Raw genomic sequence first — 48,545 nt, 5'->3', positions numbered from 1 at the left:
GTACGCTTTCCTCATTTGCTGTCAAGTGTTTATTTTGAAGATTTTCGCGAGAAACTCGTTTAGCTTCAAACACTTGACTCGCTGCGATCTCTCGTAGCGGGAGGCGAATCATACAGCGTTTAGAAGCGCTGTCAACCACCTTTTCAACCGCTGACGATCTTTCGATCGAAGCCCTTACAGCACTACCTGATTCGATTAACCCGTTGATACTCAAGGAGTTTCTCGTTCCAATCACGCTGGAAGTGGGGCGCATTATAAGGGGATTCGAAACCCCGTCAACCTTTAATTTCAAAAGCGTGACATCTTGCCCTCTGCCCACGTAAGTGCGCACTATAGTGCACACCCCTACCCGCCCAAGGATCGCCGCGCAGAGATGAACACCCAACCCCGCAGCCTGGCCGCCACCCTCTTCCCTATCGGCCTGCTGCTGATCGCCATGGCATCCATACAGTCCGGTGCGTCACTGGCCAAAAGCATGTTCCCCATCATCGGCGCCCAAGGCACCACAGCCCTGCGCCTGATCTTCGCCAGTATCATCATGCTGCTCATATTGCGCCCATGGCGCGTCCGCATGACCGCCACCACTCTGCGCAATGTCATCATCTATGGCATGGCACTTGGGGGCATGAACTTCCTCTTCTATATGGCACTACAAACAGTACCTATCGGTATCGCCGTGGCACTGGAGTTCACAGGGCCACTGGCGGTGGCGATCTTCTCCTCGCGCCGCCCTATCGACTTTCTCTGGATCGCGATGGCGATCGCCGGGCTGCTGCTGTTGCTGCCAGCAGGCGATGGCGGCCAAGCTTTGGACCCGGTAGGTGCTGCGTATGCCTTGGGTGCGGGGGTGTGCTGGGCGCTTTATATCCTGTTCGGGCAGCGCGCCGGTGCCGAACACGGCATCCAGAGCGCCGCACTCGGCGTCGTGGTCGCCGCGCTGTTCGTTGCCCCCATCGGGGTGATTCATGCCGGCAGCGCACTGCTCACCCCAGCGGTCATTCCGATGGCACTGGGTGTCGCGATACTGTCCACCGCCCTGCCCTATAGCCTGGAAATGGTTGCCCTGACCCGCATGCCTGCACGCACCTTCGGCACCCTGATGAGCATCGAGCCGGCGTTTGGCGCACTTTCAGGCCTTCTGTTCCTCGGCGAAGTATTGAGCACCACCCAATGGCTCGCGATTCTCGCCATCATCGTCGCGTCGGTAGGCACCACGTTGTCAATGCGCCAGACGCCAACCCCACCCGTCGCCGCAGACTGATATGAGAACTATTTTCATTTGAGACGGGATTAGTGATTGTAGCGGCCCGTCTCGCTGATTAAGCTGTCACACAGAATCAATAACTTTACGCGATCTGGTGGACCGAAGACGGACGCTGGGGATTTTCAGGAAGACAGCAGTGACAACGACAGGGCCCGACAAATGATCCGCCCTGCATTTAAGGAAGGGAATGAAACGTATTTTGCTCATTCTGGCCATTTTGGCTATTGCTGGATGTGCCGCCACGGCCAAGACTGAGGTCAAAAAGGGGAAGAAAGGCCTGCATATCAATTGCTCCGGCCTCTCCTCATCGTGGGATAACTGCTACAGCAAGGCCGCCACCTCCTGCAGCACCCGCGGTTACAAAGTCATTGCTCGCTCCGGCGATACCGACGAAGAGCAAGGCGATTACCTGTTCGGTATCAATCCGGCTGGCTATACCAGCCGCAGCATGATCGTCATCTGCAAGTGATGACCACCAGGCATTGAGTTCAAAGGGGCAGCGCGAGCGCTGCCCTTTTTATTCGTCATCACAGCGGCGCGGTACGCGCCTGTAGCCATGCCAGGGCCTCGCCCTTCAACAGCGGCGCAAGACGCTCATGCACACTCGCGTGGTAACCGTTCAGCCACGCCAACTCTTCCTTGGCAAGCAACTCGGGCAACAGGCAGCGTGTGTCGATCGGGCAAAGCGTCAAGGTCTCGAAGTTCAGGAAATCGCCGAACACACTCTTGCCCGCTTCCCGGCTAACCACCAGGTTCTCAATGCGCACGCCCCACTCACGCGGCCGGTAAGTACCCGGCTCGATCGAACTGATCATGCCCGCCTGCATGGCCGTTTGGGGCGTGGGCGACGCCTGATAGGCAATCACCTGCGGCCCTTCGTGTACGTTCATGAAGTAACCCACGCCATGGCCGGTGCCGTGGCCATAGTCCACCTGATCGGCCCAGATCGGTGCCCGGGCAATGGCATCGAGCAGCGGCGAGAGGATCCCGCGGGGGAAGGTAGCGCGCGATAACGCAATCATGCCCTTGAGCACACGCGTGCAATCCTGCTTCTGCTCGAGCGTAGGGTTACCCACCGGCACCATCCGGGTAATGTCGGTAGTCCCCCCCAGGTACTGCCCCCCGGAATCGATCAGCAGTAAACCGTCACCTTCGATGACCGCATGCGATTGCTCGGTGGCGCGGTAATGAGGCATCGCGCCATTGCCATTAAAGGCGGCAATGGTCGAGAAACTCAACGACACGAAGTCTGGACGGCGAGCACGGGCGGCGCTCAATCGCTCATCGACCGTCAGCTCGGTAATGACCTCATGGCCCAGAGACGCCTCGAACCAGGCGAAAAATTCGCACAAGGCGGCGCCGTCCTGCTCCATGGCCCGGCGAATATGCACAAGATCATCCTCACCCTTGCACGACTTGCTCAGCGTGGTGGGGTTAACCCCCTCGACCAGCTCAACGCCTGAGGGCAGGTTTTCCAGCAAACCGCAGGTGACACGCGCCGGGTCGAGCAACAGGCGACTGCCTGAAGGCACGGCGCCCAGGGCCTGACCGATTTCGGCATAGTCACGCACCTCAATGCCGTCAACCGCCAACACTTGGCGCAGATGCTCATCGACCTTGTCCTGGCCCACAAACACCGTCGCCTGCTGCTGACTGATCAGGGCAAAGGAAACAAAGACTGGGTTGTAGGACACATCGCTGCCACGCAGATTGAAGAGCCAGGCGATGTCATCCAGGGTGGCTATGAAATGCCAGTCAGCGCCCTTGGCCTTCAAGGTCTCACGCAACTGGGCGAGTTTGTCTGCCCGGTTCTGCGTGGCATGCGGCGGCAAGTGTTGGTAGACCGGGTTGCTCGGCAGCCGCGGGCGCCCCTCCCAAACCTTGCCAAGCACGTCCTTGTCCGTCACCAGCCGCACATCCCGGGCCTTCAGACGCTCACCCAGCAAACGCGCCGACGCCAAGGCCATGACAGCACCGTCCACTGCCACGACGCCCTGTGGCTCGACATGCTCACCCAGCCATTCCAGCGCGCCTGGCTTGCCTGGCAGCAGCTTCATCAGTTCGATGCCGCTGCCTGCTAGTTCGTACTCGGCCTGCTCCCAATAGCGGCTGTCAACCCAGAGCCCGGCAAACCCCGCCGTGACCACCAGCGTGCCGACCGAACCCTGGAAACCGGACAGCCATTGGCGCCCCTGCCAGAAGCCGGGCAGGTACTCGGAAAGATGAGGGTCGGCCGAGGGCACCAGCAGCGCATCGACCCCCTCTGCGGCCATGGCCTGACGCACCCGCGCCAGGCGCTCCGGCACAGCTTGCTCAATCGTGGTCTGAACGTTCATGCGCACTCCTGCGAAAACATCTCTACTGATTTCAGACTATCGATAATGGTACAGCCACCCCTGCCCTGCAATCACGGCGACCGGCCTGCGGCATGCATTGCCCATCACGCCCTCTGCAATCAGGACATTTCCTACAGCAGAACCAGGACCACCGATCACATCCTGCTGAACTTCCCAAAAACCCCGGCTTCACACCAAGTACATTCATTGCAGACAGGCCACCCCCTATGCCCGCTGCCGGTGACGCGAAAACCGCCGTTGTGCTGCTCGACACCCGCCAGCACACGCCTGACCATGAACATGCTGTACACCTCAAGCTTGCCGATGGCCTGGCGCAATTGCTGGGTTGCGCACACGTGCATCTCGACCCGCCCTCCACGCCCAGCGACCGCTACTACTACCTGCCGACCGAAACGCTGATCGACCCGCAGCGCCATGCAGCCTTGGGCATCCGCACCGAACAGGACCTGTTCGGCGGGCTGGTCGCTTTTCCTTATATGGCGACCAAGGCGATTTCCCACCCGCTGCCGGCCGCCGCCAGCTTCCCCCCAGGCTGGACCGACGCCTTCGCCCTTCAGGCCGGTGATGCGTTGTTGCGTGGCTATACCGTATTCAGCAAGGCCGACGCTCGCAATGCCGCACACTTGCTCCTGCTTGATGGCCCTCTACGGATCAAGCCGGTGCTGGCCTGTGCCGGGCGGGGGCAGCAGGTCATCGACACACTGGATGCGCTGGAGCCGTTGCTGGCCGACTTGGACGACCAAGACCTGGCCGTCTGGGGGTTGGTGCTCGAAGAAGACCTGAGCGAGGTGCAGACCTTCAGTGTTGGCCAAGTGCGTGTCGCCGGCCTGACCTGTAGCTACCACGGCACTCAGCAACTGACGCACGACCACCAGGGCACAGAGGTCTATGGCGGCTCCGATCTGGTCGTAGTGCGCGGTGATTACCATGCGTTGCTGCAACTGCCGTTGGAAGACCACCTGCGCCTGGCGATCAACCAAGCCATGGTCTACGAACGTGCCGCAGAGCAGCACTTCCCAGGCTTCGTGGCGTCAAGACGTAACTACGACATTGCCCGCGGCACCACCGCCCAAGGCCATGTACGCAGCGGCGTGCTTGAACAATCCTGGCGTCTGGGCGGTGCCAGCAGTGCAGAACTGCTGGCCCTGCAGGCCTTCGCCGCTGAGCCGACACTGCAGCGGGTGCGTGCTTCGACCCATGAAGTGTTCGGCACGCCCGACCTGCCCACTGACGCCACCCTCTTCTACCAAGGAATCGACAGTGAACTCGGACAACTCAGCAAATTTGCGCGGATTCGCGAACATGAGCATTCAGAGTGAGACCATTGAGCTGCACGTCGAGAACGACAGCATCGTCGGCACCCTGGTCAGCCCTGGCAGCAAGATGCCCGGCATACTCTTCGTCCACGGCTGGGGCGGTAGCCAGCAACGCGACCTGGCCCGCGCCCGGCACATTACCGGGCTGGGGTGCGTGTGCATGACCTTCGACTTGCGCGGGCATGAAAAGACCGAAAGCCAACGCCTGACCGTCACCCGCGAACAGAACCTCAACGACCTGCTGGCAGCCTACGACCGCCTGGTCAGTCACCCCAGCGTGGACAGCAACTCTATCGCCATCATTGGCAGCAGCTATGGCGGTTACCTGGCCACCTTGTTGACGCGGTTGCGGCCAGTAAGGTGGCTGGCAATGCGGGTGCCTGCCCTGTACTGGGACGATGAGTGGGAAACCCCCAAGCAAACCCTCGATCGGCAGCGGCTGAACGCCTACCGCCAGCGCCAGCTTGGCCCGGCGGATAACCGCGCACTGGCCGCGTGCGCCGAATTCGGCGGCGATGTGTTACTGGTGGAGTCCGAACATGATGACTATGTACCCCACAGCACACTGATGAGCTACCGCTCGGCATTCATCAGCGCCCATTCGCTGACCCACCGCATCGTCGACGGTGCCGACCACGCGTTGTCCAGCGAAGAAAGCCAGAAAGCCTACAGCTCGATTCTCGCATCATGGATCAGCGAGATGGTCATTGGCGCACGCCTGGACCGCTACCCACACTACGCGCCCTGGTATGCCTAAGGCTCACCGACCTGGCAGTGCAGGCCACCGTCAGCATTGCGGACCAGACTGCGCAGTGTCTGGTAGGCCGCGAAGTTGACGCCCCGCGCCTGGTGCTGGCACAACAGGTCGAGAAAGGGTTCTTCAACGAAACGGTCTGCGGCCGCCGCCCAGGCCTGGCGCGATTGCCATTGCAGGTACTGGAGGACCCGGCTGCCATCATCACTGGCCTGGATGCTCACGCCCTGCAAGCCCTCACAACCTGCGGCCAATGCTTCGCTGCGTACCACCAGGGCCTGGGCCAGCGCCACTTGCTGCAGCGCAGGCACTTCGTATTCGATCATCTGGGTAAACCACAGAGAATGAGGCGTTGCCGTCATGAAAAGTCTCCTTGCTCCGGACGCCAACGGCGTGATGGTGAGCAGGGTAAAACCTCAAGTTAAGTCAAGGTCAAGTGTTTTTTGCTGCCGCACGAGCGGTCGCTGGCTCAACCTGAAACTGCAAAGCGTCGTCGATATTCACTGGGCGTCAAACCGGTGATGCGCTGAAACACTTTGCGGAAAGCGCCCGGGTCCTGATAACCCACACCCCAGGCGATCTGTTCGACATTGCGCCGGGTAAATTCCAGCAACCGACAGGCGCGCCCTACCCGTACTTGCTGGCAATACTCGGTCGGGCGTAAACCGGTGGCAGCTCGAAAGCGCCGTAGAAAGGTCCGCTCCTCAAGGCCTGCACAAGCGGTCATGGCGGCCAGGTCGGCATCCTGCCCACCATTGCCCTGTAACCAGTGCTGCACTTTGAGCACTGCCTCATCGCCATGGTCCAGGCGGGGGTTGAACAATGCCCCCGGCAACGGCGCCGCCACGGGTTCGACAGCCAGGTAGCGAGCCGTCTCGCGCGCCACCGTCGCCCCCATAAACCGCTCCAGCAGGCGCAAGCCCAGCTCGGTCCAGGCCATCAGCCCGGCCGACGTCATGATGTCACCGTCGTCCAGCAGCGGCTGGTTCGCCTCCACCCGCACCAGGGGAAAACGCTGTGCAAGCGCTTGCACGTAGTTCCAATGGGTACAGGCCGGGCGCCCGTCGAGCAGCCCACTGGCCGCGATGAAAAACACGCCGATGCACACCGACGCCAGCACCGTGCCGCGCCCATGGAGCTGATTCAAGGGCAGGCAATGGCGCGCAAGCAGCTCAGCGTGTGGCGCCGAGTCCAGGCTTGGCGGAATGATCATCACCCTCAGCGCCGTGGCCGCCTCAGAGCCGCTATCCTCAACCCACTGCAACAACCCCGCTTCATCGACCTGCCAGTGGCTGACGCGGATCTGCGGCAGCTCGACAGCGCCCAACTCGGCGGCAACCCGGTTGGCCACCGTGAACAGGTCGGTCAGGCCATGCACGGCCGCACGCTGCGCCCCTGGGTAAAGCAGCAGGCCGATGTCCAGGCGCGCAGGGTTGTCAGTTTTTGCCCTCATTGTGTCGGTCGTGCCAATCCTCAGGTCGAAGCGCACAGCCTATAACTATCGTCATTCAACGACCACTGCCGCAGGAGGCAACATGAGCAAGCAAGCCCTGATCATCATCGACATCCAGAACGACTATTTCCCCGGTGGCAAATGGACCCTCGACGGCGCAGACCAGGCAGCCGACAACGCCGCCCGGCTGTTGGCGGCCGCGCGTGAGCGGGGCGACCTGGTGGTGCATGTGCGGCATGAGTTCGAAAGTGCCGATGCGCCGTTCTTCGCACCGGGCTCCCCCGGCGCGGCCATCCACGCCAAGGTGCAACCCAAGGCCGGTGAGCCGGTGGTGCTCAAGCACAAGGTCAATGCGTTTCTCGGTACCGACCTCAAGCACACGCTGGACCAGCAAGGGGTCGAGGCACTGACCATCGTCGGCAGCATGAGCCACATGTGCATCGATGCAGCGACCCGCGCCGCCGCCGATTATGGCTACGACGTGACTGTGGCTCACGACGCCTGCGCGACCTTGCCGCTGGCGTTCGATGGCAAACAGGTACCGGCGGCCCATGTACACGACTCGGCAATGGCGGCCCTGGCGTTTGCCTACGCCAAGGTGGTGAAGACCGATGAGCTGCTCGGCAAATGATCGCGCCCCGCCTTTAAGGCGAGTGTCAGATCACTACATTGCGCACAAAGCGCACCGCCACGGCGCCATCGTTGCGGTAGGCGTAGCGGCAGTTACTGGGGAAGACATGAAACTGGCCAACCTGCAGGCAATACTCGGCCTGTTCGATGACTAATGTGAGCTGCCCTTCAGCCACGTAGATCTGCTCGCTCCAGCCATCGGCATCGGCCTCGCTGACATAGCACTCGCCCGGTGCGAGGGTCCACTCCCAGAGTTCGACCTCACGCCGGGCAGTGCTGCTACCCAGCAGCACTGCCTTGCTTTGCGGATGCTCACCGGCCCAGGCCAGTTCGTCGATGCGGCTGGGGTCGCGCCGCTCGGGCGCCTGGATCAACGTACTGAACGCCACCCCCAAAGCCTCGGCGATCAAATCGAGCGTGGTAAGGCTGACATTCTTCTCACCCGCCTCGATCGCCACCAACATGCGTCGGCTGACGCCAGAACGCTCGGCCAAGGCAGACTGGCTCATACCCGCTGCGTGACGCAGGCTGCGTACGTTGAGGCTAACATGCTGTAACACCGATGCCCGGTGCGTGGAATTTTTGTGCACTGTATTGCTCGCTGATCGTGACTGCGCAGTATACTGCCCACTTTGCGCAGATTGTGCGCCGCCCCCTCCGAGTGCGCAAGACCATGAGCCAACCCACCTGCAAGCCCAATACACGCGTTTCTTTGCGCCTGAGCAAAGCCGAACTGATGCTGGTGTTCATCACCATGCTGTGGGGTGGCACCTTCTTGCTGGTGCATAACGTGATGACGGTCAGCGGCCCGATGTTCTTCGTCGGCCTGCGCTTTGCTGCGGCGGCGTTGTTCGTTGGCGCGATCTCGGCACGCGCGCTGTCGGGGCTGACCTTTACCGAACTCAAGGCGGGCGTACTGATCGGCGTCTCGATCATGCTCGGCTACGGCTTGCAGACCATGGGCCTGCAAACCATCAGCAGCAGCCAGTCCGCGTTCATCACCGCGCTGTATGTACCCTTCGTGCCGTTGTTGCAATGGCTGGTGCTTGGCCGTCGCCCCGGCCTGATGCCGAGCCTCGGCATCTGCCTGGCATTCCTTGGCCTGATGTTGCTGGCAGGGCCGGAAGGCGGCAGCTTGCACTTCAGCGAAGGCGAGATGGTGACCCTGGTCAGCGCCATCGCCATCGCCGGCGAGATCATCCTGATCAGCCGCTATGCCGGCCAGGTCGATGTGCGCCGCGTGACCGTGGTGCAGCTGGCCACCGCGTCGTTGCTGTCATTCCTGATGATCGTGCCGACCCAGGAGCGCCTCCCCGACTTTTCCTGGCTGTTGGTGATGAGTGCGGTGGGGCTCGGCGCCATGAGCGCAGTGATCCAGCTGGCCATGAACTGGGCACAAAAGTCGGTTTCACCCACCCGCGCCACGCTGATCTATGCCGGCGAGCCTGTGTGGGCCGGGATCGTCGGGCGCATCGCCGGCGAGCGTCTGCCCGGTGTGGCGTTGATTGGCGGGCTGCTGATCGTGATCGCCGTGGTGGTCAGCGAATTGAAGGTGCGCCGCCCCCGCGAAAGCGCCACAACGCGCGAAGCGCAGGATGAAGCCGAGCACCAAACAGGCCTGTAAACCGGCCAACTCCAGCTATGCTTTGTAAAAAACTGTTATAAAAAAATACCTTGTAACACCGTATTTGTACGATTCTGCGACAGCTTGCGTGTTGGTGATCAACTGCTCGGCACGTATGATCCTTGGCAAACCTCTCCAGAATAGAACGCTATGTCCTTGATAGTGCTATTGCTTCTGCCGTTCGTGGGCAGTTGCCTGGCAGCCGTGCTGCCGCACAACGCACGAAACGCCGAGTCCATACTCGCCGGGCTTGTCGCCTTGGTCGGTACGGTCCAGGTAGCACTGCTGTACCCCCAAGTTGCCCACGGTGGCGTGATTCGCGAGGAATTCCTCTGGCTGCCCAGCCTGGGGTTGAACCTTGTATTGCGCATGGACGGCTTCGCCTGGCTGTTCTCGCTGCTGGTACTGGGCATCGGCACACTGGTGTCGCTGTACGCCCGCTACTACATGTCGCCGCAGGATCCGGTACCGCGCTTCTTCGCCTTCTTCCTCGCGTTCATGGGCGCGATGCTGGGCCTGGTAATATCCGGTAACCTGATCCAGCTGGTGTTCTTCTGGGAGCTGACCAGCCTGTTCTCGTTCCTGCTGATCGGCTATTGGCACCACCGCGCCGATGCCCGCCGCGGCGCCTACATGGCGCTGATGGTCACCGGTGCCGGCGGCCTGTGCTTGCTGGTCGGGGCGCTACTACTGGGCCATGTGGTCGGCAGCTACGACCTGGACAAGGTCCTGGCTGCCGGCGACCTCATCCGCCAGCACGCGCTGTACCCGGTGCTGCTGCCTTTAATCCTGATTGGCGCCTTGAGCAAGAGTGCGCAGTTCCCCTTCCAGTTCTGGCTGCCCCACGCGATGGCAGCACCCACGCCGGTCTCGGCCTATCTGCATTCGGCAACCATGGTCAAGGCCGGGGTGTTCCTGCTGGCGCGGCTTTGGCCTGTGCTGTCAGGCAGCGAGGAGTGGTTCTGGATCGTCGGCGGCGCCGGCGCCATCACACTGCTGCTCGGCGCCTTCGCCGCGATGTTCCAGAACGACCTCAAGGGCCTGCTGGCTTACTCCACCATCAGCCACCTGGGCCTGATCACCCTGCTGCTGGGCCTCAACAGCCCGCTGGCAGCGGTCGCCGCGGTGTTCCATATTCTCAACCATGCCACCTTCAAGGCCTCGCTGTTCATGGCCGCCGGCATCATCGACCACGAGAGCGGCACACGCGATATCCGACGGCTTAGCGGCCTGATCCGCCTGGTGCCCTACACCGCGACCCTGGCCATGGTGGCCAGCGCTTCGATGGCCGGCGTGCCGCTGATGAACGGCTTCCTGTCCAAAGAGATGTTCTTCGCCGAAACGGTATTCATCAGCTCCACCGCCTGGGTCGAAACCGCCCTGCCGGTAATCGCCACCCTGGCCGGTACATTCAGCGTGGCCTACGCCCTGCGCTTCACGGTCGATGTGTTCTTCGGGCCACCTGCCCAGGACCTGCCCCATACCCCCCACGAACCGCCGCGCTGGATGCGTGCGCCGGTCGAGTTGCTGGTGCTCACCTGCCTGGTGGTCGGTATTTTCCCCGCGCAGTCGGTAGGCCCGCTGCTGGCGGCGGCAGCCCTGCCGGTGGTGGGCGGTACGTTACCGGAATACAGCCTGGCCATCTGGCACGGCTGGAATGCACCCTTGATCATGAGCCTGATCGCCATGAGCGGCGGGATCGTGCTGTACCTGCTGCTGCGCAAGCAGTTGCGCCTGGGGCGCTTCCCTTATCCGCCGCTGATCGAGCGCTTCAATGGCAAGCGCCTGTTCGAGCATGGCCAGGTCCACCTGATGCTGCTGGCCCGGCGAATTGAAAACCTGCTGACCACGCGCCGCCTGCAATCGCAGTTGTTCATGCTGGTGCTGGCGGCGTTTCTGGCCGGCCTCACGCCCATGCTCTACAGCGGCCTGACCTGGGGCGAGCGCCCGAAAATTCCGGGCTCCGGTGTATTTGTCGCACTCTGGCTGATCGCCATCGCCTGCGCCATCGGCGCCGCCTACCAAGCCAAGTATCACCGCCTGGCCGCCTTGATCATGGTCAGTGTCTGCGGCCTGATGACCTGCATCACCTTCGTCTGGTTCTCGGCGCCCGACCTGGCCCTGACTCAACTGGTTGTGGAAGTGGTCACCACCGTGCTGATCCTGCTCGGCCTGCGCTGGCTGCCGCGCCGTATCGAGGGCGTGTCGCCGCTGCCCGGCAGCCTGGAGCGCGCCCGCATGCGTCGCCTGCGCGACCTGTTGCTGGCCGTGCTGGTGGGCGGCGGCATGGCGATTCTGTCCTATGCCATGCTGACCCGGCCGACCCCCAACGACATTTCTTCGTTCTACCTGAGCCGCGCCCTGCCGCAGGGCGGCGGCACCAATGTGGTCAATGTGATGCTGGTCGATTTCCGTGGCTTCGACACCCTCGGTGAAATCACCGTGCTGGTCGCCGTGGCCCTGACCGTATTCGCCCTGCTGCGACGCTTCCGCCCACCCAAAGAGAGCATGCAGCTACCCGCCCAGCAACGCCAGCTGGCGCCCGACGTGGTCACCGACCTGATCAACCCGCGTCACGCTACGGACACCGCGCTAGGCTTCATGATGGTGCCTGCAGTGCTGGTGCGGCTGTTGCTGCCGATCGCCCTGCTGGTATCGATGTACCTGTTCATGCGTGGCCACAACCAGCCGGGCGGCGGCTTTGTCGCAGGCCTGGTGATGTCGGTGGCGTTCATCCTGCAGTACATGGTCGCCGGTACCCAGTGGGTCGAAGCGCAGATGAGCCTGCGCCCGCTGCGCTGGATGGGCACCGGCCTGCTCTGCGCGACCCTGACCGGGGTAGGCGCCATGCTGCTCGGCTACCCCTTCCTGACCACGCACACCGCCCACTTGCACCTGCCCGTGCTGGGTGATGTGCATGTGGCCAGCGCGCTGTTCTTCGACGTCGGCGTGTACACCGTGGTGGTCGGCTCGACCCTGCTGATCCTCACTGCCCTGGCGCACCAATCGGTGCGCGCCTACCGCCCGGGCAACCCGTCGAAATCCAGCCAAGCAGGAGCCGCCTGATGGAAGAAGTCATTGCAGTCGCCATCGGTGTACTGGCCGCCTCCGGGGTGTGGTTGATCCTGCGCCCACGGACCTACCAGGTGATCATGGGCCTGTGCCTGTTGTCGTACGGGGTCAACCTGTTCATCTTCAGCATGGGCAGCCTGTTCATCGGCAAGGAACCGATCATCAAGGACGGCGTCACCCAAGACTTGCTGCACTACACCGACCCGCTCCCGCAAGCCTTGGTGCTCACCGCCATCGTCATCAGCTTCGCCATGACCGCGCTGTTTCTGGTCGTGCTGCTGGCCTCGCGCGGCTTGACCGGTACCGACCACGTCGATGGCCGGGAGCGTGACGAATGAGTGGTATGAGTCAACTGATCGTCGCGCCCATCCTGCTGCCCCTCATCACGGCGGCAATCATGCTGTTGCTGGGCGAGAAACACCGGCGGATCAAGGCGCGGCTTAACCTGCTGTCCACCTTCGCCGGCCTGGCCATCGCGGTCAGCCTGCTGCTGTGGGTCCGCACCCAAGGCCAAGCCGAATCGATCGGTGTCTACCTGCCGGGCAACTGGCCTGCACCGTTTGGCATCGTGCTGGTGGTGGACCACCTGTCTGCCTTGCTGCTGACCCTGACCGGCATCATCGGCTTCAGCGCCCTGCTGTTTGCCCGGGCCCGTTGGGACAGTGCCGGCGCCAGCTTCCACGCGCTGTTCCAAATCCAGCTGATGGGGCTGTACGGTGCCTTCCTGACCGCCGACCTGTTCAACTTGTTCGTGTTCTTCGAGGTGCTGCTGGCCGCGTCCTACGGTTTGCTGCTGCATGGCTCGGGGCGTGCCAGGGTCAAGGCGGGCCTGCACTATATCGCCATCAACCTGTTCGCTTCGTCGTTGTTCCTGGTGGGCGCGGCGATGCTCTATGGCGTGACAGGCACCCTGAACATGGCCGACCTTGCGCTGAAGATCCCGCTGGTGCCAGAGGCCGACCGAGGCCTGCTGCATGCGGGCGCCGCCATCCTCGCCATGGCGTTTCTGGCCAAGGCCGGTATCTGGCCGCTGAATTTCTGGCTGGTGCCGGCCTACGCCTCGGCCAGCGCACCGGTTGCCGCGCTGTTCGCGATCATGACCAAAGTCGGCCTGTATGCCGTGCTGCGCCTGTGGACGCTGCTGTTCTCCGGGCAGGCCGGCGCCTCCGCGCAGTTTGGCGGCGAGTGGCTGGTGTACGGGGGGCTGGTCACACTGGCCGTGGCCGCGGTCTCGATACTGGCCGCACAGCGCCTGGAACGCATGGCTGCCCTGAGCATCCTGGTGTCCGCCGGCACCCTGCTCGCGGCCGTCGGCTTTGCCCAGCCGGCGTTAACGGGTGCGGCCTTGTTCTACCTGGTCAACTCGACCCTGGCGTTGTGCGCGTTGTTCCTGCTCGCCGAGCTGGTCGAGCGCTCGCGCTCAGCCAATGAAGCGCCGCTGGATGACGAAGAAGATGCCATGCCTTCTCCCCTGGAATCGCTGCACCCACCCAAGGGCATCAACCTCGATGATGAACAAAAGGTGGTGATCGGCCAGATCATCCCCTGGACCATGGCCTTCCTCGGCCTGAGCTTCATCGCCTGCGCGCTGCTGATCATCGGCATGCCGCCGCTGTCGGGCTTCGTCGGCAAACTCAACCTGATCAACGCGCTGTTCAACCCGCTGGGGCTGGGTATCGCGCCGGAGCAACCGCTGACAGCGGCAGGTTGGGGCCTGGTGGCACTGCTGGTGCTGTCCGGCATGGCGTCGCTAATCGCCTTCGGCCGCGTGGGCATCCAGCGTTTCTGGAAGCCCGAAGAGCGCCCCTCGCCGCTGCTGCGTCGTTATGAATGCCTGCCAATCGTCATCCTGCTGGGCCTGTGCATCATCCTCAGCCTCAAGGCCGAGCCGCTGCTGCGCTACACCCAGGACACGGCGGCCAGCCTGCAGGCACCCGATACCTACATCAAAGCGGTGATGGCCGCTCGGCCCATTCCCGGCCCGACCTCCCTCGACGTGGAGGTGTTGCCATGAAACGCCTGTTTCCCGCCCCACTGCTGTCGGTCTCGCTGTTCGGCCTGTGGTTGCTGCTGAACCTGTCGGTCAGCGCCGGCAACCTGCTGCTGGGTGCCATCCTCGGCATTTTTGCACCTCTGCTAATGGCCCCCCTACGCCCTCAGCACGCCCATGTGCAGCGGCCTTGGGTGATTGCCAAGTTGATTGGCCGGGTCGGCCTGGATGTGATCGTGTCCAACCTGCTGGTGGCCCGTGGCGTTCTGCGTGCGGGCAAGCAGCCGCCGCGCTCGGCATTCGTGCACATTCCGCTGGCCTTGCGCGATGCCCATGGCTTGGCTGCCCTGTCGATGATCACCACGGTGGTACCTGGCACGGTCTGGTCCGAACTGGCGCTGGACCGCAGCGTGCTGTTGTTGCATGTGTTCGACCTTGAGGATGAAGCCGCCTTCATCGAGCATTTCAAGCACACCTACGAACGCCCGCTGATGGAGATTTTCCAATGACAGGCCTGCTCGCCAACGCTGTACTCGCCAGCCTGTTCATCTTCGCCCTGGCCATGGCCCTGGCACTGATCCGGTTGTTCCGCGGCCCGTCCGCCCAGGACCGGGTGCTGGCACTGGACTACCTGTACATCCTGGCCATGCTGACGATGCTGGTACTGGGGATCCGTTATGCCAGCGACACCTACTTCGAAGGTGCCCTGCTGATTGCACTGTTCGGCTTTGTCGGCTCGTTCGCCCTGGCCAAGTTCCTGCTACGTGGTGAGGTGATCGAATGACCGAAGCGCTACAACTGCCCTTCTGGCTTGAACTGGTCACCGCTGCGCTGCTGCTGATCGGCAGCCTGTTCGCCCTGATCGGTGCCGTGGGCCTGGTGCGCCTGAAGGATTACTTTCAGCGCATGCACCCACCCGCGCTGGCCTCCACCATTGGCGCATGGTGTGTTGCCCTGGCCTCGATCATCTACTTTTCGTGGCTGAAAGAAGGGCCCGTTCTGCACGCTTGGCTAATCCCGATCCTGCTGTCGATCACGGTGCCGGTCACCACACTCTTGCTGGCCAGGGCTGCGCTGTTTCGCAAGCGGATGTCCAAAGAGGCGGTACCTGAAGAAGTCAGTAGCGGTAGCGACCGCGGCCATTGACCGGTTGCAGCCTCAGCCCTGGCTGAGGCGCTGCAGCTCACGCCGCACCATGGCGGCATACGGTGGCGGGCTGAGTCGATAGAGCTCGCCTGCCACCCAGTTCAGCCAAGCGCCTTGCAGCGCTTCACGTTGGGCCAACAGCCGTTCGGCTTGCGCCAGCGCATCCGCCTGGTGCTGGTGATGAAACTCGGCACGCGACACAGGCGTGTTGTCGCGCTCGGTCATTCACTGGCCTTGAACGTGGTCAGCTCACCCTTGCGCCACTTCGCGACTTTGCCAGTCACTGCCTTGAGCAGCTTACCCAGCCCTTCCTGCACTTGCTGTTGCGCAGCAAAGACCAGCATCACGCCATTGCCTTCGCGCAACACGACGCCCTCGCCTTCAGGCACGGAAACAAAGGCGTAGTCGCCAACACCGTAGACGTTGAACTTGATGTCTCGAAAGCGCATTTCCAGCTTGCCACCCTCGCGGCTGGGCAATACCGCAGCGCGGAAGTGATCGCCAACCTTCAGTTCCAGACGCTGTTTGTCATCGACCACCAATGCGCTTTCGGTGTCGATTTCGGCCATGTACAGGCCTTCAGGACTTTGTTCGGTGACATAAACAAAGCGGCCCTGGAACAGCTGGGCCAATTTACCGCGCAAATCGCCCAAGGCGAACAAGGCGTGGGTATCAAGTGTGCTGACTGCCAATGAAGTGATCCTCAATCGGTTACATCCCGCCCCCACACACGCTCGGTGAGGCACGGCCATTACATATCGATAGGCGAAAAGAGTAATAAAGCGATGCGCTGATGTCTGTATCCGCTGGCACTGCAGCCTGCAGGAATCTTTACTCTGGCTTGCCAGATATGGCCTAAGTGCAGGTTTTCGGCAAATTCCCAACGCGGGAAGCGTAATGCCTGACAACAAACCCGCCAGAAAAGATGCGATAGGTAGTTGCAGAGCGCTCGACAGAACGGGCTCTGAAATCCATCAGCGCATTACTGAGGAAGGAATATGCACGAAAACACCGAAATCCGTCGAGAGGCAAAGAACATTTCTTACATCACCAGCACTCATGCAGCGCCACGTTACGTTGTCATACCGGCAGGTATCCGCTTCTTTCATGTCACCGAAAGCGCCACGGGCCGGGTCAAAGGGTTTCGCTGCCGGCATCAGGACGCGTGTGAGCTGGCCCGCCATCTGGAGCAATGACGGCCGTCAGGCGGCCAGGCCTTTTCTGAGTTGCTGCATCCAGGCCGCCTGGCACTCCAGCGCCTCGTCACGGGTGGCGAACGCCGTGCCACGGCGCTCGCCATTGACCAGCACCACCCAACAAATACGCTTACCCAACGCCTGCAGAGTGGCAGGTACCCCCGAGCCAATCATCACGGCTACATCGACACGGCTATTCATCATCCCCTCCGGAATTTAATTAGCACCCTAACGATAAAGCCATGATACGCCTGCCTGCACGTCGGAAACAGCGCATCTCGGTACAGCAGTGTTACGCCACAGGCAACAAATCTGGGCATATCACGCACAAACGCAAAAAGCCCCAGGGATTGCTCCGTGGGGCTTCACGCACTGCGCGCGATCAGACCTGACGCTGGTGGCGGTCGAGCTGCTCGTGGCGTTCCTGGGCTTCGATGCAGTACTTGGTGGTCGGGCTGATCAGCAAACGCTTCAGGCCAATCGGCTCACCACTGTCATCGCACCAGCCGAAGCTCTCGTCAGCGATACGGTCCAACGCCATTTCAAGCTGTGGCAGCAAACGCTGGTCGCGGTCGATGGCATTGACCAACCAGCTACGCTCTTCTTCTACCGAAGCCACGTCAGCAGGGTCCGACGGAGTGTCCAGGCCCTCGATGGTGGCACGGCTCAACTCGATGCGCTCATGGGTTTCGACTTTCATCGACTGCAGCAGGCCAGTGAAGAAGGCGAGCTGATCAGCGTTCATGTAGTCATCGGCCGACATGGCCAGCAACTGTTCCTTGGTCATCGATTTCTCTATGAAAAATGTGCATTTGGGCGATTCGGGTGCCGCCGACGCCAGTGCATCGGCAGCGGAATTCTTCAAGCGCCAACCGGCACTCTTTTACAGGGGGCGGCAGTCTAAGGCGCCACGTCGCGTGGAGCAACTGCAATCGGAGGCGAATTTGATTCGATTGAGCAGAATCCGCTGGTCGGTGCTCGGGTGGCAGGGGTTGCGGGCGCGTCTGGGCTGATGGGCGCCTGCCTTGGGTTATGCATAGCCCATGAGATCGAGCGCCGCCCGCGCGGCGCATCGCGAGCAACGCTCGCTCCTACGTTTGTTTAGGGCCAGTGACGCCTGTGCCAGCGCGCGCGACCGCCTTGTTTGTACGGCTCAGTGTTGAGGCGTGCACCAAGGGGACGCGCGCCAATGCCCCAGAAATAATTGGCCCGAAACAAACGTAGGAGCGAGCGTTGCTCGCGATGCGCCGCGCGGGCGGCGCTCGATCTCCCAGACGCCACCCTCCTCACGCCATACCCTACAGGCGGGATCAACGATCCTTGAACTGTGCCTCGCGCTTGGCGATAAAAGCGCTCATGCCTTCCTTCTGGTCTTCAGTGGCAAAGGCCGCATGGAACACCCGACGCTCGAAACGCACCCCCTCACTCAGGGTCACTTCAAAGGCCCGGTTGACACTTTCCTTGACCATCATGCTCACCGGGATCGACTTGCTGGCGATGGTCGCCGCCACCTTCAGGGCTTCTTCGACCAGCTCGGCCTGCGGTACCACACGCGCCACCAGCCCGGCACGTTCGGCCTCCTCGGAGCCCATCAAGCGCCCTGTCAGGCACAGTTCCATGGCCTTGGCCTTGCCCACCGCGCGGGTCAGCCGCTGGGTGCCGCCCATGCCCGGCAACACCCCAAGGTTGATCTCAGGCTGGCCAAACCGGGCATTGTCCGCTGCCAGAATGAAGTCGCACATCATCGCCAGCTCACACCCCCCGCCCAGGGCAAAACCCGACACCGCCGCAATGATCGGTTTGCGCCGATTGGCAATCCGGTCTGCGTCACTGAACAGGTCGTCGACGTAGATCTGAGGGTACTGGAGGTCGGCCATTTCCTTGATATCGGCACCTGCGGCAAAGGCCTTGGCCGAGCCGGTCAGCACCACGCAGCCGATGTTCGGGTCACGCTCGAGCTGGTCCAGGGCCTGGTTGATCTCGCCGACGATCTGCGCATTGAGCGCATTGAGCGCCTGCGGCCGGTTGAGGGTGATCAGGCCGACCTTGCCGTGGATGTCCAACAGGATGGTTTCGAATGCCATGCAGACTGCTCCTTCAAAGATTGCGCGCAATGACCATGCGCTGAATGTCGCTGGTGCCTTCGTAAATCTGGCAGACCCGAACGTCGCGGTAGATCCGCTCCAGCGGGAAGTCACTCAGATAGCCATAACCGCCCAGGGTCTGCAAGGCGTCCGAACAGACCTTTTCGGCCATTTCCGAGGCAAACAGCTTGGCCATCGACGCCTCCGTCAAGGCCGGCCGCCCGGCATCACGCAAGGCCGCGGCGTGCAGCACCATCTGCCGGGCCACGGCAATGCGCGTGGCCATGTCGGCCAGGCGGAAGGCCACGGCCTGGTGCTCGATCAGCGGCTTGCCGAAGCTCTGCCGCTCCTTGGCATAGTCGCGGGCCACCTCGAAGGCCGCCCGGGCCATGCCGACCGACTGCGACGCAATGCCAATACGGCCCCCTTCAAGGTTGGCCAGGGCAATCTTGTAACCCTGCCCCTCTTCGCCCAGGCGATTGGCGACCGGCACTCGCACATTGTCGAAGACAATCTGGCAGGTGTCCGAGGCATGCTGGCCGAGTTTGTCCTCGACCCTGGCAACCTGGTAGCCCGGCGAATCGGTCGGCACGATGAACGCCGTGATGCCACGCTTGCCCGCCTCCGGGTCAGTGACCGCGAAGACGATGACCACGCCAGCATTCTGGCCGGAGGTGATGAACTGCTTGCTGCCGTTGAGCACGTAGTGGTCGCCGTCCAGGCGTGCGCGGGTCTTCAGGCTGCTGGCATCGGAGCCGGCTTGGGGCTCGGTGAGGGCGAAGGCGCCGATCATCGCGCCGCTGGCCAGCGGGGCCAGAAACTGCTGCTTCTGCTGCTCGGTGCCGAATTTCAGGATGGGCACGCAGCCCACCGAGTTGTGCACGCTCATGATGGTCGAACAGGCACCATCGCCTGCGGCAATTTCTTCCAGGGCCATGGCGTACGCCACATAGCCCGTGTCACTGCCGCCGTACTGCTCCGGCACCAGCATGCCGAACAGGCCCAGGGCGGCCATCTCGTCGATGGCTTCCCGCGGGAAGCGGTGGGCCTTGTCCCATTGCTCAGCGAACGGGCGCAGGCGCTCCTGGGCAAAGTCACGCACGGCGTCGGCGATCTGTTGTTGCTCTTCAGTTACCAACATGGTTCACCTCAATACAGGCATTCGACGGCCATGGCCGTGGCCTCGCCACCGCCGATGCAGATGGCCGCCACGCCGCGGCGCAGGTTGTTCTGGCGCAGGGCCGACAGCAAGGTCACCAGAATGCGCGCGCCTGAGGCGCCGATCGGGTGGCCCAAGGCGCAGGCACCGCCATGGATATTGACCTTGTCGTGTGGCAGGTCGAGGTGTTTCATGGCCGCCAGGGTCACCACGGCAAACGCTTCGTTGATCTCGAACAGGTCCACCTCGGCCAGGTTCCAGCCGGTGCGCTTCATCAGTTTGTCGATGGCCCCGATCGGTGCGGTGGGGAACAGCGCGGGCGCATCGGCAAAAGCGGCGTGGCCATGGATCACGGCCAAAGGTTTCAAGCCGCGCTTTTCGGCTTCGCTGCGGCGCATCAGCACCAGCGCAGCAGCGCCGTCGGAAATCGAGCTGGCGTTGGCGGCCGTCACCGTACCGCCTTCACGGAAGGCCGGTTTAAGCTGCGGGATCTTGTCCAGGCGCGCCTTGGGCGGCTGCTCGTCATCCTTGATGACGCGTTTTTCCTTGCCCTCAGTGACTTCCACTGGAACGATCTCGGCGCTAAAACGGCCCTGCTTGATCGCGTCCTGAGCACGGGTCAGCGAGCTGATGGCAAAGGCATCCTGGGCTTCGCGGCTGAAAGCGCCAGCCTGGGCGCAATCCTCGGCGAAGGTGCCCATCAAACGGCCTTTGTCGTAGGCGTCTTCGAGGCCATCCATGAACATATGGTCGATGATCTTGCCATGGCCCATGCGGTAGCCACCCCGGGCCTTGTCCAGCAGGTAGGGCGCGTTGGTCATGCTCTCCATGCCGCCCGCCACCACCACATCGGCGCTGCCGGCCAGCAGCAGGTCATGGGCCATGATCGCGGCCTGCATGCCAGAACCACACATCTTGTTCAAGGTGGTGCAGGTGGTGTGTTTGTCCAAGCCGGCGCCCAGCGCTGCCTGGCGCGCGGGGGCCTGGCCCAGGCCTGCCGGCAGCACGCAACCGAACAGTACCTGTTCGACGCTGGTGGCTTCGATGCCGGCGCGCTCGACGGCGGCGCGGATCGCCGCGGCCCCCAGCTGCGGTGCGGTGAGGCTCTTGAGGTCGCCCTGCAGGCCGCCCATAGGCGTGCGCACGGCGCTGACGATGACAATTGGGTCGTTGGCGAGGGTCATGTTCATTACTCCTTACTTGGCAGCCATGCGCAGCGCGCCGTCGAGGCGGATCACCTCGCCGTTGAGCATGCTGTTCTCGATGATGTGGCGGGCCAGCGCAGCGTATTCCTGAGGGCGGCCCAGGCGCGGCGGGAACGGCACCCCGGCGGCCAGCGAGTCACGCACTTCCTGGGTCATGCCGGCCATCATCGGGGTTTCGAAAATGCCCGGGGCGATGGTCATCACGCGGATGCCGAAACGCGCCAGCTCACGGGCCGTTGGCAGCGTGAGGCTGGCAATGGCGCCCTTGGAGGCCGCGTAGGCGGCCTGGCCGATCTGCCCGTCATAGGCAGCGATAGAGGCGGTATTGATGATCACCCCGCGCTCGCCATGCTCATCCGCCGGCCCCTCGGCCATCGCTGCCGCCGTCAGGCGCAGCAGGTTGAAGCTGCCGATCAGGTTGACGTTGATGACCTTGGCGAAACTGGCCAGGCCATGCGGGCCTTGTTTGCCCAGGACTTTCTCGGCGCCGACGATACCGGCGCAGTTGACCAGCCCATGCAGGCTGCCAAACGCGCTGACGGCGGCGTCGACCGCAGCCGTGGCGGCCTGCTCGTCGCTGATGTCGGCGACCGCGAAGCGGGCGTTGTCACCCAGCTCACGCGCCTTGGCTTCAACCGCCTGGGCATTGAGGTCGACCAGCATGACCTTGGCACCGGCCTCGATCAGCATCTGTGCGGTGGCGGCACCCAGCCCGGATGCGGCGCCACTGACGATAAAGTGTTTGTTGGCTATTTGCATGGTGTCGTTCCTTTAGGCACTGGCGTGAGCGGCCAGTTGGGCCTGTTGTTTGGCGATTTCCTGGTTGCGCAGGATGAAGCGTTGCAGCTTGCCGCTCGGGGTCTTGGGCAGCTCGCTGACGAATTCGATTTCGCGGGGGTAGGCGTGGGCGTACAGCCGCTTGCGCACGTGCTGGCGCAGGGTTTCTTCCAGCTCGGGGGTGCCCTCCACGCCTTTGGCCAGTACGACGAACGCTTTGATCAGCTCGGTACGTTCAGGGTCGGGCTTGCCGACCACCGCCGCCTCGACCACTGCCGGGTGCTCGATCAGCGCGCTCTCCACGTCGAAGGGGCCAACCCGGTAGCCGGAGGTGGTGATCACGTCGTCGCTGCGGCCCACGAAGCTGATGCTGCCATCGGCATTGAGTTCGACCGTGTCGCCGCTGAGGTAATACTTGCCGACGAAGGCTTTGGTCGGCACGCCGTGGTAGCCACCAAACCAGCACAACGGCGACTGCTCGCGGTCCACGGCGAGGATGCCGGGCTGGCCAGGCGGCAGCTCCGCGCCCTGCTCGTCCAGCACCACGATGCGGTGCCCGGGGATGGCGAAGCCGGCAGACCCCAGGTGCACCGGGTGCTCCAGGCCATGGTGGTTGCACAACACCATGCCCAGTTCGGTCTGCCCATAATGGTCGTGGATGGTTACCCCTAGCTCGTCGGCAAACCAGCGGATCACCTCTGGGTTGAGCGGCTCGCCGGCGCTGCTGACCACCCGCAGGCGGCCTTTGATCGGTGCGGAAAATTCGCTGCCTGCCGCGATCAACAGGCGGTACGCGGTCGGCGAGCCGGCCAGGTTGGTAATGCCAAACTGGTCGATGATCCGCGCGCAGCTTTCAACGCTGAACGGGCCATCGTAGAAGGTGGTGGCATGGCCCAGCGCCAGCGGGCCGGTGACGGCGTAGTAAAGCCCATAGGCCCAGCCCGGGTCGGCCAGGTTCCAGAAGTTGTCTTCCGGCCGCAGGTCGATGGCGTCGCGCATGTAACCCTGGAAGGCGACGATCGCGCGCAGCGGCACTTCGAGGGGTTTGGCCGGGCCTGTGGTGCCGGAAGTGAACATCAACAGGAAAGGGTCATCGCCCGAGCGCATGACCGGCGGGCAGTGCTCATCGGCATTGTCCAGGCTCTGCTGAAAGTCCAGCTCACCGGCGCGGGCCTGCACGCTGATAATCGTCGGGCAACCGTGCACCTCATCCAGCTTGGCGCGGTTCTGGCTGTCGGTGACCACCACCTTGGCCCCGGACTGCTCCAGGCGATGCTCGATGGCCTTGGGCCCGAACGCAGTAAACAGCGGCTGATAGACAGCACCCAGGCGCCACGTGGCAAGGATGGTCACCAGCAACTGCGGGGTGCGCGGCATCAGGCCGGCAACGCGGTCTCCCGCTTTTACACCCTGGGCCTTGAGCACGTTGGCAAAGCGCGCGGCCTGCTCGCACAGCGTATCGAATGTGAACGGCTGGCTTTCGCCGTCGCGGTTCACCCACAGCAGGGCAAGCTTGTCGCTGCCCACATGGCGGTCGCAGCATTCGACGCAGGCGTTGAGCGCAGACAGATCGCCCTGCAGGGCATCAGCGGCGGCCTGGGCATGGTCGAAGGCACGAGCGGCCTCGGCGTAGTTACGCATCATCAGACTCCTGGCTTTTTATTGTTGGAGTGCACCCGTTATCTGACGATGGTGTCGCTACACCTGCCGCTCGGCAATGGCCTAATTGCTCAATCGTGATGAGCGGTTTGGCCTGAGGCCTGTTCGCTCAGGGCCTTGCGCGTCGAGCGCAGGATCAGCCGGCGTTCAGCCTCAAGGTAGGCATGCTGGATCTGCATCCCACGTGCCTCATCAAGCGGGCTTTCTGCCTCCATTTGCTCATCGAACGGTTGCCTGATCTGGACGAATTCATCGTCATGGCGTGCCCGCAGGTATCTGACCCAGAAATCCCGATCACTGATGTAATTCACCAGTGCATCGGTACTTTCCGCCCAGCGCACTGAAGCCGCAGCATTGTCGAGCTGCTGCTGGTTGACGCCACCCAGTGCCTCGAACTGCATGGTTTTTGGCTGACCCGGCAGGTTCAACACACGTGCCAGGCCAATTCGGTAAGCCAAGCTGACCTCAATCTCATCCACGCTGTCACGGGCGCGCTGTGCCGCATCAGCCTCGGCCAACCCGGCGTTGCGCAACCTGTCCTCCTCCAGCGCCACGCGTCGCTCGATATCCAAACGTGCCTGGGCCTCGACTTGCTCCAGCCGGAACAGGCCTGAAGCCAGTTCAAGCAAGGCGCCTTGCTGCGCCGGAGCCCCTTCGGCGCGCATCGCCTGCGCCACCATGACGCCCACCTCCTGCGCACTGAAACACGAGATCACGCTGTCCACACAGCCACGTGAAGAGGCCGTTTCAAACAGCTCATCACGCAAAGCAGCGTCCTCGCTGGCCGCCGCGATCACCGTCCATACCCGGCGCGCCAGGTCCTGGGGTTCGCGCCGGAAGTCGCTGGTCAGGGTCAACGCCCTCAGCAAGCTGAAAAACTCAGAACTTTCATCAAGGGCCTGCAATGCATTCCACTGCAGCTCGCGGCCAGCCCTGGCGGGCTCATCCAATTGCTCCAGCCATTGCGCCCGGGCTTGCGCAAAGTTCTCGGCAGGCTCAGGCGGTAGGGCCGGCAATGGGTTGACGGCATGAAAACGTTCACGCTCGGCCAGTGCCAGCGGGTTGTTCTCCAGCAGTACCGCGCGACGACGCTGCAAGGGCATGGCGAACATGCTTTGCCGCACGTGGGCGATGTGGTTGTCACGCAGGTTGGCCGACTCCAGCTGTACACACCGCTCAAGCCCGACGGGTACGGTCTGCAGGTTGGTCCGCCGCACGTTCAGCACCCTGAGGTGTGCCAACTCACCCAATTGCAGGCTGACGCTACCCAAGCGGTTGAAACTCAGGTCCAGCGTATCCAGTTGCGACAACCCGCCCAGGCTGGTCACTACCGCCTCAGTCAGGCGGATCCGGTTATGCGACATTCGCAGGCTGCTCAGCAGGTTCAACTCGGCGATCTCCGCCGGTACCGTGGTCAGGGCATTGTTACTCAGGTTGAGCGAGCGCAACCCCGTGAAGCAGCTGAGAAAACCTGGCGGCAACGTTTGCAGGCGCAGGCCGATCAAGCCCAAGTCGTTGACATGACTGAACCGCGTACCGGCAGGTAATGCTGGCAAGCTGCCGACCTCACACCCGACCAGACTCAAGCGTCGATATTCCCGGCTCACGCTCTGGGCATTGATGCGCAACCCTTCTAAGCGCCAGCTGCGGCGCAACTGGGTGGCCACGTGATGACGGGCGCCACGCAAGTTGCCTCGCGGTACTTCCAGCATCCATGCATGCAGTGCCCGGTCCATTTCCATGTACTCCCTGTACAGGCCGATCATCGTGGCATAGGCACTCTCCGGCGACTCGAGCAATATCGACACATAACGGTCCACTTCCACCGCGCGGAAGGATGGGAACAAGTCCCCCACCGCACCGGCCAGATCCTCTCGGATCGAATCAGGTAGTTCTTCACGCCCGTTGAGCAGGTAACCCACTCGCCCATCGGCAAGCCGTCGCAAAGGGCTGCGTGAAGGTTTAATCTCGCGCAAGCCAAGCAGACCGGCCAATGCTTCACGCTCGCCAGGCAACCAGCTGCGCAGCGCCGTACGGATCTGTTCGGGCGCCTGGCTGCCGTCCCAGGTCAGCCGCGCAAGGTCACTACCGGCCAGGTGCCTGGCCAGTACATCGGCAATATCGACGGGGTCACCCTGGTCGACATCCAGCTCGCGCCCTTGTCCGTCATAGCACTTGAAACCGCCAGGACGCCTCACCAGCACCGTGGTGACATACTGTGAGCTCTTGTCAGGATGCAACCGCGCCAGCAGCCGACCGACATCGGAGCCTGCGCGCAATTCCAGGTCGACCGCCCCCGTCAGCCCTGCGTGCTTGCGTAACAGCGCGAACACCAGTTTGACCGTATCGGCGTGGTAGCTGCCCTTCAGGTACAGGCCTTCACGCACGCGCGTCAGTCGCGCCAGCTGCAAATGCTCACGGGCCCTTTCAGCGACGGGTAGTGGTATGCGGTCTTCCCTGAGCATCCACTGGCGCTCGGTGTCGGTTGCCGACTTGAGCACATCGAGCGCGTAGGCGTCAGGCAGGCCTTTGAAGTCCCTCTGGATCAACTGCAACAATGGGTCGGTTGCCAGGTATTGGCACGAGAAATGTTCCAGCAGCTGCTCCCGCAGTTCTGCAGCGTCATCCAACAGCTCCAGGCGTTGCTCCTCCAACGACATTGCCTCGATCCGCAAGCTGTCCATGCACCACTGCCACAGCGGGGCATCTGCGGGCTGGCCTTCGGCCAATTGCGTAAAGAACGCCTCGATTCGCGCCTCAACGGCAAACCGTTCGACCGTGTCACGCAACGCCACCGGTAACGGCCGCGCCTCCACCAACAGCCCGCGCAGGTGCTCCTGGTCGATATCGGCCACTTTGAGGATCTGCTCGATACGTTGCTCGCTCAGCGCTGTCGCCGGCGGCCAAAGGCGACTCAACAGCAGCCCCTCCCCTTGCCACGCCAGTGGTCGCTCGGTCGGCAAGCGCCAGCTGCGTTCGCCATTGAACTCCAGCACCGGACCGAAAGTTGCCTCACGTTGCGGGTGGCACAGCTGCCAGGCACTGCGCCCAGGCACCGGCCTGACCTGGTAGTAGGTATCGCCGTTGCGCCACCAGCGCCCCTCCCCCTTGGCGAGCAAGCCGTTGTCCAGGGCCAGCAGATCGGTGGGCGGCGCCTTGTCCTCGAAATGGCTGATATCCCCGTTCCACAGCCGCGGCGCTCCGCCATCGTTGAGGACCGGCAACAATTGATCGACCTGCGCGCTGCGGGTGAAGCCTAGGGCGACCACGGCTGTACCGCCAGCCAAGGCAGCGCCGACCGCCAGCGTTTCAGCGACGCCCAGCAGGTGCTCGATGGCTTCATGGCGATGCCCCTGATGCCAGTCCTCGACCCCCTCGCACACCTCCTTCAGCGTCTGGCCGATCATGTCGGCCGCCAGCACCTCACCGATCACAGGCACGAACAGGCCGGCCAGGTTGAGCAGGCCCATCCCTATCGCTTCCAGCGTTTTCAGGCGTTGGGCGCTGACCCGGGCATCGACCTGCGCGGTGGGCACCGCGATAAACCCCGCGTTGTCGCGAATCCGCTGCAACTGCTGGGCTGCCAATGTCGCGAACAACGCCTCATGGATCGCCTCGCAGTCGCACTGGGCATCGGTCTTTTTATCGGCCAGGCGTTTGCTCAAGGTGGTGAGGTACTCAGAGCGGTCGGCTAACGCGATGCGCTGGCTAAATGCCCGCTGATAGCCGGGCTCGCGCAAACGCCTGCCAAGGTCCAGGCTGGCCTCGCGCCAAGTGCCATAGGCACGCAGCGACTGTTCAGGGTCGTCTGGCAGATACACGATGACACCGGTCACGACGGAAGACCCAGAGCCGACCAAGGGGGCGACATCCCTGCACTCGAATGCCATAGCGCCCTCTACCCGACAGCCCAGCACGGTCAACGCACCTACATAGGCGCGGTTACTGCGGGCGTGCGTCGGTGGCTTGCCTTGCAAGATCCGCCGCAACATCGCCAGGTCATCGTCCGGTAGCTGCTCTTTCAACGCCGCGATTTCGATCGCCAAGGCCAGTTGCAAGCGCTTGTCTTCGGCAATCAGGGCCGTACAGTCGGCATCGAGCAGCGTGTCGAGGTGCTGCTGGTACTGTTTGCCAATATCCAGCACCCGGCAGGTCTCGACCAGTGTGTCAGCCGAGGTGGTCAACACCTCCTCCGCATCGCCCGTTACTGGATCGTGCGGGTACACCAGGCCAGTATCTGGATAGAACGAATCTCCTGCCCTGAAGTTCTGCATGAATCTTTGCAATGCCGGCTGGCGCAGGAAGTAGGATTCGAACTGCCTGGCAGGCGCCTCGTCAACTTTCTTGAAGCGCTCCTCTCGCCACTGCGCCTTGGCCAGCGTGATGTTCAGTGCCATGGCGACGCGCAATCGCTCTTGCAGCAACGCGGTGGCGAACGTATCGATCGGCTGCAGTTGGGCAAACGTCTGCTGAATCTTCTGTTGGCTCTGGATGTGCGCGTCAAAGCTGCTGCGCAGGGCCAGCAACTGATCGTGATCAGCGTTTTTCAGCCAATCAGGCAGCGTTTGCGCGATGAACGCATCGGTTGCCTGTTGGCGCGGGAGGTCTGGGGTCGGTTCGGTCATGGTGGTGATCACAGTGGTGGATGAGCCGCTAACTCTGCGGCTCACCACCCGCTGCCTGAACCCGGAAAACCGCCCCTGCAGGCACGTTCAAGGGCTGATGGCGCAGCTAATGTCAGCCCTGGCGGGCCAGGTTGGTCCTCAGCTCGAAGCGCGTCAGTGCCACGCTGTGACGGTGCAGGGCTGACTCGTGCTCGATTTCCAGGTTCTCCAGGGCCTGCGCACGCACTGGCGCAGGTGCGTCTGGCTGCTCGGCATGGAACCGGCGGACACGCTCGCCATGAGCACGCTCCAAGGCGAGAAAGTCTTCCGCGTGTTGGCTACGCAAGTAGCGCTGCCAGAACGCACGTTGGCTCAAATCTTCGGCGAACGTCTCGATATCGCCCACCCGTTCGATACGTTGCCTGGCATCGTCTATCGATGCCTCACTGACACCCAGCGCCTCGGCGTCACGCAACGTGTGGGGTTGGCCAGGCAGGTTCAGGGCCTCCCTCAGCCTGACACGAAAGAGCAAGTCGATGTCCCGGACATCGACATCCGCCAAGCCCATCAACGCGGGGTCATCCAGCCGGGCGATTTCCCGCTGCTCATTCACCTGTGCGGCCGTCTCCCGTGCAATCACTGCCAGGAAGTCCAAACGAAACAGGCTGAGCCCCAAGCCGATATGCTCGTTGATGCGCTCGAGCCGGTGGGCATTTGCCGCAGCACGTGCCTGCAAGCTATGCAGTTGCATCCGGCTGAACACATCCACTGCTCGTCTCTCGTCCGCGGGCGTATCGCCAGCCTGCTCGAATACGGCATCGCGCAGCGTGTCATCGCGGTGCATCTGCTCCAGCAGTGACCATACCTGCCCGGCGATATGCGGGCGTGCCTGCTCGTAATCCGAGGCATGCTCCAATTGCCCCAACAATTGAACGAAAGCGTCGCTGTTGCGATGCGTGGCCATTGCTGCCCATGCCAAGCCCCGCTCGGCCTGCAGTGACTCAGGCGAGGCCTGAAGCCACAGGCCGCGCACGTAGTCGGGGTCCACTGCGGCCTCCGGGACTTCCGGTATCACCTCTGGCGCGTAAAGTGCCATGACTTGGCGGTTGCTCAAGCGGTTGCGCTCCACCAGAAACACCTGCCGAAAGGCTTGCGGCATCTGCAGCGTTTCATCAGCCACCGCGCTGAGCTGGTTGTCACGCAGGTCGACCACTTGCAGGTTCTGGCACAGCTCGATGTACTGCGGCCAGATGCCGAGCCGGCAATGTCGCAGGTTCAAGTGCATCAGTTGCTGCAGCCGATTGAAGCGCAAGTGCAGCGCCCCCAGCGGGTTGTAGCTCAGGTCCAGCCGTGACAGTTCGGACAGCCCGGCAAGTGTCTCGACAGCCGATGCATTCAGGCGGATCAAATTGCGCGCCAGCCGCAGTGTGCGTAACTGGGGCAGGTAGCTGAGCCCGGGCGGAATACTCAACAACCGGTTACCACTGAGGTTCAGGTAGTTCACCTGGGTGAAGCTGTGCAGAAAGTCACTCGGCACACTACTGATGGCGGTGTCGTTAATGACCAGCGACGTCACGAAGCGAAATTGCACATGCCCCGGCAGTGCCGGCAGGCTGGCCTGTTCGCCGAAGCCCAGTGACAAGCGCTCCCCTTGTCCACGCCAGGCACGGAGCACCCGATCGGCGATCAACTGCCGACTGGCCCGCCTGCTGTTGCTGAACTCTGCGGATACCCAACGGTTGACCGCCCGATTCAATTGCTCATGGTCATCCTGCAAACCTGCCAGCCGTGCAAACGGCATGTCCTCGCCCTGCAGCAGGTGCTCCAGTTCCTGGCTCAGCTGGTTGTCGTCCAAGCCCGGGAAAAGCCGGCGCAAGCCGGTGAGCAAGGTTTGCCGCGGTGTCTGTACCACCGCACCACGGCCGCTGAGCAGATAGCCCACGCGACCATCGGCCAGGCGCTGGCCCGGGTTGAACCAGCGCTGTTGCGGCGTCCACCCAAGCAGTGCCACACAATCCTGGTGTGAGGCTGGCAACTGTGCTCGCAGCTTTTCTCGCAAGGCCAGGGCCGGGTCATTCCCTTCAAGGCCGAGTGCTTGCAATTGGGCGGGCGACAACGCCGCGACCAGGGCTTCGAAAACCGTGGCAGGCACCGGGTGGGGCTGTGGCAGGGCTTGCCCTTGCGCATCGTACAGCTGGAAATACCGATTGATGCGAACCAACTGAACACGCGCCGTTTCCTGGCCCTCTGGAACAAAACTGGCCACCAGTCGGCCCTGCGGTGTCGCCTCGCGCACCTCCAGCGCAACCCCGGCGGGCCACGCTGGCAGCTTGCGCAGCAAGGCGACGGCAAGCTCATCGGTTTCGCTGCAACTGGCACTGGCCAGGTAAAAACCTTCGATGGCCCGGGTCAGGCGTGCGGCGCGCAGCAGCGCTCGCGCTTTGCTGGCCAGTGGCAGTGGTAAGCGCTGCTCGCGACGGGCAATGGCATATTCGACTGCACTGCAGTCTTTCAATACCTCAGGAATGTAACCCTTCGGCAAGCCTGGGAACTCGCGCAACACCAGGCCGGCCACCGATGCGGCAGAGCGCGGGGCATAGGCCAAATGTTCGAACGCACGCCAACGCATGGCCGGCAGCTGTTGCAGCAGCCTGTCGCGCAGGCCGGCTTGGGGGCCTGCCACTTCACGCTGCGCGCTTAGCCAGGTCAGCAACTCTTCATCACGGGGCAGACGCGTTTCGTTGTTTAAATGGCGAGCGAAGGCCTCGATACGTGCGTCCGCAGCAAAACGGCGCAGTGTATCGGCGAGGGTGATGGGTGCCGGACGGTTCTCCACCAGCACACCGCGCAGCTCATCCTGGTCGATACCGGCCACCTTCAGGATCTGCTCGGCCCTCTCCCTGTCGACGGGCGAATCCTGTGGCCACAGGCAATCGAGCATGCGGGCGCTGTCGTCCCACGCCAGTGGCTGGTCGAGCTGCAAGCGCCAGCCGCGCTCGCCGTTATGCACCAGCGCCGGCCCATAAGCACTGTCGTCCAGCGGATGGCGCAAACACCAAGAACCGTTGGCCACAGGGCGATGCACTTCGTAATAACGGGCCTGCAACCGCATCCAGCGGCGCTTGCCCGCGCCATACAGGCCATCAGGCTGCAGGCTTCGGTCTTCAGGGGTTGTTTCATATGGGGCCAAGTCGTTGTTCCAGAGCCGCACCTGCTGCGTGCCCAGCGCGACGGGTTCGAGCTTGTCGACGAACACACTGCGCACCACCGCCACCCCGGCGACCGTGGCGCCGGTGAGCGCCACCACCTCGGCGACGCTGAGAAAATGCTGCAGCGCCTCATGCTGATGGCCCCGCGACCAATCCCTGACGCCCTCGAACACCTCAGACAAGGTCTGTACCACCAGTTGCCCCAACAGCAAGGCCCCCACGGCCGGCACGAACAACCCCGCCAGGTTAACCACGCCGGCACCCAGCGCTTTCCACATCTGCCGGCTGTGTTCGGCTGCAGCCTCGTCGACGTCGGCAGTAGGCACGAGCAGCAACCGGGCATCGGCTTTCGCTTGTAGCACTTGCAGCCGGGCTAGCGTAAGGAAGGCGTCCTCGACCATTTCACCCCGTGTCAGCGACAGGTCCGGCTGCGTGTCCTGCAAGCGCAAGCTGAGGGTCTGCATAAACCCAGGACGCTGCTTCAGGCTCACTTGCTGCGCCAACGCCTGTCGAAAGCCCGCTTGCTGCAACTCGACGGCAAGCTTCTGCTGCATCTCGGTCATCGAGCCATAGCGGCGCAAGGCGTAATGCGAATCGCCAGGCAGGTACAGCAGCACGCTCTGGCTGACGTTGGCGGGTGTACGCAGCTCTATCAACAAAGTATTGGAAAGTGTCTGCCCGAGCATCTCGAGCGTGCTGACACTGTGAGGTTTGGGCTGCCCATAGGTATTCGGGGAAAACGCCGCAATCTCGCGCAGGGCGGCATGCTCCCACGGGCTAAGGTGCCCTTTGAGCGCCGCAAGCTCAGTGGCCAGACTGAAGCCGCTGCGTTTATCTGCGCCAAGCAAGTTCTGGTTCTGTGGGTTGTAGACCTGGTCTAGTTCATCCTGGTAGCGCCTGCCTACGTCCAGTTGTCGATAGCGTTCGAGAAACGCATCATCGGCTTCCAGCAGCAGGGAAGTGCTCCCTTCAAAACCCAGGCCCTTGCTCAGTACAACATCAGCACTGGCTTGCAGGCCCTGCATCAGGCGGGCCAGAGCAGGTTCGTAGGTGTACTTGCGGGGGTAGACAAACCTATTCAAATTCGGCTGGGCTACGTTGACCACTTTGATCCAGGACAGATCAGCCAAGCGCACGTCGTGGGGCACGTTGTCCGGCAGCAACGTTTGAAAATGTGTTTCGGCAAATTGCCGCAGCGCAGGCAAGCCACCTATTGCCTCATGCAGTTGATCTTGGCTGTTCTTGTGCTCACTGAAACGGCTGCGTAGCGCATTGATCTGCGCCCGCGTGGCGCGCTTTAGCCAGTCGGGTAACTGGCCCTTGATGAAGTCATCCGTTGCAGTCGACAGCTTCGCTTGCACGGCAGGCGATTGCTGAGTGGCAGTTGGCGTGGGCATGGCGGTTCCAGTGGTAGGCGATGGGCCGTACATGCTTGTGCCTGCATGCCCTACCCATAAGCTGGAAACGCTTCAATCGCCTCGCGCTTCGCCAAGGCCTTCTGCCTGGATCAGCGCCCGGTAGTGCCCCGGATTGCAACCAAACCACTTGCGAAAAGCCTTGTAGAACGAACTGCTGTCGGCAAACCCCAGCCGCTCAGCGATTTCGCCCAGGGCCGGCTCCGTTTGCGCCAGCCAGGCGATGGCCAGCTCACGGCGGGCGCTGTCCTTGAGCCGCTGATAAGTCTGGCCCTCGTCGGCCAAGCGCCGCCGCAGGGTCGCGCCAGACAGGCACAAGCCGTGCGCAAGGCTTTCGGCATCCGGCCACTGCGCCGGGTCAAGAGCCAGCAGTTGGCCACGGATGCGCCGGGCCAGGCTGGCCGGGTCGCGGTACTTGACCAGGATGTTGCCCGGCGCCTCGGCCAGAAAACGCTGCAATTCCTGCGGCGTGCGCTTGAGCGGCAGGTCCAGGCAGTCGGCCGCAATGATGATGCGCGAGCGCGGGCGTTCAAACTGCAGGTTTTCCGAGAACATCACCCGGTAATCGTCACAGAACGGCGGCTCGGCGCAGCGCAGGTCGATGGCCAGGATCGGAATGCGTCGCCCCGCCAGCCAACAAGCGACGCCGTGCACGATCATCCAGAAGGTGAAATAGGTAAAGGCCCGGCGCGGTTGCTCACGCGGCTCGTTGATGACGATTTCGGCCAGGCTTTGCTGGCGCACCACGCTTGGCTGCAGGTCTTCGAGCATCAACGACAGAAAGCCCATGGCAATTTCTAGGCCAGCCCCGAGAGTAGGCTGCGCCATGGCCGCACGCGTCAGAAAGGCCAGGCTGCCCACCGGCAGCCCGCGCGGGTCCATGGCAAAAAACTCGTCGTTGCAGCGACGCGCCAGCAGCCGCCACAGCCGCGCATAGGCATCGGCAGAGACGCGTGCCTGTGGCAACTCGAGCTGCGCCGGGTCGATGCTGGCACGCTGCAGCACGCTGACATCGGGCTGCCCGGCCGGGCAGGTTTGCAACAGGGCTTCACGCACCAGTTGCATGGAGATGGTGTCTTTATCGCTCATCGGCCATCCAGGTGGGTCTATGCCGGCCATCTTAGGCCGGGGCAGGAAAAACGCCAGCGTTGCCTCACAGGGTGGCCGCCAAACCTAGAAACGCCTGGATCAACCGCAGTTCGCGGCGCCGCTCCAGGCAGCCAATCATGTGCTGGTTGACCAGGCCGTCACCCGCCAGCGGCCGCGCCACCACGCGCGGGTCATGGGCCACCTCGGTCGACGACACCACGCCAACCCCCAGTTCCGACGCCACTGCCTCGGTCACCGCTTCACGGCTGTCGAGCTCCAGCAGCACACGGGGCTGCACCCCGGCGGCGGCACAGGCTTTGTCGAACGTACGGCGGGTGGTCGAACTGGGCTCGCGCAGCACCATGATCTGCTGATTCAACGCGGTCAACGGCAAGTCGCCTTCACCGTCCGCCCACGCATGCCCCGCTGGCAGCAACGCGCACAGCCGCGACTCGCACAGGCTTTGCAGGTACAAGCCCTTGCGCGGTTCGATCTCCGTCAACACCGCGACATCGGCGTGCTCGGACAGCAGCGCGGCCAGGGTTTCCTGGGCATTGCCCAAGCGCAGGTTGACGGTGATGCCCGGGTAGCGCTCGCGCAATTGGGCGAGCATCGGCATCACCCGGTGCGGGCCGTCCGCCGCCACCTCCAGGCGGCCCGTCAGCAACTGCCGGTTGGCTTCGAGCATTGCCTGGGCTTCTTCGGCCAGGCCGAACATGGCCCGGGTGATGGCAGCCAGCCGCGAGCCCTCCTCGGTCAGCTCCACCCGCCGCGCCGTGCGCCTGAGCAGGGTGATCTGGTAGTGCTCTTCCAGCGCCTTGACGTGCCCAGTCACGGCCGGCTGGCTGATGAACAGCCGCGCGGCGGCACGGGTGAAGCTGCCCTCACGGGCGACGGCATCGAAAGCGCGGAGCTGGAACAGGTTCATGTTTATCGGCCTGACTTATGGCTGGCATAACAACAAACAATTTGATTGATAGCTTAGCCAATTGCAACCTAGCCCCCGTAGTTTCAGCGCCAGATTTTTCGGCTGACCACCCGCCGCTTGTGAGGAACCACGGAATGAGCAATGCACCCATCCTGCTGACCCCCGGCCCCCTGACCACGTCGCTGCGCACCCGCCAAGCCATGCTGGTGGACTGGGGCTCCTGGGACAACGCCTTCAACCAACTCACCGCCAGCGTCTGCGAGCAACTGCTGGCGATCCTCGACGGTAGCGTCAGCCACCACTGCGTCCCCCTGCAAGGCAGCGGCACCTTCGCCGTGGAAGCCGCCATCGGCACCTTGGTACCCCGCAATGGCAAGGTGCTGGTGCTGATCAACGGCGCCTATGGCCAACGCCTGGCGAAAATCTGCAAGGTGCTGGGCCGCACCTACAGCACCTTCGAAACCGCCGAAGACCAACCGACCACCGCCGCCGATGTCGACCGCCTGCTGGCCGCCGACCCAGCCATCACCCACGTGGCGTTGATCCACTGCGAAACCAGCACCGGCATTCTCAACCCGCTGGCCGAGATCGCCCAGGTGATCAAACGCCACGGCAAGCGCCTGATCATCGACGCCATGAGCTCGTTCGGCGCGCTGCCGATCGATGCCCGCGAGGTCCCCTTCGACGCACTGATCGCCGCCTCGGGCAAGTGCCTGGAAGGCGTGCCGGGGATGGGCTTCGTCTTCGCCGAAAAAACCGCCCTGGCCGCTGCCGAAGGCAACGCCCACTCGCTGGCCATGGACCTGCATGACCAGCACGCCTACATGGCCAAGACCGGCCAGTGGCGCTTCACCCCGCCCACCCATGTGGTCGCGGCGCTGCATGAAGCGCTGCAGCAGTACAACGAAGAAGGGGGCCTGCCTGCGCGCCACCAGCGCTACGCCGACAACTGCAAAACCCTGCTCGACGGCATGGCCGCCCTCGGCCTGCGCAGCTTCCTGCCGGCCGAGATCCAGGCGCCGATCATCGTCACCTTCCATGCCCCAAACGATGCCCGCTACCAGTTCAACGACTTCTACGAGCGGGTCAAGGCCAAGGGCTTCATCCTCTACCCCGGCAAGCTGACCCAGGTCGAGACCTTCCGCGTCGGCTGCATCGGCGTGGTCGGGCCGGATGGCATGCAAGCCGCAGTCAACGCCGTGGCCGAGGTGCTGCGGGAAATGGAAGTGCTGGACATTTGACCCTTTGCCCACCCCAATTCAGGAAATAGCGCACATGAACTACAGCAACCCTACCCAGCTGCAAGCCGCCATCCTCGACTGGGCCGGCACCGTGGTCGACTTCGGCTCGTTCGCCCCCACCCAGATCTTCGTCGAAGCCTTCGCCGAGTTCGACGTCCAGGTGTCCATCGAAGAAGCCCGAGGCCCGATGGGCATGGGCAAGTGGGACCACATCCGCACCCTGTGCAACGTGCCGGAAATCGCCGAACGCTACCGCAAGGTGTTCGGCCGCACCCCCACCGACGATGACGTCACGGCCATTTACAACCGCTTCATGCCGCTGCAGATCGAGAAGATCGCCGTGCACTCGGCGCTTATCCCGGGCGCCCTGGACACCCTCACCGGCCTGCGCCAGGACGGCCTGAAGATTGGCTCGTGCTCGGGCTACCCGAAGGTGGTGATGGACAAGGTGGTGGAACTGGCCGCCCAAAACGGCTATGTCGCCGACCATGTGGTGGCCACCGACGAAACCCCGAACGGCCGCCCCTGGCCGGCCCAGGCCCTGGCCAACGTGATTGCCCTGGGCATCGATGACGTGGCCGCCTGCGTGAAGGTCGATGACACCGTACCGGGCATCCTCGAAGGCCGCCGTGCCGGCATGTGGACGGTGGCACTGGTGTGCTCCGGCAACGCCCTGGGGCTGACCTGGGAAGGCTACCGGGCATTGAGTGCCGAGAAACTGGAGCGCGAGCGCACGCGCATTCACGCGCTGTTCGCCAGCTCCCGCCCGCACTACCTGATCGACACCATCAATGAGCTGCCCGAAGTGATTGCCGACATCAACCGGCGTCTGGCCAAGGGCGAGATGCCGCAGGCATCCTGACCGGGTAGGAGCAGCCTTGTGCTGCGAAGAGGCCAGTGACCACAGCGAAGATCGAGGGTGTGGTCACTGGCCTCTTCGCAGCACAAGGCTGCTCCTACACCGTTCGCATGCGGCCAAGGTATTGAGCCTACTGCGGCAACTGCACCTGCGGCTTGGTGGCGACAAAAATGGCCCAGCTCGACACGAACAACGCGGCGATCAAGGGCCCGATCACAAACCCGTTGAGCCCGAACACCGCCAACCCACCCAAGGTGGACACCAGAATCAGGTAATCCGGCATGCGCGTGTCCTTGCCCACCAGAATCGGGCGCAGCACGTTGTCCACCAGGCCGATCACCAGCACCCCGAACGCCGTGAGGATCACCCCCGGCAGAATCGCCCCGCTCAACAGGAAGTACGCCGCCACCGGCGCCCACACGATCCCCGCCCCCACCGCTGGCAGCAGCGACAGAAACGCCATCATCACCGCCCACACCAACGCACTGGGGATATCCAGCACCCAGAATATGAAGCCGCCAAGCGCGCCCTGGGTAATGGCAACCAACACGTTGCCCTTGACCGTTGCCCGCACCACGCGGTTGAACTTAAGTTGCAAGCGGCGCTTCTGGTGTTCGGGCAGCGGCACCGCAAGCCGCACGCGGCGCGCGACTTCCGCACCCTCGCGCAGGAAAAAGAACAGCAGGTACACCATGATGCCGAAGCTCACCAGAAACTCGAACGTGCCCTGCCCAAAGCTGTAGGCCTGGCTGGCCAACGCCTGGCTGCCTTGGGTGGCCCATTTGGTGATCTTCTCGCGCAGCCCTTCCAGGTTGCCGATGCCCAAGCTGTCCAGGCCGTGCTGCACGAACCCCGGCAGCATGTTCATGCCATGCTCGACGTAACCGGCAATGTCCAATTGCCCGCTCTCGATGCGCTGGTACAACGTCGCGCCCTCTTGCACCAACAAGGCACTGGTGATGATCACAGGCAATACAGCCACCACCAGGCAAATCAACAGCGTCGTGGCGGCGGCAAGGTTGCGCCGTCTGCCAAACCGTATCAGCAGGCTGCGCTGCAGCGGCGCGAACAGGATGCCGAGAATCACCGCCCAGAAGATCGCCCCGTAGTAAGGCAGCAAGATCCACACGAAGGCGATGGTCACCAGTGCCAGTAGCACGGCCAAGGCTCTGTTCTGCAAAGCGGTTTCGTTCATGAAGGATCCTCAAGTGTCCTGAACGTTAGTGCGCGGCGTAGGGGTAAAAGTGCCGTCGTGCCGTTGATTCAGGTCAATGCCGGCAAAACCGCCAAGCCATAGCATTCAGGCCTTTTGCCCCGGTGCGCACATGACCCCTCCCGCCAAGCCCGAACTGCTGGCCCCCGCTGGCACCCTCAAGACAATGCGCTACGCCTTCGCCTACGGCGCCGACGCCGTCTATGCCGGCCAACCACGCTACAGCCTGCGGGTGCGCAACAACGAATTCGACCACGCCAACCTGGCGTTGGGCATCCAGGAGGCTCATGCCCTGGGCAAGCGTTTCTACGTGGTGATCAACATCGCCCCGCACAATGCCAAGCTGAAAACCTTCCTCAAGGACCTCGCACCGGTGATCGCGATGGCGCCGGATGCGCTGATCATGTCCGACCCCGGCCTGATCATGCTGGTGCGCCAGCACTACCCGCAGATGCCGGTGCATTTGTCGGTGCAGGCCAACACCGTCAACTGGGCCAGCGTGCAGTTCTGGCAGCAGTTGGGGCTGAGCCGGGTGATCCTGTCGCGGGAGCTGTCGCTCGAAGAAATCGAAGACATCCGCCAACACGTGCCGGACATGGAACTGGAAGTGTTCGTCCACGGTGCCCTGTGCATGGCCTACTCCGGCCGCTGCCTGCTCTCGGGTTACCTCAACAAGCGCGACGCCAACCAAGGCACCTGCACCAATGCCTGCCGCTGGAAATACGACGCCACGCCGGCCAGCGAGGATGCCACCGGCGACATCGTGCGCGAAGTGCAACCGACCCTGGGGCTCGGTGCCCCTACCGATCAGGTCTTCCTGCTGCAGGAAAGCAACCGCCCGGACGAAGCGATGCCGGCGTTCGAGGACGAACACGGCACCTACATCATGAACGCCAAGGACCTGCGCGCCATCCAGCACGTCGAACGCCTGGCCAGCATGGGCGTGCACTCGCTGAAAATCGAAGGCCGCACCAAGTCGCACTTCTACTGCGCCCGCGCGGTGCAGTCCTACCGCCAGGCCATCGACGACGCCGTGGCAGGCCGGCCTTTCGACCGCGCCCTGATGGGCAACCTCGAATCCCTGGCGCAGCGCGGCTACACCGAAGGCTTCCTGCGCCGGCATGTGCACGATGAGTACCAGAACTACCAGCGTGGCAATTCGGTGTCTGACCGCCAGCAGTTCGTCGGCGAACTGACCGGCGCGCGTGTGGACGGCCTGGCCGAGGTCAAGGTCAAGAACCGCTTCGCCGTGGGCGACCACCTGGAGCTGATGACCCCGCGCGGCAACTACCATTTCGACCTGCACCGCCTGTGCGACCGCCAGCAGCAGGCCATCGAGGTAGCTCCGGGTGACGGCCATGTGGTGTACCTGCCGATTCCGGAGCAGGTCCCGCTGGAGTACGGCCTGCTGATGCGTGACCTGCGCCACGACGAGGCCGCCGCCTGACAACGCTGTAATGCGCAGCTCAGCTGGCTGACAGCCAGCAACGGCCAACATCAAGGCTCTCTCGCATGAGGCCACGCCATGTTGCGCAACCCCTCCCGCCGTACCTTCGTCAAAGGCCTGGGCGCCGCCACTACGCTGGCGGGCCTGGGGCTGTGGCGACCACTCGCCCAGGCCGCCAATGGCCGCGACCTGGCCGGCCAGCACTTCGAGCTGTTGGTCGGCCAGACCGCGGTCAACATCACCGGCCGCCCACGCACTGCCCTGACCGTCAACGACAGCCTGCCCGGCCCGCTGCTGCGCTGGCGCGAAGGTGACACCGTCAGCCTGCGCGTGCGTAACCGCCTCGCCCAGAGCACCTCGATCCATTGGCATGGCATCCTCCTGCCGGCCAACATGGACGGTGTGCCAGGCCTGAGCTTTGCCGGTATCGAGCCGGGCGGCGACTACCTCTACCACTTCACCCTGCGCCAAAGCGGCACCTACTGGTACCACAGCCATTCCGGGTTGCAGGAGCAGGCCGGGGTGTATGGGGCGATCGTTATCGAACCCCGCGAACCCGAGGCGCATCAGTACCAGCGTGACCATGTGCTGCTGTTCAGCGACTGGTCGGACCAGCCCCCTGAACAGCTATTGGCGACCCTGAAAAAACAGTCCGACGCCTTCAACTACCACAAACGTACGCTCGGCGATTTCATCGATGACGTGGCCGACCATGGCTGGAGCACCACCGTCGCCGAGCGCATGAGCTGGGCCCGCATGCGCATGAGCCCCACGGACCTGGCCGATGTCAGCGCAGCCACCTACACCTACTTGCTCAATGGCCAACCACCGGATGGCAACTTCACCTGCTTGTTTCAGCCGGGCGAAACCGTGCGCCTGCGGCTGATCAACGCCTCGGCCATGACCTATTTCGACTTCCGCATCCCCGGCCTGACACTGACCGTGATCGCCGCCGACGGCCTGCCGGTGACACCCGTGAGCGTGGACGAACTGCGCATCGCCGTGGCCGAAACCTACGACGTGCTGGTGACCGTCGGCGACCTGCCCGCCTACACGCTGTATGCCCAGAGCATGGACCGCAGTGGCTACGCGCGCGGCACCCTGGCCCGCGCCAACGGCCTGCAGGCGCCCGTGCCGCAACCCGACCCGCGCCCCGTACTGAGCATGGCCGACATGGGCCACGGCGCCATGGCAGGCATGGACCACAGCAACATGGCCGGCATGGACCACTCCAGCATGGCCGCCCTGCAGCAACACCCACCCAGCGAGACCGGCAACCCACTGGTAGACATGCAGACCATGGCCCCACGGCCCAACCTCGCCGACCCAGGCATCGGCCTGCGCGGCAACGGCAGGCGCGTGCTGACCTACGCCGACCTGCGCAGCCCTTACCCCGACCCGGATGGCCGCGAACCCTCACGCGACATCGAGCTGCACCTAACCGGCCACATGGAGCGCTTTGCCTGGTCATTCGACGGGGTCAAGTTCAGCGATGCCGCACCGTTGCGCCTGGCCTATGGCGAGCGGGTGCGCATCACCTTGGTCAACGACACCATGATGACCCACCCCCTCCACCTGCATGGCATGTGGAGCGACCTGGAAGACGAACAGGGGCGCTTTATGGTGCGCAAGCACACCGTCGACATCCCGCCTGGCAGCCGTCGCAGCTACCGAGTCACTGCCGACGCCCTCGGCCGCTGGGCCTACCACTGCCATTTGCTCTACCACATGGAGACCGGCATGTTCCGCGAGGTACGCGTCGATGAATGAGCTCAATAACCATCGCATCGTCACCAGTGTGGCCCTGGTGGCGCTGCTCGCCAGTGAACGCGCCATGGCCGCCGGCCTGCAGCACAGGGGCCACGGCGCCATGCCCATGGACCACAGCCAGATGAACCACGCAACGCCGCCTGCGCAACAGCCGCGTACGCCGCTGCCAGTGCTCAGTGACGCCGACCGTCGCGCAGCCTTCCCGCCGCTGCCAGGGCACCAGGTGCATGACCGGGCACTGAACGGGGCGGTGATCGTCGACCAGCTTGAATACCAGCACTTCGACAGCAGCGGCGCGTTGAACTGGAACGCCAGTGCCTGGGTCGGCGGCGACATCGACCGCCTGTGGCTGCGCAGCGAGGGCGAACGCGAGCAGGGCAAGACCCACAAGGCCGAACTGCAGGCGCTCTGGGGCCACGCCATCAGCCCTTGGTGGGAACTGGTCGGCGGCCTGCGCCAAGACTTCAAGCCCGCCAGCGGGCAGGCCTGGGGAGCCTTCGGTATCCAGGGCACGCCGCTGTATGGTGTTGAGCTGGAGGCCACTGCCTACGTCGGCGAGCGGCAACAGACCGCGCTGCGCCTGGAAGCCGCTTACGCTATGCTGCTGACCAACCGCTGGGTACTCGAACCCACCCTGGAAGCCAACGCTTTCGGCCGCGACGATGCACGCCGCGAGCAAGCCACGGGGTTGGCCGACAGCGAAATCGGCCTGCGCCTGCGCTATGAAATCAGCCGTGGTTTCGCGCCGTACGTCGGGGTCAGTTTCCATCGCTTGCACGGCAACCGCGCCGACCAGGCCCGCGAAGACGGCGAAGACACCGGCCAGACCCGCCTGGTGGCCGGTATCCGCCTGCGTTTCTAAAGGAGTGTTTCACCATGCTGCACAAACACCTGCTGACCCTCGGGCTGCTGGCTATCACTGGCCTGGCCCAGGCCGCCGAGGCCATCGATGTCTACCGCGACCCCAACTGCGGCTGCTGCAAGGCCTGGATCAGCCACCTGCGCGACAACGGCTTCACCGTCAACGACCACGTCGAACCGAACATGAGCGCAGTCAAGCAACGCCTGGGCGTGGCACCGCGCCTGGCGTCGTGCCATACCGGGGTGATCGACGGCAAGTTCGTCGAAGGCCATGTGCCGGCCGAACAGGTCCGCCTGCTGGCCAAACGCAACGACCTCAAGGGCCTGGCCGTCCCCGGCATGCCCATGGGCTCGCCGGGCATGGAAATGGGTGACCACAAAGACGCCTACCAGGTCATCGGTGTGACCCAGGATGGCCAGGACACCGTGGTCGCCAACTACTGATGCTCAGCGAGTGGGCGCTGTTCCTCAGCGCCTTCGGCGCCGCCACCCTGCTGCCGCTGCAATCGGAGGCCGTGCTGGTTGGTTTGCTGCTGCGCCAGCCCGACGCTTGGCCGACCTTGTTGCTGGTGGCCACCTTGGGCAATGTACTCGGTTCGGTGGTCAACTGGGTATTGGGCCGGGCCATCGAGCACCTGCGTGACAAGCGGTGGTTCCCGTTCAGCGCCCGCCAGCTCGAACGCGCGCAACACCGCTACCAGCGCTGGGGGCAGTGGTCGCTGCTGCTCAGCTGGATGCCAGTGATCGGCGACCCGCTGACCCTGATCGCGGGGATCATGCGTGAGCCCTTCTGGCGCTTTATGCTGCTGGTGACCCTGGCCAAGGCCGGCCGTTACGCCGTGGTGGCGATGATCACCCTGGGCTGGTTTCACGCCTGGTAACACCTTTGCCGCTTCAGGCGGTCAACTGACTGATACAGTCGCCTATTCCTACATGGCCCTACACGGAGTGCCCCCATGCTGCGCGCAACCGCCCTGGCCCTTGCCTGCCTTGTCGGCGGCCCGGCCCTTGCTGCCGAGTCGCCCACCTACGGCAAACAACTCGAAGGGTTCAGCTACCCTCACCCGCTCAAGCATTTCGACTTCAGCTCCCAGGGCCAAGCCCTGCAGATGGGCTACATGGACGTACCCGCCCAAGGCCAGGCCAATGGCCACAGCGTGGTGCTGATGCACGGCAAGAACTTCTGCGCCGCGACCTGGGAAACCACCATCAATGCCCTGAGCAAAGCCGGCTACCGGGTCATCGCCCCCGACCAGGTCGGCTTCTGCACCTCAAGCAAACCTGCGTATTACCAGTACAGCTTCCAGCAATTGGCGGACAACACCCACGCCTTGCTCGACCAGCTGGGCGTCAAGCAGGCCATTGTGCTTGGCCACTCCACCGGCGGCATGCTCGCGACCCGCTATGCGCTGATGTACCCGCAGCAAGTCGAACGCCTGGCGATGGTCAACCCGATTGGCCTGGAAGACTGGAAGGCCCTGGGCGTCCCCTACCGTACGGTGGACCAGTGGTATGCACGGGAGCTCAAGCTCGATGCCGCAGGGGTGCGTGAGTATGAGCGCAAGACCTATTACGCCGGGCGCTGGAAGCCGGAGTATGAGCGCTGGGTACAGATGCTGGTGGGCCTCAACCAAGGGCCGGGGCATGAAGCAGTGGCGTGGAACTCGGCGTTGATCTACGACATGATTTTCACCCAGCCGGTGTACCACGAGTTCAAGGACCTGAAGATGCCGACCCTGTTGCTGATCGGTGACCAGGACACCACGGCCATCGGCAGCGACATCGCGCCGCCAGAGGTCAAGGCACGCTTGGGCAAGTACCAGGTGCTGGGGCCACAAGTGGCCAAGCTGATCCCCCAGGGTGAACTGGTGACGTTCGAGGGTATGGGCCACGCGCCGCAGATCGAAGAGCCGGTGCGGTTCAACCGGACGCTGATCGAGTGGTTGGGGCGCTGAGGGGCTGGCCCCCAACCTACTGAGTGGGCGCAACTGCCTTGGGCAAAATCTAAACTTATGCGCGATCACTGTGGGGGCTTGCCCGCTCCCACAGGGGCTTAGCCGAAGCGTTGCAACTGCATCTCGCGTAAGCGGCTCAAGGTGCGTTGATACGGGAACGCCAAGTACCCTTGGGTATAAAGCGCGTCAAGCGGCACCTGCGCCTCCAGGTACAACGCCACCCGGCGGTCGTAGCATTCGTCGACCAGGGCAATGAACCGGCGCACCGCATCGTCCTTGGGCGACAGCGCCGGCAGCTCCCGGTCCCCTGCCGCGACCCGCGCCGCACCATCCTCGGTACCGCGGGCAATCTGCCCGGCCCGTTGCTCGCCACCTAACGCTGGCACGTCTTCCAGCAGAATTGACGGGAAACGGTCGCACAGGGCCATGAACTCCATCGCCGCCAAGGGCTGCTCGCAGAGGTCGGTGAAGCGGCACCAGATGGCCTGCTCGCTGCGCCGAATAACCTTTATCTGCCTTGAGCCAATGGCCAGCGGCTGCTCGCTGCCGGGGTCAGCCGGGCTGAGTTGGCGGAACACTTCACCCAGCACGCCGCGCTCGCCGGCCTTAGTGACCCAGTAACGCTGCCGCACAGCGCCCGGATGCAGGCGATGGTCCTGCTCGCCGGCCACCGACAACACCCGCATGTGCCGTTCAATGGCGGCAATCGCGGGCAAGAAGCGGTCACGGTTAAAGCCATCGCGGTAGAGTTGGTCGGGCGGTTGGTTAGAGGTGGCGACAATCACCACGCCCTGGTCGAACAACACCTGGAACAGGCGGCCGAGGATAATCGCGTCACCGATGTCATTGACGAACAACTCGTCGAAGCACAATACGCGAATCTCCCGGGCCAGTTCACGGGCCAGGGCCAGCAGCGGGTCGGCGGTGCCGTTGAGCTGAAACAACCGCTGGTGCACCCAGGCCATGAAATGGTGAAAGTGCTGGCGCCGGCTGGGGTGTTGCAGGCAACGGTGAAACTGGTCCATCAGCCAGGTCTTGCCCCGGCCGACAGGGCCCCAGAGGTAGACACCCTGGGTCAGGCGGCCCTGTTCGATCGCCTCGAAACAGGCCTGCAACGCGTCGACTGCGTGGGCCTGGGCGGGGTCATGGACATAGCCGTGGTCGGTCAGGGCTTGTTGGTAGAGGGTCTGCGGTTGGGCGGTCATGCCGCATTATCGGTACTGGCCCCATCGTCAGCAAGCCAACGCCGCTCCTGTGTGGGAGCAACCTTGTGCTGCGAAGAGGCCAGTGCAGGCCACAACTACCTAAAGTGTCACCACCGGCCTCTTCGCAGCGCAAGGCTGCTCCTACACGAACCGTGCATGGCAGAAGCCAGCGCTTCAGCCCTCGCCCAACCCCACTTTCAACAGTGCCCCGTCCTTGTCATCGGTCAACACGTACAGATACCCATCCGGGCCTACCCGCACATCACGGATACGCGCCTTGAGGTCCCCCAGCAAACGCTCTTCGTGCACCACCTTGTCGCCCTCGAGCTGCAGACGGATCAATTGCTGAGTAGCCAGCGCCCCAATGAACAGGTTGTGGTCCCACGCTTTGAACGTCGGGCTGTCGTAGAACGCCATGCCGCTGATGCCAGGTGACTTTTCCCAGACATGGTGCGGGTCGACCATGCCATCGACGTGCTTGCCCTTGGCCTCCGGGATCGGCAGCAGCGAGTAATTGATGCCGTGGGTGGCAACCGGCCAGCCGTAGTTCTTGCCGGGCTGGGGAATGTTGATTTCGTCGCCGCCCCGCGGGCCGTGTTCGTGAGTCCAGAGCTTGCCAGTCCATGGGTTGAGTGCTGCGCCCTGCTGATTGCGATGGCCGAACGACCAGATCTCGGAGCGCACGTTGTCTTTGCCGACGAAGGGGTTGTCTTTGGGCACTTCGCCGTCAGGCAAGATCCGCACGACCTTGCCTTGCAGCTTGTCGAGGTCCTGGGCAGTCGGCCGCTGGTTGTTTTCGCCCAGGGCAATGAACAGGTAACCGTCTCGGTCGAACACCAGCCGCGAACCGAAATGGTTGCCCACCGAGAGCTTGGGCTGCTGGCGGAAGATCACCGTGAAGTTTTCTAGCCGTGCGCGGTCTTCGGACAGCTGACCGCGGCCGACCGCCGTCCCTGCCTTGCCATCATTGCCCGCTTCGGCATAGGACAGGTAAACGGTGCGGTCCTTGCCGAACTCCGGCGACAACACCACGTCCAGCAACCCGCCCTGCCCTTCGGCCCAGACCTGAGGCACGCCACTGATGGGCGGGCCGACCTTGCCTTCGGCGTTGACTACCCGCAGGTTGCCGGGGCGCTCGGTCACCAGCATGTCCTTGCCGCCCGGCAAGAAAGCCAATGCCCAAGGGTTGCGCAGGCCATCGGCGACGGTGCTGACGGTCACTGGCCCTTCTTCGCTGGGGAACTGCTGCTCGGAAGCCGCGTGCGCCAACAGGGGCAGCAGCGCGGCAGCGGTCAAGGTGGTCAGCCAGGTAGCTCGGGTCATGCAGAATTCCTTTCGACGGGGCTTACGGCGCGCGTGGGTTATCGCGCGGCGGCCGGGTGGGTTCCAGATTGGGCGCTTGCTGTTGGCGGCGCAGGTTGTCGCCGTTGCCAATGCCGCGGTTGTCCAGCGAGGGCGTGCGCTGGTAGGGGTCGGTGGACGGGCCACGCACGGGCGGTGTGGCCGGCATACTGCCCTGGCGGCTATTGGGGTTGGCGCGCTGGATCGGGCTGTTGTAGGGGTTGTTGCTGGCCGCGAGTTGCAAGGGCGCAACCGGCGCTGCGCGCGCGGGCAGGCACAACGCCAGGCCGATGGCCAGGATTGGCAGTGCTAGGTTCATGCTTCACCTCCTGTACGAAATGCCGCGCCTTGTGCGTTGGATAGCCTAAGGCGCGAGGGGTTCGCGGCAAAAGTGTGAAAGCGGCTGGAGATAATTCCTGATGTTTCAGTATGGACCCCAAGGGGCTGCAGCGCAGCCCCGCCGGGCTCATTGGCCGCTGCGGAAGGCCATCCACAGGCGGTTACGATGGCGCAAGTCGGACAGCGCCATGCTGCGGTCGGCGTACAACCGTTGACGCACCTGGGCTGGCGGGTAGATGTCCGGGTCGTTGCGCACGGCAGCGTCGACCAAGGGGGTGGCCGCTTGGTTGGCATTGGCGAAGAACAGCGTGTTGGTCAGCGCGGCGATGGAGTCCGGCTTGAGCATGAAGGCGATGAACGCGCGGGCTGCCTCCGGGTGTGGCGCGTCCTTGGGGATGACCAGGTTGTCCTGCCAGACCAAGGTGCCTTCCTGGGGGATGCGGTAGATCAGCTCGAACGGTTTGCCAGCACGGCGTGCCTGGTCGGCGGCCATCGCCGCATCACCGTTGTAGGTGAGCGCCAGGCACACGCTGCCATTGGCCAGGTCGCTGATCTGCCGGCCGTTGGCAACATAGCGCACAGAGGGCTGCAGCTGGTTCAGCAGTGCCTGCGCGGCGTCCAAGTCGGCCTTGTTCTGGCTGTAAGGGTCCTTGCCCAGGTAGTTCAAGGTCAGGCCGATCACTTCCTGCGGCGAGTCGGGCATGGCGATGCCGCAATCCTTCAGGCGGCTGGCGTACTCCGGTTTGAACAACAGGTCGAGGCTGTCCAGCGGCACATCGCCCAGGCGCTGGCGCACGGCCTCGACATTCACCCCCAGGCCCAGCGTGCCCCAGGTGTAAGGCACCGCGTAGCGGTTGCCGGGGTCGGCCTCCGCCAGTTTGGCCAGCAAGTCCTTGTCGAGGTTGGCATAGCCGGGCATGGCCTGGGCATCGAGCGGCTGCAGGGCCTTGGCCTTGAGCGCCCGGGCCAGCACGGTGGATGACGGCACCACCACGTCATAGCCGCTGCCACCGGTCAGCAGCTTGGTCTCCAGCACCTCGGTGGTGTCAAAGGTGTCGTAGCGTACCTTGTAGCCCGTTTCGCGCTCGAAGCGCTGGAGGGTTTGCGGGGCGACATAGTCGGCCCAGCTGTAGAGGTTGACGACCTTCTCCTGGGCTTGCAGCGGCAGGGCCAGGCACAGGGACAGCAGGCACAGCGATCGACGCATGACGGACACCTCGGCAAAGGGAGCTGTCCGTCACTGTAGTCCACACCACTCGCACCCTGCTCGATTCGGGTAGGAGCAGCCTTGTGCTGCGAAGAGGCCAGTGACAACAGCATAGATTTCCGCTGTTTGCACCGGCCTCTTCGCAGCACGAGGCTGCTCCTACCTGAATCCCCACC

44 protein-coding genes are annotated in these 48,545 nt (G+C 63.4%); 21 read left to right on the top strand and 23 right to left on the bottom strand.

The window, feature by feature from the left end:
• Window positions 1–214 (bottom strand): hypothetical protein (locus GIB19_RS25580; protein WP_274888508.1); only part of this gene is annotated, 214 nt, incomplete at its 3' end.
• Window positions 215–373: 159 nt separating this feature from the next.
• On the opposite strand from GIB19_RS25580, the gene rhtA reads away from it, so the two are divergent.
• Window positions 374–1,261, top strand: a complete 888-nt coding sequence (gene rhtA, locus GIB19_RS25575; RefSeq protein WP_027596535.1) for a threonine/homoserine exporter RhtA — start codon at window positions 374–376, stop codon at window positions 1,259–1,261.
• 190 nt (window positions 1,262–1,451) lie between these two features.
• The gene (locus GIB19_RS25570; protein WP_027596536.1) at window positions 1,452–1,733 is read left to right on the top strand and encodes a hypothetical protein; all 282 of its coding nucleotides are present in this window, start codon (window positions 1,452–1,454) and stop codon (window positions 1,731–1,733) included.
• A gap of 58 nt (window positions 1,734–1,791) precedes the next feature.
• Here GIB19_RS25570 and GIB19_RS25565 read toward each other — a convergent pair whose 3' ends face one another.
• On the bottom strand, window positions 1,792–3,600 hold the full coding sequence (locus GIB19_RS25565; protein ID WP_274888506.1) for an aminopeptidase P family protein: 1,809 nt from the start codon (window positions 3,598–3,600) through the stop codon (window positions 1,792–1,794).
• Window positions 3,601–3,827: 227 nt separating this feature from the next.
• On the opposite strand from GIB19_RS25565, the gene GIB19_RS25560 reads away from it, so the two are divergent.
• Both GIB19_RS25560 and GIB19_RS25555 read left to right on the top strand, forming a co-directional pair.
• The gene (locus GIB19_RS25560) at window positions 3,828–4,940 is read left to right on the top strand and encodes a DUF3182 family protein (protein ID WP_274888505.1); all 1,113 of its coding nucleotides are present in this window, start codon (window positions 3,828–3,830) and stop codon (window positions 4,938–4,940) included.
• Window positions 4,924–5,694 (top strand): alpha/beta hydrolase family protein, encoded by a 771-nt coding sequence (locus tag GIB19_RS25555; protein WP_265969153.1) that lies wholly within the window; start codon window positions 4,924–4,926, stop codon window positions 5,692–5,694. The genes GIB19_RS25560 and GIB19_RS25555 overlap by 17 nt, the downstream gene beginning before the upstream one ends.
• Here GIB19_RS25555 and GIB19_RS25550 read toward each other — a convergent pair.
• Both GIB19_RS25550 and GIB19_RS25545 read right to left on the bottom strand, forming a co-directional pair.
• Window positions 5,691–6,053 (bottom strand): antibiotic biosynthesis monooxygenase, encoded by a 363-nt coding sequence (locus tag GIB19_RS25550; RefSeq protein ID WP_099429966.1) that lies wholly within the window; start codon window positions 6,051–6,053, stop codon window positions 5,691–5,693. The genes GIB19_RS25555 and GIB19_RS25550 overlap by 4 nt on opposite strands.
• 107 nt (window positions 6,054–6,160) lie before the next feature.
• Window positions 6,161–7,144 carry a GlxA family transcriptional regulator gene (locus GIB19_RS25545; RefSeq protein ID WP_274888504.1) on the bottom strand — a complete coding sequence of 328 codons (984 nt, stop codon included), beginning with the start codon at window positions 7,142–7,144 and terminating at the stop codon, window positions 6,161–6,163.
• A gap of 82 nt (window positions 7,145–7,226) precedes the next feature.
• Between GIB19_RS25545 and GIB19_RS25540 the strand changes: the two genes are divergently transcribed.
• Window positions 7,227–7,775, top strand: coding sequence for a cysteine hydrolase family protein (locus tag GIB19_RS25540; protein WP_274888502.1), 549 nt, complete (start codon window positions 7,227–7,229; stop codon window positions 7,773–7,775).
• Window positions 7,776–7,800: 25 nt separating this feature from the next.
• Here GIB19_RS25540 and GIB19_RS25535 read toward each other — a convergent pair whose 3' ends face one another.
• Window positions 7,801–8,364, bottom strand: a complete 564-nt coding sequence (locus tag GIB19_RS25535) for a helix-turn-helix domain-containing protein (protein ID WP_099429969.1) — start codon at window positions 8,362–8,364, stop codon at window positions 7,801–7,803.
• An 83-nt stretch (window positions 8,365–8,447) separates the two neighbouring features.
• On the opposite strand from GIB19_RS25535, the gene GIB19_RS25530 reads away from it, so the two are divergent.
• The 7 genes from GIB19_RS25530 to GIB19_RS25500 all read left to right on the top strand — a co-directional run bounded on the left by GIB19_RS25530 (window position 8,448) and on the right by GIB19_RS25500 (window position 15,606).
• On the top strand, window positions 8,448–9,398 hold the full coding sequence (locus GIB19_RS25530) for a DMT family transporter (RefSeq protein ID WP_099430943.1): 951 nt from the start codon (window positions 8,448–8,450) through the stop codon (window positions 9,396–9,398).
• A 150-nt stretch (window positions 9,399–9,548) separates the two neighbouring features.
• Window positions 9,549–12,464 carry a monovalent cation/H+ antiporter subunit A gene (locus GIB19_RS25525; RefSeq protein ID WP_099429970.1) on the top strand — a complete coding sequence of 972 codons (2,916 nt, stop codon included), beginning with the start codon at window positions 9,549–9,551 and terminating at the stop codon, window positions 12,462–12,464.
• The gene (locus GIB19_RS25520) at window positions 12,464–12,808 is read left to right on the top strand and encodes a Na+/H+ antiporter subunit C (RefSeq protein ID WP_003250128.1); all 345 of its coding nucleotides are present in this window, start codon (window positions 12,464–12,466) and stop codon (window positions 12,806–12,808) included. The genes GIB19_RS25525 and GIB19_RS25520 overlap by 1 nt, the downstream gene beginning before the upstream one ends.
• Window positions 12,805–14,484 (top strand): monovalent cation/H+ antiporter subunit D, encoded by a 1,680-nt coding sequence (locus GIB19_RS25515; protein WP_027596546.1) that lies wholly within the window; start codon window positions 12,805–12,807, stop codon window positions 14,482–14,484. The genes GIB19_RS25520 and GIB19_RS25515 overlap by 4 nt, the downstream gene beginning before the upstream one ends.
• Window positions 14,481–14,969, top strand: coding sequence for a Na+/H+ antiporter subunit E (locus GIB19_RS25510; protein WP_027596547.1), 489 nt, complete (start codon window positions 14,481–14,483; stop codon window positions 14,967–14,969). The genes GIB19_RS25515 and GIB19_RS25510 overlap by 4 nt, the downstream gene beginning before the upstream one ends.
• Entirely contained in the window at window positions 14,966–15,244 is a 279-nt protein-coding gene (locus GIB19_RS25505; RefSeq protein WP_003259015.1) for a K+/H+ antiporter subunit F, read from the top strand. The genes GIB19_RS25510 and GIB19_RS25505 overlap by 4 nt, the downstream gene beginning before the upstream one ends.
• Window positions 15,241–15,606 carry a Na+/H+ antiporter subunit G gene (locus GIB19_RS25500; RefSeq protein ID WP_027596548.1) on the top strand — a complete coding sequence of 122 codons (366 nt, stop codon included), beginning with the start codon at window positions 15,241–15,243 and terminating at the stop codon, window positions 15,604–15,606. The genes GIB19_RS25505 and GIB19_RS25500 overlap by 4 nt, the downstream gene beginning before the upstream one ends.
• 12 nt (window positions 15,607–15,618) lie before the next feature.
• Here GIB19_RS25500 and GIB19_RS25495 read toward each other — a convergent pair whose 3' ends face one another.
• Window positions 15,619–15,831, bottom strand: coding sequence for a hypothetical protein (locus GIB19_RS25495; protein WP_099429971.1), 213 nt, complete (start codon window positions 15,829–15,831; stop codon window positions 15,619–15,621).
• Window positions 15,828–16,298 (bottom strand): hypothetical protein, encoded by a 471-nt coding sequence (locus tag GIB19_RS25490; RefSeq protein ID WP_027596550.1) that lies wholly within the window; start codon window positions 16,296–16,298, stop codon window positions 15,828–15,830. Before GIB19_RS25490 ends, GIB19_RS25495 begins: the two co-directional genes overlap by 4 nt.
• Window positions 16,299–16,604: 306 nt before the next feature.
• On the opposite strand from GIB19_RS25490, the gene GIB19_RS25485 reads away from it, so the two are divergent.
• Window positions 16,605–16,802, top strand: coding sequence for a hypothetical protein (locus tag GIB19_RS25485; protein WP_099429972.1), 198 nt, complete (start codon window positions 16,605–16,607; stop codon window positions 16,800–16,802).
• Window positions 16,803–16,808: 6 nt separating this feature from the next.
• Here GIB19_RS25485 and GIB19_RS25480 read toward each other — a convergent pair whose 3' ends face one another.
• The 11 genes from GIB19_RS25480 to GIB19_RS25430 form a co-directional block, all read right to left on the bottom strand.
• Entirely contained in the window at window positions 16,809–17,003 is a 195-nt protein-coding gene (locus tag GIB19_RS25480) for a hypothetical protein (protein WP_027596551.1), read from the bottom strand.
• Window positions 17,004–17,184: 181 nt separating this feature from the next.
• Complete coding sequence (locus tag GIB19_RS25475) at window positions 17,185–17,589, bottom strand: TraR/DksA family transcriptional regulator (RefSeq protein WP_027596552.1); 405 nt, start codon at window positions 17,587–17,589, stop codon at window positions 17,185–17,187.
• Window positions 17,590–18,112: 523 nt separating this feature from the next.
• Window positions 18,113–18,886 (bottom strand): enoyl-CoA hydratase, encoded by a 774-nt coding sequence (locus GIB19_RS25470; RefSeq protein ID WP_274888497.1) that lies wholly within the window; start codon window positions 18,884–18,886, stop codon window positions 18,113–18,115.
• A gap of 13 nt (window positions 18,887–18,899) precedes the next feature.
• Complete coding sequence (locus tag GIB19_RS25465; protein ID WP_274888495.1) at window positions 18,900–20,027, bottom strand: acyl-CoA dehydrogenase; 1,128 nt, start codon at window positions 20,025–20,027, stop codon at window positions 18,900–18,902.
• Window positions 20,028–20,035: 8 nt separating this feature from the next.
• The gene (locus GIB19_RS25460; RefSeq protein WP_238216230.1) at window positions 20,036–21,229 is read right to left on the bottom strand and encodes an acetyl-CoA C-acyltransferase; all 1,194 of its coding nucleotides are present in this window, start codon (window positions 21,227–21,229) and stop codon (window positions 20,036–20,038) included.
• Between the two features lie 12 nt (window positions 21,230–21,241).
• A complete protein-coding gene (locus GIB19_RS25455; RefSeq protein WP_238216232.1) occupies window positions 21,242–22,009 on the bottom strand; it encodes an SDR family NAD(P)-dependent oxidoreductase in 768 nt (255 codons plus the stop codon).
• 12 nt (window positions 22,010–22,021) lie between these two features.
• Window positions 22,022–23,668 carry an acyl-CoA synthetase gene (locus GIB19_RS25450; RefSeq protein ID WP_274888493.1) on the bottom strand — a complete coding sequence of 549 codons (1,647 nt, stop codon included), beginning with the start codon at window positions 23,666–23,668 and terminating at the stop codon, window positions 22,022–22,024.
• A gap of 89 nt (window positions 23,669–23,757) precedes the next feature.
• A complete protein-coding gene (locus GIB19_RS25445; RefSeq protein WP_274888492.1) occupies window positions 23,758–28,356 on the bottom strand; it encodes an NEL-type E3 ubiquitin ligase domain-containing protein in 4,599 nt (1,532 codons plus the stop codon).
• 67 nt (window positions 28,357–28,423) lie between these two features.
• Window positions 28,424–32,896, bottom strand: a complete 4,473-nt coding sequence (locus tag GIB19_RS25440) for an NEL-type E3 ubiquitin ligase domain-containing protein (protein ID WP_274888491.1) — start codon at window positions 32,894–32,896, stop codon at window positions 28,424–28,426.
• Between the two features lie 72 nt (window positions 32,897–32,968).
• Window positions 32,969–34,003 (bottom strand): AraC family transcriptional regulator, encoded by a 1,035-nt coding sequence (locus GIB19_RS25435; RefSeq protein ID WP_274888490.1) that lies wholly within the window; start codon window positions 34,001–34,003, stop codon window positions 32,969–32,971.
• Between the two features lie 64 nt (window positions 34,004–34,067).
• A complete protein-coding gene (locus GIB19_RS25430) occupies window positions 34,068–34,931 on the bottom strand; it encodes a LysR substrate-binding domain-containing protein (RefSeq protein WP_274888489.1) in 864 nt (287 codons plus the stop codon).
• Window positions 34,932–35,065: 134 nt separating this feature from the next.
• On the opposite strand from GIB19_RS25430, the gene GIB19_RS25425 reads away from it, so the two are divergent.
• Window positions 35,066–36,172, top strand: a complete 1,107-nt coding sequence (locus GIB19_RS25425) for a 2-aminoethylphosphonate--pyruvate transaminase (protein ID WP_274888488.1) — start codon at window positions 35,066–35,068, stop codon at window positions 36,170–36,172.
• A 34-nt stretch (window positions 36,173–36,206) separates the two neighbouring features.
• Window positions 36,207–37,034 (top strand): phosphonoacetaldehyde hydrolase, encoded by an 828-nt coding sequence (gene phnX, locus GIB19_RS25420; protein WP_027596561.1) that lies wholly within the window; start codon window positions 36,207–36,209, stop codon window positions 37,032–37,034.
• Between the two features lie 127 nt (window positions 37,035–37,161).
• Here phnX and GIB19_RS25415 read toward each other — a convergent pair whose 3' ends face one another.
• Window positions 37,162–38,226, bottom strand: a complete 1,065-nt coding sequence (locus tag GIB19_RS25415; RefSeq protein ID WP_027596563.1) for an AI-2E family transporter — start codon at window positions 38,224–38,226, stop codon at window positions 37,162–37,164.
• Between the two features lie 130 nt (window positions 38,227–38,356).
• Between GIB19_RS25415 and trhP the strand changes: the two genes are divergently transcribed.
• The 6 genes from trhP (at window position 38,357) to GIB19_RS25385 (ending at window position 44,277) form a co-directional block, all read left to right on the top strand.
• Complete coding sequence (gene trhP / locus GIB19_RS25410) at window positions 38,357–39,691, top strand: prephenate-dependent tRNA uridine(34) hydroxylase TrhP (protein WP_274888486.1); 1,335 nt, start codon at window positions 38,357–38,359, stop codon at window positions 39,689–39,691.
• A gap of 78 nt (window positions 39,692–39,769) precedes the next feature.
• Window positions 39,770–41,461, top strand: a complete 1,692-nt coding sequence (locus GIB19_RS25405) for a copper resistance system multicopper oxidase (RefSeq protein WP_274888485.1) — start codon at window positions 39,770–39,772, stop codon at window positions 41,459–41,461.
• On the top strand, window positions 41,454–42,323 hold the full coding sequence (locus GIB19_RS25400; protein ID WP_274888484.1) for a copper resistance protein B: 870 nt from the start codon (window positions 41,454–41,456) through the stop codon (window positions 42,321–42,323). The genes GIB19_RS25405 and GIB19_RS25400 overlap by 8 nt, the downstream gene beginning before the upstream one ends.
• Window positions 42,324–42,337: 14 nt before the next feature.
• Complete coding sequence (locus GIB19_RS25395) at window positions 42,338–42,766, top strand: DUF411 domain-containing protein (RefSeq protein WP_027596567.1); 429 nt, start codon at window positions 42,338–42,340, stop codon at window positions 42,764–42,766.
• Window positions 42,766–43,203: a YqaA family protein gene (locus tag GIB19_RS25390; protein WP_027596568.1), complete on the top strand. Its 438-nt coding sequence runs from the start codon at window positions 42,766–42,768 to the stop codon at window positions 43,201–43,203. Before GIB19_RS25395 ends, GIB19_RS25390 begins: the two co-directional genes overlap by 1 nt.
• A 75-nt stretch (window positions 43,204–43,278) precedes the next feature.
• Window positions 43,279–44,277, top strand: a complete 999-nt coding sequence (locus GIB19_RS25385; RefSeq protein ID WP_099429987.1) for an alpha/beta fold hydrolase — start codon at window positions 43,279–43,281, stop codon at window positions 44,275–44,277.
• 98 nt (window positions 44,278–44,375) lie between these two features.
• On the opposite strand, the gene zapE is transcribed toward GIB19_RS25385, so the two are convergent.
• The 4 genes from zapE to GIB19_RS25365 all read right to left on the bottom strand — a co-directional run bounded on the left by zapE (window position 44,376) and on the right by GIB19_RS25365 (window position 48,369).
• On the bottom strand, window positions 44,376–45,482 hold the full coding sequence (gene zapE, locus GIB19_RS25380; protein ID WP_274888481.1) for a cell division protein ZapE: 1,107 nt from the start codon (window positions 45,480–45,482) through the stop codon (window positions 44,376–44,378).
• 174 nt (window positions 45,483–45,656) lie between these two features.
• Window positions 45,657–46,805 carry a PQQ-dependent sugar dehydrogenase gene (locus GIB19_RS25375; RefSeq protein WP_099429988.1) on the bottom strand — a complete coding sequence of 383 codons (1,149 nt, stop codon included), beginning with the start codon at window positions 46,803–46,805 and terminating at the stop codon, window positions 45,657–45,659.
• A 22-nt stretch (window positions 46,806–46,827) separates the two neighbouring features.
• Window positions 46,828–47,142, bottom strand: a complete 315-nt coding sequence (locus GIB19_RS25370; RefSeq protein ID WP_238216262.1) for a hypothetical protein — start codon at window positions 47,140–47,142, stop codon at window positions 46,828–46,830.
• Window positions 47,143–47,289: 147 nt separating this feature from the next.
• Window positions 47,290–48,369, bottom strand: coding sequence for an extracellular solute-binding protein (locus GIB19_RS25365; protein WP_274888479.1), 1,080 nt, complete (start codon window positions 48,367–48,369; stop codon window positions 47,290–47,292).
• Between the last annotated feature and the right edge of the window lie 176 nt (window positions 48,370–48,545).

It is taken from the genome of Pseudomonas sp. ITEM 17296 (assembly GCF_028895205.1).
Taxonomy (GTDB): Bacteria; Pseudomonadota; Gammaproteobacteria; order Pseudomonadales; family Pseudomonadaceae; genus Aquipseudomonas; species Aquipseudomonas kermanshahensis.
The sequence above is the reverse complement of the archived record's forward strand: the minus strand, read 5'-3'. Positions and strand labels throughout refer to the sequence as shown.

Bases quoted from the DNA above. Each gene is read 5' to 3' on its own strand.
- GIB19_RS25415 (WP_027596563.1), bottom strand. From the start codon at position 38,226: ATGAACGAAACCGCTTTGCAGAACAGAGCCTTGGCCGTGCTACTGGCA.
- GIB19_RS25520 (WP_003250128.1), top strand. From the start codon at position 12,464: ATGGAAGAAGTCATTGCAGTCGCCATCGGTGTACTGGCCGCCTCCGGG.
- GIB19_RS25450 (WP_274888493.1), bottom strand. From the start codon at position 23,668: ATGCGTAACTACGCCGAGGCCGCTCGTGCCTTCGACCATGCCCAGGCC.
- GIB19_RS25430 (WP_274888489.1), bottom strand. From the start codon at position 34,931: ATGAACCTGTTCCAGCTCCGCGCTTTCGATGCCGTCGCCCGTGAGGGC.
- GIB19_RS25390 (WP_027596568.1), top strand. From the start codon at position 42,766: ATGCTCAGCGAGTGGGCGCTGTTCCTCAGCGCCTTCGGCGCCGCCACC.
- GIB19_RS25480 (WP_027596551.1), bottom strand. From the start codon at position 17,003: ATGAATAGCCGTGTCGATGTAGCCGTGATGATTGGCTCGGGGGTACCT.
- GIB19_RS25545 (WP_274888504.1), bottom strand. From the start codon at position 7,144: ATGAGGGCAAAAACTGACAACCCTGCGCGCCTGGACATCGGCCTGCTG.
- GIB19_RS25435 (WP_274888490.1), bottom strand. From the start codon at position 34,003: ATGAGCGATAAAGACACCATCTCCATGCAACTGGTGCGTGAAGCCCTG.
- GIB19_RS25515 (WP_027596546.1), top strand. From the start codon at position 12,805: ATGAGTGGTATGAGTCAACTGATCGTCGCGCCCATCCTGCTGCCCCTC.
- phnX (WP_027596561.1), top strand. From the start codon at position 36,207: ATGAACTACAGCAACCCTACCCAGCTGCAAGCCGCCATCCTCGACTGG.
- GIB19_RS25475 (WP_027596552.1), bottom strand. From the start codon at position 17,589: ATGACCAAGGAACAGTTGCTGGCCATGTCGGCCGATGACTACATGAAC.
- GIB19_RS25570 (WP_027596536.1), top strand. From the start codon at position 1,452: ATGAAACGTATTTTGCTCATTCTGGCCATTTTGGCTATTGCTGGATGT.
- GIB19_RS25525 (WP_099429970.1), top strand. From the start codon at position 9,549: ATGTCCTTGATAGTGCTATTGCTTCTGCCGTTCGTGGGCAGTTGCCTG.
- GIB19_RS25495 (WP_099429971.1), bottom strand. From the start codon at position 15,831: ATGACCGAGCGCGACAACACGCCTGTGTCGCGTGCCGAGTTTCATCAC.
- GIB19_RS25565 (WP_274888506.1), bottom strand. From the start codon at position 3,600: ATGAACGTTCAGACCACGATTGAGCAAGCTGTGCCGGAGCGCCTGGCG.
- GIB19_RS25440 (WP_274888491.1), bottom strand. From the start codon at position 32,896: ATGCCCACGCCAACTGCCACTCAGCAATCGCCTGCCGTGCAAGCGAAG.
- GIB19_RS25555 (WP_265969153.1), top strand. From the start codon at position 4,924: ATGAGCATTCAGAGTGAGACCATTGAGCTGCACGTCGAGAACGACAGC.
- GIB19_RS25500 (WP_027596548.1), top strand. From the start codon at position 15,241: ATGACCGAAGCGCTACAACTGCCCTTCTGGCTTGAACTGGTCACCGCT.
- GIB19_RS25395 (WP_027596567.1), top strand. From the start codon at position 42,338: ATGCTGCACAAACACCTGCTGACCCTCGGGCTGCTGGCTATCACTGGC.
- GIB19_RS25400 (WP_274888484.1), top strand. From the start codon at position 41,454: ATGAATGAGCTCAATAACCATCGCATCGTCACCAGTGTGGCCCTGGTG.
- GIB19_RS25530 (WP_099430943.1), top strand. From the start codon at position 8,448: ATGAGCCAACCCACCTGCAAGCCCAATACACGCGTTTCTTTGCGCCTG.
- rhtA (WP_027596535.1), top strand. From the start codon at position 374: ATGAACACCCAACCCCGCAGCCTGGCCGCCACCCTCTTCCCTATCGGC.
- GIB19_RS25405 (WP_274888485.1), top strand. From the start codon at position 39,770: ATGTTGCGCAACCCCTCCCGCCGTACCTTCGTCAAAGGCCTGGGCGCC.
- GIB19_RS25385 (WP_099429987.1), top strand. From the start codon at position 43,279: ATGCTGCGCGCAACCGCCCTGGCCCTTGCCTGCCTTGTCGGCGGCCCG.
- GIB19_RS25370 (WP_238216262.1), bottom strand. From the start codon at position 47,142: ATGAACCTAGCACTGCCAATCCTGGCCATCGGCCTGGCGTTGTGCCTG.
- trhP (WP_274888486.1), top strand. From the start codon at position 38,357: ATGACCCCTCCCGCCAAGCCCGAACTGCTGGCCCCCGCTGGCACCCTC.
- GIB19_RS25470 (WP_274888497.1), bottom strand. From the start codon at position 18,886: ATGGCATTCGAAACCATCCTGTTGGACATCCACGGCAAGGTCGGCCTG.
- GIB19_RS25455 (WP_238216232.1), bottom strand. From the start codon at position 22,009: ATGCAAATAGCCAACAAACACTTTATCGTCAGTGGCGCCGCATCCGGG.
- GIB19_RS25425 (WP_274888488.1), top strand. From the start codon at position 35,066: ATGAGCAATGCACCCATCCTGCTGACCCCCGGCCCCCTGACCACGTCG.
- GIB19_RS25465 (WP_274888495.1), bottom strand. From the start codon at position 20,027: ATGTTGGTAACTGAAGAGCAACAACAGATCGCCGACGCCGTGCGTGAC.
- GIB19_RS25560 (WP_274888505.1), top strand. From the start codon at position 3,828: ATGCCCGCTGCCGGTGACGCGAAAACCGCCGTTGTGCTGCTCGACACC.
- GIB19_RS25365 (WP_274888479.1), bottom strand. From the start codon at position 48,369: ATGCGTCGATCGCTGTGCCTGCTGTCCCTGTGCCTGGCCCTGCCGCTG.
- GIB19_RS25505 (WP_003259015.1), top strand. From the start codon at position 14,966: ATGACAGGCCTGCTCGCCAACGCTGTACTCGCCAGCCTGTTCATCTTC.
- GIB19_RS25510 (WP_027596547.1), top strand. From the start codon at position 14,481: ATGAAACGCCTGTTTCCCGCCCCACTGCTGTCGGTCTCGCTGTTCGGC.
- GIB19_RS25375 (WP_099429988.1), bottom strand. From the start codon at position 46,805: ATGACCCGAGCTACCTGGCTGACCACCTTGACCGCTGCCGCGCTGCTG.
- zapE (WP_274888481.1), bottom strand. From the start codon at position 45,482: ATGACCGCCCAACCGCAGACCCTCTACCAACAAGCCCTGACCGACCAC.
- GIB19_RS25460 (WP_238216230.1), bottom strand. From the start codon at position 21,229: ATGACCCTCGCCAACGACCCAATTGTCATCGTCAGCGCCGTGCGCACG.
- GIB19_RS25485 (WP_099429972.1), top strand. From the start codon at position 16,605: ATGCACGAAAACACCGAAATCCGTCGAGAGGCAAAGAACATTTCTTAC.
- GIB19_RS25540 (WP_274888502.1), top strand. From the start codon at position 7,227: ATGAGCAAGCAAGCCCTGATCATCATCGACATCCAGAACGACTATTTC.
- GIB19_RS25550 (WP_099429966.1), bottom strand. From the start codon at position 6,053: ATGACGGCAACGCCTCATTCTCTGTGGTTTACCCAGATGATCGAATAC.